The sequence below is a fragment of the Actinoplanes sp. L3-i22 genome (genome assembly GCF_019704555.1).
Lineage (GTDB): Bacteria > Actinomycetota > Actinomycetes > Mycobacteriales > Micromonosporaceae > Actinoplanes.
Map to the genome: position 1 here is coordinate 1,588,338 of NZ_AP024745.1, position 57,671 is coordinate 1,646,008.

Genomic DNA, 57,671 nt, shown 5'->3' on the forward strand with positions numbered 1-57,671 from the left:
TCGGCACCAGGAGCAACCAGTTCCAGGGACTGCTATCGGTACGTGGTGGTGTCGTCGGTGATTCGGGCTCCGCCATGATCCGCCTCCCGGTAGCGAGACAGCGTGTGTGGTCTCCGTCACGCTAACGAGACACCGGGTTCATTGGCGATCAAAGTGCGCCGAACGGGCCGGAAGGTGCGCCGAACGGCCGTTCAGGCCTTTTCCGGCAGCTCTCGGGCCCCGAGGGTGACGGACGAGTCGGCCTGTACGCCGGATTCTGTGGCCGGGACCCGAGGGTCCGCGGTGGCGGCCATCCATCTCGGCCTGCCGTTGCCGACAGGCTCATGCGGCCTACCCGCAGGATCGGGCGAGCAGCCCTCGAACCCTGCGCCGGCCACGGCCTCGCGGCCGCGACCTTGCTTGGCCTTGCTCCGGGTGGGGTTTACCGAGCCACCCCGGTCACCCGGGGTGCTGGTGAGCTCTTACCTCACCGTTTCACCCTTACCGGTGCACGCCGAAGCGTGCGCCGGCGGTCTGTTTTCTGTGGCACTTTCCCGCGGGTCGCCCCGGGTTGCCGTTAACAACCACCCTGCTCTGCGGAGTCCGGACGTTCCTCGGCGGTGCGCGAGGCACCGACGCGGCCGCCCAGCCGACTCGTCCGTCGCCGACATCCTACGTCCCGGCCGGTGGCGTACCCCGTACCCGGGCCGGGTTTTGATCTTGTGGGGTGGACCGGGGGGATAGGGTCGCTCGCATCATGGATCTTTCGCATGTTCTTCTGCTGGTGGTGGCCGGGGTGGCCGCCGGTGGGGTGAACGCGATCGCCGGGGGCGGGTCGCTGATCACCTTTCCGAGTCTGATCGCCACCGGGTTGCCGTCGGTGGACGCCAACGTGACCAACTCGGTCTCCGTCTTCCCGGGGTACGTGTCCAGCGTTGCCGGCAGCCGGGCCGACCTCGCGGGGCAGGGCGGCCGGGTCCGGGCGGTCCTGCCGGTCGCGGTGCTCGGCAGCGTCGCCGGGTGCGCGCTGCTGCTCGCGACGCCCGGGCGGGTGTTCGAGGTGATCGTGCCGTTCCTGGTGCTGGGGGCGGCCGCGACGCTGGCCTTCCAGGAGCGGCTCCGTGGCCTGGTGGGACATCCCCGGGCGATGTCACCGCGGCGGGCGGCGGTCACCCTGCAGGTGGTGGTGCTGATCGGGGCGGTGTACGGCGGATACTTCGGGGCCGCGCTCGGGGTGATGTACGTCGCGGCGCTGGCGCTCATCCTGGACGAGCCGCTGAAGCGGATCAACGCGTTGAAGAACGTGCTGTCGGCGACCGTCGGGCTGATGACGGTGCTGGTCTTCGCGTTCTTCGCGAACGTGCACTGGGCCGCGGTGGGGGTGCTGGCGCCGGCCACGGTGGTCGGGGGCTACGCCGGGGCGCGGCTGGCGCGGCGGCTGCCGGCGCGGGTGCTGCGCTACGTGATCGTGAGCTTCGGCACGGCGATCGGCCTGGTGCTGCTGTACCGGGCATTCGTCTGACGAAACGCCCGGGAGTGGTCCGAAAGCGCTCATCTCACAAGATCGACGATCTTCGTACCCGATCGGCTCGGAATTCAAACCGGCCACAATCACGACGTACGCGAAAACGGGTTTTGCGGGCCGCCGACGGCGCCCATCAAGATCTCCAAAGCCTCCTCTTCGTCCAGGTTGTAGAGGCTTTCGCAGGTCGCCGAGCGCAGTGCGGCGGGGGCCGGGACGGCATCCAGCCGGATCACCGTCAGGGTGGGCGTGACGGGCACCCGGCGCCAGTCCGACCCGGTCGCGCGGTGCTCCGCGGAGACGAGAACGATCACCGGATCGGGGCCGGAAAGCGCAGCGGCTATCCGATGCGCGAAGTCGACCCCGGCCGGGAGCATTTCCACCACATGGCCCGCTGCCTGCAGTGACCTTTTGATCCATTGTGCCCAGACAACGTCCGCCGGGGTGTAGGAGAGGAGTACCGGCACGTCTCCAGCATGCCGCAACGTCGTCCACATTGAGCACCGGGCGTCGATGGGCGTAACTCGATGGGTGTGACATTGTCATCCGTTGACGTGCAAGTTGCACAACTCATAGTGTCGAACCCGTGACGCCGAGTGGACCCTTGAGCAAAACGGGGGTGTCCTTGGCGGACGGGGAACACATCACAGCAACGGAGTCGAGGAGCGCTCGATGACTGTCGCGATCGGGATCAACGGCCTGGGGCGGATCGGTCGAAGCTTGACCCGAATCGTCGCGGCCGCACCCAATCCGGGCGTCTCGATTGCCGCGGTGAATGACATCGCGTGCACCGAGAAACTGGCGTACGGCTTGCGACGGGACAGCATCCGGGGCTCGTTCCCGGGCACGGTCGCCGCGCGCGGGGAGTACCTGGTGGTCAATGACCATGCCATCCGCACCTACCACCACGAGCGCCCGGAGCGCATCCCGTGGGCGGACCAGGGGGTCGAGGTGGTGATCGAGGCGACCGGCCGGTTCCGGGCCGGGGGCACGGCGCGGACCCACATCACCCACGGTGGCGCCCGCAAGGTGGTGATCAGTGCCTCGGCCGACGACCCGGACGCGTTCCTGGTGCTCGGCGCGAACCACACCAGCTACAACCCGGCCGTGCACGACGTGGTCTCGCCGGCCTCCTGCGGGGTGAACGCGCTGACCGTGATGGCCAAGGTGCTGCTCGACCGGTTCGGGCTGAGCTCGGTGAACACCTCGGTGATGCTGGCCAGCCAGGGCTGGGGGCGGGTGCAGGACTCACTGGTCGGCACGTCGCGGGACGATCCGCGGCTGGGCCGGGCGGTGGGGGAGAGCATCATCCCGCACAACCACGTGGTCGGTGACCTGGTCCGGGTGGCGCTGCCGGAGATCGGCGAGATGCGCTACAGCTACTACTGCGTGCCCACCCCGATCGGCTCGCTCGCCGAACTGTCCGGTCAGGCCGGGCGGCCGGTGTCGGTCGAGGAGGTCAACCGGGCGATGGCGGAGGCGGCGGCCGGGCCGCTGCGCGGCATCCTGGCGTACGACCCGGACCCGACCGTGTCGATCGACGTCAAGAACAATCCGGCGTCCTGCCTGTTCGACCCGTCCGGCACGCAGACCACCGCCGACGGCGGGGTGAAGGTGCGCGGGTGGTTCGACAACGAGTGGGGGTTCTCGAACCGGTTGCTCGATCTGGCCCGGCTGATCGGTGAGCTGTTACCGGTTCCGTCCGGACAGGCCAGCTGGAGCGTGGCCTAGCCGCTTCCGTCTGAACAGGCCGGCGGCGGCGTGGCATAGCTTTAGCTGCGTGATCAACCGTGAGGATGTGGAAGCCGCCGCCCGGCGCATCGACGGCCGGATCCGGCGGACGCCGCTGGTCGAGGCCGAGCCCGGCCGGTGGTTCAAGCTGGAGTATCTGCAGCATGCCGGGTCGTTCAAGACCCGCGGCATGATGAACAAGATGCTCAGCAGCGCGATCCCGGAGGCGGGCGTCGTGGTCGCCTCCGGCGGCAACGCGGGGCTGGCGGCGGCGTACGCGGCTCGCGAGCTCGGCGTGCCGGCCGAGGTGTTCGTGCCGGTGACCGCGCCCGCGGTCAAGGTCGCCAAGCTCGGCAAACTGGGCGCGAAGGTGGTGCAGGTCGGCAACGAGTACGCGGAGGCGTATGCGGCGGCCCTCGAACGGACCGATGCGCTGTTCTGCCACGCGTACGACGACCCGGCGATGGTCGCCGGAAACGGCACGCTAGCCCTCGAAATCTCCGAAATTTCGGACACGGTGCTTGTCGCTGTGGGTGGTGGTGGTCTGGTGGCCGGCGTGATCGCCGCCCTGCGGGGTCGTGCCCGCATCGTCGCGGTGGAGCCGGTGACCTCCTGCGCACTGCATGAAGCGCTAAAAGCCGAAAAACCGGTAGATGTTCGGGTTTCTGGCGTCGCCGCCGACTCGCTGGGCGCCCGAAGAGTCGGCGACATCGCCTTCGAGCTCGCCACCGACGCCGAGATCGACTCGATCCTGGTCGACGACGACGCGATCATCCACGCCCGCCGGAAACTCTGGGACGACTACCGGATCGTCGTCGAGCACGGCACCGCCGCCGCCTACGCCGCCCTGATCTCCGGCGCCTACCGCCCGGCCCCCGGCGAGCGGGTCACCACCCTGCTCTGCGGCGCGAACACCAATCCTGCCGATCTGGGGTGATTCGCCCGGGCGACAGGGCACTCTCAGAAACGTGGCCGACGAGATCCAGTCCGTACACCAGTTCCGGCGCTTCGCCCTCGCCGTCTGCGCGATCGGCGTCCTCGTCCAGCTCGGCCTGACCGCGTACTACCTGGGCATGGGCCACAAGGCCGCCCCGCACCACCTGCCGGTCGGCCTGGTCGCGGACGCCGCCCAGCGCGCCTCGGTGGTCGCCATGCTCGAGGAGGGCGGCCGGTTCCGGGTCGGCGACTTCACCTCGGCGGACGAGCTGACCACCGCGATCAGACGGCGCGAGGTGTACGGCGGGGTCGACCTCACCGGCGCCGCCCCGCACCTCTACGTGGCGACCTCCGCCGGCCCGGCCGCCGCGAGCCTGCTGCGCGGCACGTACACCTCGGTCGTCCAGCAGCGGACCGCGGCGCAGGTCACCGAGCTGGCCAAGACCGCCGACCAGGTCGGGATCGCGACCGTCCAGGCGCTGACCGCCGCACCGCAGGTGACCGACGTGGTGCCGCTGCCAGCCGACGACGTGAACGGGGTCTCGCTCGGCTTCCTCACCCAGGCGCTGTCGCTGGGCGGGACGGTCGCCTCGATGGGGCTGGGGCGGCTGATCCCGCGTACCCGGCGAAGCTGGCGCCGCGGCGTCGCGCACCTCTCCACGCTGATCGTCTACGCGGTCGGCTCGGCCGCCGCGGTCCTCTGGTCGATGAGCTGGTTCGGCATCGGCAGCCACGCCGACCAGTGGGAGATGCTCGGCATCTTCTCGCTGATCTCGCTGGCGGTCACCGGCTCGACGGCCGGCGCGGTGGCGCTGATCGGCCCGGCCGGCGCGGCCGTCGGCGCGTTCTACTTCATGATCGGGACGGTCATCTCCGGGGCCAGCATCCTGCCCGAGTTCCTGCCCGCGTTCGGCCGGCACCTCGGCGAGAACCTGCCGACCGGCGCCGGCGTCCAGGCGATCCGGCAGGACCTCTACTTCCCGGCGGCGCCGATCGGCGGCCACATGTGGGTGCTCGCCGCGTACGCGATCGTCGGCTGCCTGCTCGTCCTGGTCACCAACGTCCTGCCGAACCGGAAGGACGGCACGTCCGAGGTCGATCTGGACCTGACCGTGCGTCTCGAAGGGGTTCCCGACGAGGGTTTTTCGCGGAGCAACTCAGATTTCCGTGGCCACGCCGAACCAGTAGAACGTGGGAATCGAGGGAGTGAACGCACGCATCGCGAACATCCAGAGCCGGATCATCGCGCTGCAGACTCAGCAGGCCACCACAACGAGCACGGCCCGGACGTCGGAGCAGACCGGTAGCGCCGCCGGCGCGACGTTCGCCAGCCAACTGAAGGGCGCCCTCGCGGCGCAGAGCACCCCGGAAACCGGCAAGACGTACAAACTGAACGGGAAGGGCATTCCGGAGGATCTCGCCGCGTACGGCAACGGCAAGATCCCGGCGGAGGCACTCGAGCAGGTCGGCGACACCCGGCACAAGCTGTGGGCGCCCGCCGCCGAGAAGCTCACCCAGCTGATCGACGACGCCAAGCGGGACGGCGTGAAGATCGGCATCACCGACTCGTACCGGCCCTACACCGAACAGGTCGACCTGGCCCGCCGCAAGGGCCTCTACTCGCAGGGCGGGCTCGCCGCCAAGCCCGGCACCAGCGAACACGGCTGGGGCATGGCCACCGACCTGGACCTGAACCCCGAGGCGCTGGCCTGGATGCGCAAGAACGGTGACCGCTACGGCTTCGTCGAGAACGTCAAGCGGGAGAGCTGGCACTGGGCGTTCCGCCCCAACACCTGACGCGAGCGCCGCGGGACCGCCGGCTTGTCACCGCGGTCCCGCGCCGCCTCGCCTACCGAGGATCAAACCCATGTCCCGGTACGACGTCAGCCCCGTCATGCACGGCGGTGCGCTCAGGCGCAGTGCATTCAGGCGCAGTGCGCTCGGGCGGGGTGCGTCCGGGCGGGGTGCGCTCAGGCGCGGGCGAGGATCTCGCCGTGCGGGATGGTGAACCAGCCGTCCGGGGACTCGGACCACGTGCGCCAGCCGGCCGACAGCCGCTCCAGGTCCGCCGGCGACGCGGTGCCGGTGCGCAGCGCGGTCGCCGCCATGTCGGACTTCAGGATCCGGTCGGCCCACATGCCGCCCCACCACGCGCGGTCCTCGTCGTCGGCGAAGCACCACACGCTCGCCGTGGCGGTCACGTCGGTGAAGCCGGCCGCCCGGGCCCAGGACAGCATCCGGCGCCCGGCGTCCGGCTCGCCGCCGTTGCCGCGGGCGATCCGCTGGTAGAGCGCCAGCCACTCGTCCAGCTCCGGCACCAGCGGGAACCAGGTGAACCCGGCGTAGTCGCTGTCGCGCGCCGCGACCAGGCCGCCCGGGCGGGTGACCCGGCGCATCTCGCGGAGCGCGGCGACCGGGTCGGTCACGTGCTGCAGGACCTGGTGGGCGTGGACGACGTCGAAGCTGTCGTCCGGGAAGTCGAGGGCGTGCACGTCGCCGGCCGCGAAGTCGACGTTGGTCAGGCCCTGCCGGGCGATCTCGGCGCGGGCCAGGTCCAGCGCGCCGTCGGTGCGTTCCAGCGCGGTGACCCGGGTGACGTGGGTCGCCAGGTCGGCGGTGATGGTGCCGGGGCCGCATCCGACGTCCAGCAGCGTGAATCCGGAGGAAAGACGCGGCAGCAGGTACGCGGCCGAATTCTCTGCGGTGCGCCAGCGGTGTGAGCGCAAGACCGACTCGTGGTGCCCGTGGGTATACGTCGCCATGCCCTTGAAGCTAGCCCTGTTGTCCTCAAATGTGGGACAGTCATCCCACGATATGAACAAGGCGATTTCTTGGTACGCAGTTCAGGCCGTATTTTGGTCGTCATGAGGATCGGCATCGTCGGCGCGACGGGACAGGTCGGTGGCGTCATGCGCCGCATCCTGGCCGAGCGCGCGTTCCCCGTCAGTGAGCTCCGGCTCTTCGCATCCGCGCGCTCCGCGGGCCGCACCCTGCCGTGGGGGTCCGGCGAGGTGACCGTGGAGGACGCGGCCACCGCGGACTACAACGGCCTGGACATCGTGCTGTTCTCGGCGGGCAAGGGCGGCTCCAAGGAGTACGCGCCGCGCGTCGCCGAGACCGGCGCCGTGATCGTCGACAACTCGTCGGCCTGGCGGATGGACCCGGAGGTCCCGCTCGTCGTCGCCGAGGTCAACCCGGACGCCGCCCGGGTGCGGCCGAAGGGCATCATCGCGAACCCGAACTGCACCACGATGGCGGCGATGCCGGTGCTCCGGCCGCTGCACGACGACGCCGGGCTGGTGTCGTTCATCGCCACCACGTACCAGGCGGTCGGCGGTGCCGGGCTGGCCGGCGCGGCCGAGCTCGACGAGCAGATCAAGAAGGTCGCCGACCGGGCGCTCGAGCTGGTCCACGACGGGTCCGCCGTGGAGTTCCCGGAGTCCAAGGTCTTCCCGCGGCCGATCGCGTTCAACGTGATCCCGCAGGCCGGCTCGTTCGTCGACGACGGCAGCTTCGAGACCGACGAGGAGCAGAAGCTCCGCAACGAGAGCCGGAAGATCCTGGCCCTGCCGGAGCTGCTCGTCTCCGGGACCTGCGTGCGCGTGCCGGTCTTCACCGGGCACTCGATCCAGGTGAACGCGCGCTTCGCCCGGCCGCTGTCGCCGGCCCGCGCGCAGGAACTGCTCGCGTCCGCTCCGGGCGTCGAGCTGTCGGACGTGCCGACGCCGCTGCAGGCCGCCGGCCGCGACCCGTCGTTTGTGGGCCGTTTCCGCGTCGACCCGACCGCGGAGAACGGTCTGGCGTTCTTCATCTCGAACGACAACCTGCGCAAGGGCGCGGCGCTGAACGCCGTGCAGATCGCCGAGCTGGTCGCCGCCGAGCTGGCCTGATCCGCCCCGAGTCACCGCCCCGGTCGCCGTCGCGACCGGGGCGGTTCTGTGTCTCCGGCGCCTTTTCCCGGCGGTCATCGACCGGCCTCAGGCGCTGATCGCGGTCGCTCGGAGCACCCATCGAGGCCGCTGACGCGCTCATTGAGGTCTCTGTGGTGTGAATGCGAGCGGGAACCCGGGCGAATTGACCGGGTGGCTCGTTCCGATGAGGTATGACGGTCAATCCTCTCCACTCCACAATGGAAATCTGGGGCATTTTGCCCGAATCGGTAGCGCATGGTCGTTTTTAGTTGCAGAGTGATGGAATGAACGACAGTGGGCTCGGCGGGGCGGGCTACTTCTGGTGCCTCCGACACCACCGGGTCGAGAGCGGCGACGGCGTCTGTCCCGCCCAATATCGACTCGGACCGTTCGCCACGGCTGACGAAGCGACGCGGGCCCTCGAAACGGTCGAGAAGCGCAATGCCGATTGGGATGCCGAGGACGCCCGCTGGACCGGGGAGAGCAGCTAGACCGTCATCTCGCTCCACGTCCGACCCTTTCCTGGCGCCGTCGTGCCCGCCGTCTTTCGCAAGGAGGAAACACCCCGATGCCCGCTGCCAAGAAGGCACCGATCAGACCCGCCGCCTCCGGCGCGGGATCAAAACCCGTTGCCGGTACGGCGAAACGCGCGGCCGCGGGTTCGCCGGAATCCGGGGTCGCCGGCGCGAGTGCCCGAACGACAGCCGCCGCGTCGCGGACCACGGCATCCGGTCCGAGAACGACAGCCGCCGGATCGCGGACCACAGCGGCCGGATCGCGGACCACAGCGGCCGGATCGCGGACCACAGCGGCCGGATCGCGGACCACAGCGGCCGGATCGCGGACGACGGCGGCTGGTCCGAGGACGACGGCGGCCGGCTCGCGGACGACGGCGGCTGGTCCGAGGACGACGGCGGCCGGCTCGCGGACGACGGCGGCTGGTCCCAGGGCGACAGCGGCCGGCTCGCGAGCGACGGCGGCTGGTTCGCGTGTGGTCGCGGACGGAAGCAGGACAGGTAGGACCGCGGCCGGTGCGGCCGCGGGCAGGAGTGTGGCTGGGCGGGTGCCCGCGTCGAAGACGGCTGCGGCGGGACGTGCCGCTGCGAAGGTGGGGAGTGGAGTCGCGGTGGCGGCCAAGTCGAAGGTTCCGGCGGGTGTGACGGCTCGGGTTTCCGGCAAGCGGTCCGAGGTGAAGCCGGGCCGGACGGTCCCGGCGTCCACCACGGTGGCGAAAAAGGCAGCGGTGACCAAGCCCGCCGCGGCGAAGTCGGCAGCGCCCAAGGCGACCGTGTCCAGAACGGCGGCAGCGAAGTCGGCGGCGCCGAAGACAACGGCGAAGTCGGCGGCGCCCAAGACCGTGGCGAAGTCGGCAGTGGCGAAGTCCGCGCCGGTTAAGTCGGTGGCGGCGAAAACCGCGGCGGCTAAGTCGGTAGCGGCTAAGTCGGCGGCGGTGAAACCGGCAGCGGTGAAGGCGACGGCAGTGAAGGCGACGGCGACGAAGTCGGCGGCTGTGAAGTCGGTCGCGAGTAAGCCGGTTGCGGTAAAGCCGAATGCTGCTAAGTCGGGCATTACGAAGGCTGCGGCTGTGAAGACTACCGCTCCGAAGGCGACTGCTGTGAAAGCGTCGGCTACGAAGGCGAAGGTGCCTGCCGCGCGGTCCGGTGCGGTGAGTGTCGCTGGTAAGGCTTCGGGGGCTTCGGTGAAGGGGGCGGCGGCGAAAGTGCCGGCTGCTCGGGGCTCGGTGGCTGCTCAGTCCGCGGGTAAGAAAGCGGTGACGGCGGCGCGGAGTTCGGTCCGGGGCGGTGCGGCAACCCGGACGGTGACCGGCCGGGTGGCGGAGACGGCGAAGTCGGCCGGTTCTAAATCGGCGGCGACCAGGCCGGCGACAGCGAGCAAGGTAGCCGCGGCCAAGACTGTGACGACGAAGACTGCGACGACGAAGACTGCGACGACGAAGACTGCGACGACGAAGGCCGCGACTGCTAAGGCAGCGACTGCTAAGGCAGCGACTGCCAAGGGCGCGCCGACGAAGACGGCTGTGGCCAAGCCTGCGGTGGCGACCAGGACTGCTACGACCCGGACTGCGGCGAGCAAGACTGCGGCGGCCAAGGGTGCGGTGGCGAAGTCGGTTGTGGGTAAGCCGGCGGTGGCCAAGCCGGCTGGGCGGACTGCGGCGGCTGCGGCGCGGGCTGCGAAGGGTGCGGCTGTGAAGGTGCCGGCGGCTCGGTCCGGAGCGGGTCGGTCGGCGGTCGCGGGTGCTGCGAGTGCCAAGGCGAGCCCGATCAAGGCGAACCCGATCAAGGCGGGTACGGCCAAGGCGAGCCCGGCCAAGCCGAGCGCGTCGAAGGCCGGTGTGGTCAAGCCGGGTGTGGTCAAGGCGAGCTCGAAGGCTGGTGCGGCGAAGACCGGTGCGGCGGCGAGTCCTGCGAAGGGCGGCGCCTCGAAGGCGGCGACTGCGGGCACGGTCAAGGCGGGCACGGTCAAGGCGGGCACGGTCAAGGCGGGCGTGGCCAAGGCCGGCGTGGTTAAGGCGGGTGCGGGCAAGGCCGGTATGGCCAAGGCGGGCGGGGCCAGGGTCGGCTCGGCGGGCTCGGTGCGGGGTCGGGCCGGTGGGCAGGTCAAGGTGCCGGTGGCGCGGGCTGCGGCCGTACCGAAGAAGGGTGTTGTGGCGCAGCGGAATGGTGGCGCGGCAGCCGGCCGGAGTGGTCGGCGGGTCGCGGCGGCCAGCAGCAGCGTGCCCAACAAGACGCAGGTGACGATGTCGGCGGATGTCGACACGGACTGGAGCCGGACCGGATCGCAAGGCCCGGGGGACCAGGATGTGTCGCCCAGCGAGCTGACGGATCGGCCGTTCCTGGGTGGCTGGTTCGCGCCGCCTCGGGACAGTTCGACGCCGGACCGCGAATCTGATCAGTGGGGGGCTGACCGGCCCGACCTCGAGGCGCTCGGTACGCCGGAGGAGGAGAGCAAGCCCGCCACGGCCGGAACGCAGCGGCCGGACCCGGCGTCGGCGCAGATGGCGGCGTTCGCCAAGACCGCGCGGGCCCGAGGGCAACTGTTCCTCTCGCCGGACGAAGAGGTGGTCGTCGAGGACGGCGGCGTCGTCCGGAGCGCTCCGGTGCGTAAGCGCGCCTCCGCGGCGGAGGCCGGCCGATCCGAAAATGATCGGTCCGAAGGTGGACGGTCCGAGGCGGCGGCGGTACGGGCGGCGCAGGCTGAACTGGCCGCGACCCGGGCCGCGCAGGCCGGAGCCGTGGCGGTCGGGCAGGTCGGGCCGGAGAATCCGGAACCGCCGGCCAGCCAGGTCGCGGTCGGTGGGGGCGTGCTGCCGGGTGGTTCCGGGACGAACCAGACCGGCCGGCTTGCGGGCGGTGCCGGGACGAGCCGGAACGGTGGGCCCGCGGGCGGCGCCGGGATGGGCCGGAACGGTGGGCCCGCGGGTGGCGCCGGGGCCGGTCGGCTCGTGGCGGTGCCGGGTGATGCCGGGGCGAGCGGTCCGGGCATCACGGGTGGACTCGGGGTTGTGCCGGACGAGGTTCCGGAGGCGGTGCCGGCGGTGGCGCCGGGCGACATCGGGCGGTCGTCGGTCGAGCCGGGGTCCGTCGAGGAGGCAGCGGCGGCGCCGACCCGGATGACCCGGCGGGAAGCGGCGGCCCAGCGGGCTGCGGCCCGGGCAGCCGCCCGCGCGTCCGGTGATGAGCAGGACTCGCCGACGGAAGCGCCCGGTAAGCGTTCGGCTCGGGGGACCGTCGGGGCGGCTCGTGGGGCGGCGGCCAAGGCTGCCGAGGCGGCCGAGGCCGCGGCCCGGGCTGCTGAGCTTGCCGAGGAGGCGGCTGTGACGGCGGTCGAGGAGTCGGCCGCGCCGGTCAAGAGGGTCGGGTCGAAGGCTGGGTCGGGGCGGGGTGCCTCGCCGGTCAAGGCGGTGGGGTCGAAGGCGGTTCGGGGGCGGCGGGCTACGCCGGTCAAGGCCGTGGGTTCCCGGCCGGCCGCGAGCAAGGCCGCCGGCAGCGGGGTCACTGGTGGTGGGGCGAGCGTGAGCAAAGCGGCGGCGGCTGCGGCTCGGGCGGCGGTTGCGGCTGAGGAAGCGGCTGCGGTTGCGGCGCAGGGCAAGGCGGTCGGTAAGAAGACGGCGGGCCGGGTGAGTGGCGCGGCCAAGGCTGCGGCTTCCGGTTCTGCTGCCGTCAAGGCGGCTGGGACCAGGTCTGCCGCGGCGAAGGCGACGGGGACCAAGGCCACGGCTGGTAAGGCGACTGTGGCCAAGGCAGCGGGGACCAAGGCCACTGCGGCTAAGACAACCGGCAGCAAGGTGACTGCGGCGAGCAAGGCGGCTGCTCCCGTCAAGGCGGCGGCTGCGAAGGCTGCGCCGGTCAAGGTTGCGGGGACCAAGGCGACCGCTGCGAAGTCGGCCGGGACAAAGGCGACCGCCGGGAAGGTTGCTGGGACGAAGGCGACTGCTGCCAAGGCGACCGCGTCCAAGGCGACTGCTGCGAAGTCCACTGCGGCGAAGGCCACTCCGGCCAAGACTGTCGGGACCAAGGCGGCTGCGTCCAAGGCGACGGCGGCTAAGGCGACCGCGTCCAAGGCGACGGCTACGAAGGCTGCGGCGACCAAGGCCGGGGCGGCGAAGGCCACGCCTGCCAAGGTGGGCGGAGCGAAGGCGGCTGCGACCAAGGCAACGGCGACTAAGGCGACCGGGACAAAGGCGACTGCAGCTAAGGCGACTGGGACCAAGGCGACAGCGGTTAAGGCGACTGGGACCAAGGCGACGGGGGCGAGGGCGACCGCTGCGAAGACGGCGGGGACCAAGGCGACTGCGGCCAAGGCGACCGGGGTCAGGGCTGCGGGGGCTAAGGCGACCGGGGCCAAGGCGACCGGGGCCAAGGCGACCGGGGCCAAGGCGACCGGGGCCAAGGCGACCGGGCGGAAGGCTTCGACGCGGGCCTCGGCTCGGGCGGAGGTGATGGTCGCGGAGGCGGCTGTTGCTGAGTTCGAGGCGACCGAGTTCGCGGCGGTCAAGGCGAACGAGGCGGCTGTCTCGGCGTCGGCGGCCAAGAGCGCGTCGCGAAAGGCTGCCAAGATCGCTGCGACTACCCGGGCTGCGGCGGCGAAGGCGGTCAAGACCACCAAGGCAGCGGCGGCTAAGGCTGTTCGAGCCGCCGGGACCTTGGACGATGAGGCTCCGGCGAGGGCGGGTCGCTCCACCGCAGCCAAGGCCGGAGCCCGCTCCACTGGATCTCGGGCAACGGCAACGAAGGCCACGGCGTCGAAGGCTGCGGCGACAAAGGCCACGGCAACGAAGGCCACGGCTACGAAGGCCACGGCGTCGAAGGCTGCGGCGACAAAGGCCACGGCGTCGAAGGCCACGGCAACGAAGGCCACGGCAACGAAGGCCACGGCGACGAAGGCTGCGGCAACGAAGGCCACGGCAACGAAGGCCACGGCTACGAAGGCCACGGCGTCGAAGGCTGCGGCGACAAAGGCCACGGCGTCGAAGGCCACGGCAACGAAGGCCACGGCAACGAAGGCCACGGCGACGAAGGCTGCGGCAACGAAGGCCACGGCGTCGAAGGCCACGGCGACGAAGGTGGCGGCGTCGAAGGCTGTGGTGCCGAAGGCTGCTAGCCGGTCTGCTGCGTCGAAGGCGACGAAGGCCGGGGCCCGGTCCACGGCGTCGCGAGCCGCGTCGGCCGCGAACGCGGGTGCCTCGGCGAAGAAGGCCCCGGCGAAGAAGGCGGCCAACACGCCGGCCGCCGCGGCCGGGGGCAAGGCTACGGGCAGGACTGCTGGGACCGCTGCCGCCAAGGGCACCGGGAACGCGGCCAAGGCCGGCAACGCCACCCGCGCCGCTGGTACGAACGGCGGATCCGGCCGCACGTCGCGGACCCCGGCCAAGGCCACGGCCCCCGCCCGGGCGAGTGCGGTCCGGGCTCCGTCGGGTGCGGTTCGCCGCCGGCGATAGTCACGCATCAACCGCAGAGCGGGTCGCGCCGACATGGCACGGCCCGCTCTGCCGTTCGCGCTGTTCCGCGGCGTGGCCGGCACGGGGTGGAGCGCTCCGGGAGCGGGCGGCGCGGCGTGGGGTGCTCTGCGGGTGGGCGTGGTCCGGGATGGGGTAGGAATGGGCGGTGCCGATCAAAAGGGTGTGGGCGCCGCAGATCGACTTCTCGGTGCTGCGGCGGGAGCTGGGACTGCCCGGCGAGTTTCCGGCGGACGTGATCGCCGAGGCGGAGCGGGTCGCGGGGACCGTGCCGCCCGGGGCGGACCGGACCGACGTGCCGTTCGTGACCATCGATCCGACCGGGTCGCAGGATCTGGACCAGGCGATGCACCTCAGCCGGCGGGACGGCGGCTACCTGGTGCGGTACGCGATCGCGGACGTGGCCTCGTTCGTACCTCCGAATGGTTTGATCGAAGCCGAGAGTTGGGTGCGTGGGCAGACCGTCTATCTGCCCGACGGACGGATTCCGCTGCACCCGCCGGTGCTGAGCGAGGGCGCGGTGAGCCTGTTCGCGGGGGTGGACCGGGCCGCCGTGGTGTGGACGATCGAGCTGGACGCGGAGGGCGCGACGACCGGGGTGAGCCTGGAGCGGGCCCGGGTGCGGAGCCGGGCCAAGCTGGACTATCCGAGCGTGCAGCGCGAGCTGGACGCCGGCCACCCGTCCGAGATGGTCACGCTGCTCGCCGAGATCGGGACGTTGCTGGCCCGGCGGGCGGCCGAGCGGGGCGCGGTGAACCTGCCGCTGCCGGCGCAGGAGGTGGAGCGCGACGGGGACGGCTGGCGGCTGGTGCTGCGGGCGCCGCTGCCGGTGGAGGAGCACAACGCGCAGATCTCGCTGCTGACCGGGATGGCCGCGGCGCGGATCATGCTGGCCGGCGGGGTCGGGATGCTGCGGACCATGCCCGGGCCGAAGCCGGAGGCGGTGGCGAAGCTGCGTGGCGCGGCCGAGTCGCTCGGGGTGACCTGGCCGGACGGGGCGAACGTGGGTGCGGTGGTGGCGTCGGTCGACCCGGGCAGCCCGCGCGGGGCGGCGTTTCTCGATCAGGCAGCGGAGCTGCTGCGCGGGGCGGCGTACACCGCGTTCGGCGGCACGGCCGGGCCGGCGCCGGAGGAGGCCGGCCACGGTGGGGTGGGTGCGCCGTACGCGCACGTCACGGCCCCGCTGCGGCGGCTGGCCGACCGGTACGTCACGGAGACCTGCCTGGCGTTGCACGAGAACCGGCCGGTCCCGTCCTGGGCGCTGGACGCGCTGCCCCGCCTCCCGAAGCAGATGACCGCGACCGATCGGCTCGCCGGGGCCGCCGACCGGGGCGCGATCGACCTGGCCGAGGCGGTGCTGCTGCACGATCGGGTGGGGGAGTGCTTCGACGCGGCGGTGCTGGACCGGGAGGACGCGTCGGGCAAGCGGCCGGCGGGCGGGACGGTGGCGCTGGACGATCCGGCGGTGCGGGCGCGCTGCCTGGGGGATCTGCCGCTGGGCGGTCGGATCCAGGTGCGGCTGACGGCGGCTGATCCGGCTAGTCGATTGGTCCGCTTCGAGGCGGTCTGACGGTTTTCGTGATCATGGCGCCGACCCCACCACATCACCCACCCACCCGAGGGGGAGGTGCCACTGACCATTGTCCCGCGCCCCGCCAAGATCAGGCGGACGGCCTGTGGACAACTCCGTGGTGTGGACAACCGGAACGGCCCTGACCAGGGGCGCGCTGCCCACATGCGGTGGGCAGCGCGCTTCCGGTCGTACCGAATCGGGTTTTTAAAAAGTGTGTTCCGCGGCCGGGAACTCGCCGCTGCGGACCTCGTCCGCGAATTGCCGCGTCGCCTCGGTGAGGGCGCCCGCCAGGTCGGCGTAGCGCTTCACGAAGCGCGGCGTCTTGCCGGTGCGCAGGCCGGCCATGTCCTGCCAGACCAGCACCTGGGCGTCGGTGTCCGGGCCGGCGCCGATGCCGACCGTGGGGATCGGCAGTTCCTTGGTGATCTGCTTGGCGACGTCGCCCGGGACCATCTCCAGGACGACCGCGAACGCGCCCGCGTCGGCGACCGCGCGGGCGTCCGAGATCACCTCGGCGCCCTCGTTCTCCCGGCCCTGGACGCGGTAGCCGCCGATGGTGTGCTCGCGCTGCGGGGTGAAGCCGATGTGCGCCATCACCGGGATGCCGGCGCCGGTGATCGCCTCGATCTGCGGGGCCATCCGGCGGCCGCCCTCGAGCTTGACCGCGTGGCAGCCGCCCTCCTTCATGAAGCGGACGGCGGTGCGCAGGGCCTGGGTGGGGCTCTCCTCGTAGCTGCCGAACGGCAGGTCGCCGACGATCAGCGCGGTGCTGGTGGCCCGGACCACGGCTTTGACCAGCGGCAACAGCTCGTCGACGGTGATCTGGACGGTGGTCTCGTAGCCGTAGACGTTGTTCGCCGCGGAGTCGCCGACGAGCAGGACCGGTACGCCGGACTGATCGAAGATCGAGGCGGTGTACTGGTCGTAGGACGTGAGCATCGGCCAGCGGTCGCCCCGGACCTTCGCGTTGAGCAGGTCGCGGGTGCGGACGCGGCGGGTGGCCGGTCCTCCGTACAGGGTCGGGATGTCCGACATTTCGTCACTCTCCTCCCTCGAGGCCGCCTGGTGCGGTCCCCGGGTGTCCCGGAAATCGTCGCACCAGCGCGGCCGATAAAAGAGGGGTCAGTGGAAGGTGTCACAGACCTTCGCGAAACCTGTTGGTAATCGGCAGGCGGCGGTCACGGCCGAACGCCTTGCCGGAGATCTTGGTGCCGGGCGCCGACTGGCGGCGCTTGTACTCCGCCAGATCGACCATCCGCAGCACCCGGTCGACCAGCGCCGGATCGTTGCCGGCCGCGATCAGCTCGTCGCGGCCGAGGTCGTGATCCACATACCCCTTGATGATCGGATCAAGCACCGAGTAGTCCGGCAGCGAGTCCGAGTCCTTCTGGTCCGGCCGCAGCTCGGCGCTGGGCGCCTTGGTGATCGAGTTTTCCGGGATGGGCGGGTCACCCTGGGTGTTCCGCCAGCGGGCGAGCTGCCAGACCATCGTCTTCGGCACGTCCTTGAGCGGGTTGAAGCCGCCGACCGAGTCGCCGTAGAGCGTCGAGTAGCCGACCGCCAGCTCACTCTTGTTGCCGGTGGTGAGCACGAGGTGCCCGTCCTGGTTGGAGAGCGCCATCAGGATCACGCCGCGGACCCGGGCCTGCAGGTTCTCCACGGCCACGCCGGAGAGCGACATGTTCGCCAGGAACGCGTCGACCATCGGCTGGATCGGCTCGACGCGGTAGGTCATGCCGGTGCGCTTGGCCATGTCGGCGGCGTCGTCCTTGGAGTGCTCGGAGGAGTAGCCGCTGGGCAGCGAGACGCCGGTGACGCGCTCCGGGCCGAGCGCGTCGACGGCGATCGCGGCGACGACCGCGGAGTCGATGCCGCCGGAGAGACCGAAGACCACCGAGCGGAAGCCGTTCTTGTTCACGTAGTCCCGCAGGCCCATGACCAGGGCGGCCCAGACCTCGGCCTCGTCGGAGACGCGGTCGGCGATTTGTCCGCTCTTGCGGGAATCGAGCGGCCCGAAGTCCCCCGCGATTGCGGTCCGCTTTATCGCCATATCTTGCTGTATTTCCTGTTCGACCCGCGGCTTCGCCGCATCGATCAAAACCGTCTTATTCGGTACGGCGTCAGCCGCCGGAAGATCGAGATCGTGCACCAGCAGCTCCTCGGTGAACTGCCCCGCCCGAGCGAGCAGCGCCCCGTCCGGCCCCACGATGATCGAGTCCCCGTCGAAGACCAGCTCGTCCTGCCCGCCGATCATGTTCACGTACGCCACGGCGGCGCCCGCCTCGGCCGCCCGCCGCTGCACGAGCGGCAGCCGCAGGTCGTCCTTGTTCAACTCGTACGGCGAGGCGTTGATGTTGACGACGAGCCCCACCCCGGCCCGCCGCGCCGCGGTGAACGGCCCGCCGGCCTGCCAGATGTCCTCGCAGACGGTCAGCGCGACGTCGACCCCGCCGAGCCGGACCACGGTCAGCGCGTCGCCGGGCTCGAAGTAGCGGTCCTCGTCGAAGACCCCGTAGTTCGGCAGATGGTGCTTGAAGTAGGTGGCGACCACCTCGCCGCCGTGCAGCAGCGCGGACGCGTCGCGGCGGCCGGCGCCGGGCGTGGCGTCCGAGCTGATCGGGGCCGGGCCGTCGGCGTCCACATACCCGACCACGACGGCCAGGTCGCCGAGCCCCTCCGCGGCCAGGTCGGCGGCGAGCGTCCGCAGCGCGCGCTTCGAGGCGTCGACGAAGGAGTTGCGGAAGACCAGGTCCTCGATCGGGTAGCCGGTCAGCATCATCTCGGGGAACGCCACCAGATGCGCCCCGGCATCCGCGGCGGCCCGCGACCAGCGCCGGATCGCGGCCGCGTTGCCGGCGATGTCGCCGACCGTCGAGTTCACCTGGGCGAGGGCTATGCGCAGCGTGGGCATGGGCCTCATTGTTCCCCAATACCGCGGTTCGGGATCCCGACCCGGGCCGACGTCACAGGCCAAGGTCAGCGTAGTCTCGGCGGGAAGGAATGACACCGGACAAGGGGTGGAAGTGGACCGACAGCAGGAGTTCGTGCTTCGCACGCTCGAGGAGCGCGACATCCGTTTTGTCCGTCTCTGGTTCACCGATGTCCTCGGCACGCTGAAGAGCGTGTCGGTGGCCCCGGCCGAGCTGGAGTCCGCCTTCGAGGAAGGCATCGGCATCGACGGCTCGGCGATCGAGGGCTTCGCCCGGGTCTTCGAGTCCGACATGGTCGCCATGCCGGACCCGACCACGTTCCAGGTCTTCCCGTTCGAGGGCGGCGGCAGCGGCGAGAGCGCGCGGATGTTCTGCGACATCCTGCTGCCCGACGGCAGCCCCGCCTGGGCCGACCCGCGCCACGTGCTGCGCCGGGCGCTGGCCCGCGCCGCAGAGAAGGGCTTCACCTTCTACACCCACCCCGAGGTCGAGTTCTTCCTGATCCAGGACGGGGCGAACGACGGCTCCGCGCCGATCCCGGTGGACAGCGGCGGCTACTTCGACCACACCACCCACTCGGTGGCGCGGGACTTCCGCCGGCAGGCCGTGCTCTCCCTCGAGCGGATCGGCATCTCGGTCGAGTTCAGCCACCACGAGGTCGCCCCCGGCCAGCAGGAGATCGACCTGCGGTATGCGGACGCGCTGACCACGGCCGACAACATCATGACGTTCCGGCACGTGGTCAAGGAGGTGGCGCTCACCCAGGGGGTGAAGGCGACCTTCATGCCGAAGCCGTACACCGACCAGCCCGGCAGCGGCATGCACACCCACCTGTCGCTGATGGAGGGCGAGCGCAACGCCTTCTACGACAGCGAGGACCCGCAGAAGCTGTCCAAGACGGCCCGCGCGTTCATCGCCGGCCTGCTCGTGCACGCCCGGGAGTACACCGCGGTCACCAACCAGTGGGTGAACTCGTACAAGCGGCTCTTCCCGATGCAGCTGCCGGACCGGATCACCGAGTCGCCGGCGTTCGTCAGCTGGGGCCACCTGAACCGCTCCGCCCTGGTCCGGGTGCCGGCGTTCGGCAAGCCGAGCTCGGCCCGCGTCGAGGTCCGCTCGATCGACTCGGCGGCGAACCCGTACCTGGCCTTCGCGGTCATGCTCGGCGCCGGCCTCAAGGGCATCGAGGAGGGCTACGACCTGCCCCCGGGCGCCGAGGACGACGTGTGGTCGCTGTCGCCGGCCGAGCGCAAGGCCGCCGGCTACGAGGCGCTGCCGGAGAACCTGGCCGAGGCGATCGACGTGATGGCCGGCTCCGAGCTGGTCGCCGAGGTGCTCGGCGAGCACGTCTTCGACTTCTTCCTGCGCAACAAGCGGGCCGAGTGGGAGCAGTTCCGCCGCGAGGTCACGCCGTACGAGCGTCAGCGGTACCTCGGCGCGCTCTGATCCCTCAGCTCTGAACGCCAGGCGGCGACGGTCTTCGCAGACCGCCGCCGCCTGACTGGTTCAGTCGCCCCGCGCCGGGGAGGGGGCGTCCCCGGAAGCGACTGACCCTCAGAGGCACCCGGCAAGAGGTTCTGGGAGCTCCCAGACCCGTTCCCCCCGCCGGGTGCCGGCTTCACTCACCCGTGCTGTTCCGGCTCCTGCGGGGTCTTCGGGAGGCCGCTGGGCAGGCCGGGCCGGCCGCTGGGCGGGGTGCTCGGCCGCCCGCTCGGGCGCCCGCCGGGCTTGCCGCTCGGGTCCGGCTTGTGCAGGCCGCAGAACCGCTCGACGCGGTCGCGGTCCTTCGCGCCGGCCCGCTTCACCAGCTCGCCGAAGTGCGCGTCGTCCAGGGCCTTGGTCCGGTGGTCGCGATCCTTGCCGCCCCACTCCTTGCAGAGGTCGGGCAGCGCCGAGCCGGACGGCACCGGCCGGGCCGAGTGCGACCGCGACGCCGACGGGGACGGCTGCGCCGAGTGCGACGGCTTGTTCGAGCTGATCGGGTTGGGCAGGGCGCCGGTGCTCGCCGCGAGCGCCACGCCACCGACCGTCGCGGTGGTCGCGAAGACCGCCGCGGCGACCTTCAGGGTCAACAACTTCGCCAACATGGGACGTCTCCGTAGGGGTACGACATCGGGGGACTGAGCGGCAGCCCGGAAGGCGGTCAGCGCATCCGCCTCACCCGCCAGCTCACCGGCCGCGGCGGGCGCCTGCGCCGCGGCGAGAACCGCGGAAAGCGGATGCCCGGTCGTGGCCCGGTCGCCGCGCAGCAGACTCGCCGCGGTCCTCCGGTCCATCGGGTTCCGTCCCTCCTGGCTGCTCATCTCATCTCCTTCAGCGCCGCGCCCCGGATTCGTGTCACCGGGCGCCGCACCGGCTCGGGTTCGGCCAGGTGCTGAGCCAGCAGCTTGAGGCCCCGGTAGGCGGCGGTACGGACCGCGCCGGCCCGCTTCCCGAGGATCCGGCCGGTCGCCTTCGCGTCCAGGCCGACCACCACGCGCAGCATCACCGCCTCGGCCAGGTCCCGCGGCAGGCTCGCGATCAGGGCGATCGCGGCGTCGGTGGAGACCAGCTCGAGCGCCCGGGCCGCGGTGTCGTCGCCCGCGTGGACCTCGGCGAGCTGCTCGACCGGCCCGGCCGGTGGCGGTCGCCGCCGCTGCGCGCGCAGCAGGTCCATCGCGCGGTGCCGGGCGATCGTCGCGGTCCAGCCGCGGAAACCGTCCCCGGTGCCGGAGAAGCCGCGCAGGTCGCGGGCGATCTGCAGCCAGGCCTCCGAGGCGACGTCCTCGGCGTCGTCGCCGACCAGCACCCGCAGATAGCGCAGCAGGGCGGGCTGTTGCAGGCGATAGAGCTGCCGGAACGCGTCCTCGTCGCCGGCCTGCGCGGAGCGCACCACGGCGTCGAGGTCCTCCGATGCCCCCATCACGTCGTCCTCCGTCCGGCCAGGCGGACAGCCGGGCCCCTTTGCTACAGCGCCAGGCCCCGAAGTTTTGTCACAGGGGGTACGGTCTCCTCTGACGTCATGCGACAAGGGGGAGTGGCCGTGCTGCAGGACCTGCTCGAGGGTGCCGGGCGGAGCATAGTCTTCGGGCTGATCGGGATCGGCCTGATGGCCGTCGGTTATGTCCTGATCGACGTGCTCACGCCGGGCAAGTTGCGCGATCTGATCTGGACCGAGCGCAACCCGAACGCGTCATTGCTGCTGGCCGCCAACCAGCTGGGCATCGCGGCGATCGTGTTCACCGCGATCTGGACGACCTACGACTCGTTCGGCCAGGGTGTCGCGTCGACGCTGCTCTTCGGCCTGCTCGGCATCGTGATCATGGGGCTGGCCTTCAAGGTGCTGGACTGGATGACCCCGGGCAAGCTCGGCGAGGTCATCTGCACCGACGAGTACCACGGCGGCGCCCTGGTCAGCGCCGCATCGCACTTCGGCGCCGCGTTGATCGTCTGCGCCTGTATCGCCTGATTGATCTCAAGCTCCTCGCCCGAAGTCGCCGATGGCGGCGTCCCGGCCGGCGCGGCGGACCCGGGGGATGTCCTCGGCGATCGCGCCGGCCGACATGATCACGGCGACCGCGGCGAGCTGGGCTATCCCCAGGTAGTGCCCGAGTGGGGCGGTGGCCAGGCACAACGCGGCGATGGCGAGGCGGTAGGCGGCGCCCGGCCGGTGCAGCAGCCGCAGGAAGACCGCGTGCCCGAGCAGGTAGACCGCCACGCCGCCGCCGAGGGTCACGGCCTCGCCCCAGTGCAGGCCGTCGAACGCGTGACCCAGGGCCTTCTTGATGCCGACCGCGGTGAGCACGATGCCGAGCAGCATCGGGATGTGCGCGTAGCCCCAGGCGTTCACGGCCAGCCGGCCGCGCCGGGCCGGGTCGTCGACCTCGGCCAGGACGTGCTCCGAGCGGCGGTCACCGTCGGCGAAGTAGGTCCACCACAGGTAGTAGGCGACGCAGAGGCCGAGCACCGCGGCCAGGATCAGGCCGGCGTCGAGCCGCATCCCGGTGACGCCGACGCCGATCGCCAGGACCGACTCGCCGATCGCGATGATCATGACGAGGCTGTGCCGCTCGACGAAGTGGCCGGCCACGATGTGGTGCAGCTCCATCGGGTGCGAGTAGCTCGCCAGCACCTGCACCACCGGGGCGCCCAGCCAGCACAGGTGCCGCCACGGCTCGGGCAGGAAGCCACCGGCCAGCACCAGCGACGCGGCCAGCAGGTTGAGCGGGCCCAGCACCCGCATCATCCGGACCGCGGCCGGGCCGGCCTGCAGGAACAGCACCGAGTGCGCGATGTTGACGACCAGGTAGCCGGCGCCGAACAGCCAGCCGTACGCCCCGAACGCCTCCGGAATGGCCAGCGCCATCACCAGGAACCCGGCCATCCCGGCCAGCAGCAGGGTGCGCCGGGTGGTGGTGGTCGGGGCGACCGCGTTGGTGAGCCACGCGTACCCCGAGTACATCCACCAGACCACGATCAGGATCAGCACCACGTCGAGCAGCCCGGACGGGGTCAGGTGGTGCGCCAGCGAATCGGCGAGCTGGGTGACCGTGAAGACGAAGACGAGATCGAAGAAGAGCTCCAGCGTGGATACCCGGGCACCGGGGGACTCCTCGGTCATGCCGGCGTGACCAGCGTTTCCAGCGCCTGGGCCTCGGCTCGCAGGCGGGTGGCCTCGTCCGGCCGGCCGAGCGCGTCGTAGTCGGTGGCGGCGGTCCGGCGTTCGCTGATCTCGGCGCGGACGATGCGTTCGATCTCGGCGTCGTCCTGTTCGCGGCGGGGCGCCTCGGTGACGCCCAGGCCGACGGCCGGCAGACCGTGGTGCGGGTCCTGCGGCGGCACGGCGGCCGCGTTCTCGATCGCGGCCAGGGCCGAGCGCAGGGCGGTCACGGCCGGCTTGTCCCTGGCCTTCATCGCCGGCACCAGCGCGGCCCGGAGACGGTCACGCAACATGTCGTACCCCCGTTCTAGCGTTTGTGGCGTGAACCGTACCGACCGGTTGTATGCACTTGTCGAGGAATTACGGGCGGTGGCGCCCCGGCCGCGCAGCGCGCGCTGGCTGGCCGGCCGCTTCGAGGTGAGCGTCCGCACGGTGGAGCGGGACATCTCCGCGCTGCAGCAGTCCGGCACGCCGATCTACGCCGAGACCGGCCGCACCGGTGGGTATTGCCTGGACACCGCGCACACGCTGCCCCCGGTCAACCTGACGCCGGAGGAGGCGGTCGCGATGGCGCTCGCCCTGCGCCGGCTGGAGGGGACGCCGTTCCGGCAGGCCGCGGGCAGCGCGCTGCGGAAACTGGTGGCGGCGATGCGGGCCGACGACGCGGCCGCGGCGCAGGCCCTGGCCGACCGGATCCACCTGGTCGGCGGGTCGGCGCCGGCGACCATGCCACGGGCGGCGCTCGGCGCCCTGCCGGTCGGCCGGGTGCTCCGGATCGGTTATGCGGATCGCGACGGCGCGGTCACCACGCGGGACATCGAGCCGGTGGGCTACGTCGGGATCCGCGAGCGGTGGTATCTGATCGCCTGGTGCCGGCTGCGTGGGTCGGTGCGGATCTTCCGGACCGATCGGATCACCACCATCACGCCGACCCGGGAAGTGGCGCCGGCCCGGGTGTTCCCGGAGGACGAGCTGGACATCCCGGGTGCGCAGCGGGAGCGGCTCACCCTGTTTGCCAGGATCTCCGGATGACTTCCGACCTGATCCGCCTCGAGCCGGTCACCGCCGGCAACTGGCGGGACTGCGCCGCCCTGACCGTCCACGAGGAACAGCGGCGCTTCGTCGCCGACGTGACGTACTACCTGTGCATGTGCACCTATGGGGACACGTGGCAGCCGCTCGCGGCGTACCGGGGGGACACGGTCGCCGGGTTCGCGATCTGGGGTGTCGACGACGACGGCAGCCGGTGGATCGGCGGCCTCGTCGTCGACGCGAAGCACCAGCGCCAGGGGGTCGGGCGGGAGCTGGTCCGGCAGCTGCGGGAGCGGCTGATCGCCGAGCCGGGCACGCCGAACGTGGCGCTCAGCTACCAGCCGGCGAACGTCGGGGCGCGGGCGCTGTACCTGTCGATGGGCTTCGCCGAGACCGGCGAGACCGAGGACGACGAGGTCATCGCCCGCTGGACGCCGTGAACCGGGTTTTTTGAAACCGCGACCACCCGCGGACGTTTTTTAAAACCGCAACCACCCGCGGACGTCGCCCTTGCGGGTCTCGTGTTCTGGGCGCCCCGGCGCCCTTGCGAGGCCCGGAAGGGTCCCCGCGGGAGCGACGATCAGTTATCGGCCGCAGCGTCGGAAATGAAGAATTTGATCTTTATTCGGCGTCCCTGGCCGGCGGGGTGAAGACGCCGAAGAGGTTGCCGGCGGGGTCGCTGAGGCGGGCGAAGACCAGGCCGCTCGGCTCGCGCTGCGGGCCGACCAGGACCTTGCCGCCGCGCGCCTCGGCCTGCTTGCAGGCGGCCTCCGTGTCGGCGACCACGACCAGGAAGATCGCCTGCTGCGGGACCTTGCCGCCGGTGCCGTAGAAGCCGCCCAGCGGTGCGCCGCCGTCCGGTCCGGTGACGATCCGGTAGGGCTTGCCGTCCGGGCCGATCGAGTCGCCGTCGTCCGCGAACGTCCAGCCGAACACGTCGCCGTAGAAGCGCTCGGACTCCTCGGGGCGGTCCGCGCCCACTTCGATCCAGCCGATGCTCATGATTCCTCCTGGAAGGTTGTCGTCGGGGAGAACTCTCGCGGGTGGCCCCGACAACGTCCTGTCGGTGTTTGCCGGGTTAGCCTCGACGGGTGAGCACAGCGCTTGTCATCGAGAACGATCCGACCGACGACCTCCGGCGACTGGGGGAGTGGCTCACCGACGCCGGGCTCGCGGTGACCGTGCTCCGGCCCCACGCCGGTGACGAGATCCCCGACAACCTGGAGCGGTACGCCGCGCTGGTCGTGCTCGGCGGGGACCAGAGCGCCTACCCGGACGTCGCCGGCACCCCCGGCGCGCCGTGGTTCCCGGCGCTGGAGGGGCTGCTCCGCAAGGCGGTCCGGCACCGGGTGCCGACGCTCGGCGTGTGCCTGGGCGGGCAGCTGCTCGCCGCCGCGCACGGCGGCCTGGTCGAGCGCAGCACGTCCGGGCCGGAGATCGGCCCGGGGCTGGTCGGCAAGCGCGACGCGGCCGACACCGACCCGCTGTTCAAGTGGGTGCCGCTGCTGCCCGACGTGATCCAGTGGCACCGCGACGAGATCACCGAGCTGCCGCTGAACTCGACGCTGCTGGCCGCGTCCAGTCGCTTCCCGCACCAGGCGTTCCGGATCGGGGACCGGGCCTGGGGCCTGCAGTTCCACATCGAGTGCGACGCCGGGATGATGGCCGACTGGACCCGGCTGGGCGCCGCCGAGCTGGACGAGCTGGGCTACGACGCGGAGACCGTGGTGCTGGCCGTCGCCGACATCCTGCCGGACGTCGAGGAGGTCTGGCAGCCGTTCGCGGCCCGGTTCGCCGCGCTCGCCCTCGGCACCCTGCCGGACGCGGACATTCCGGTGCAGCCCTTCCGCACCCTGCCACTGCTGGGCCAGTGACGTGACCCGGCCGACCAGGCTGGCGCGGTACGGCTTCGCCGACAACGGGGCCGCCCTGCTCGGCGGGCAGGGCCTGCGGCTGTGGGGCGCGGAGCACGGCCCGGTCAGCACGGAGGCGGCCGAGTTGATCCACGCCCTGTCCCGGGCCGCCGACCCGAACCTGGCGCTGCGCCAGTTCCACCGCCTGGTCGACTCGGTGTCCCGGGCCGCCGAGCGGGCCAACGGCGGCCGCCCCACCGGCCCGACCGGCGAGATCACCGAGAACGCGGCGACCCGCGAGCTGATCGACGAGCTGTTCCGCGACCACGGGCTGCGCCGCCGCCTGGTCGCGGTGCTCGGGGCGTCGTCCACGCTCGGCGACCACCTGGTCGCCAACGAGCAGGAGTGGCGCACCCTGGCCACCACGAAGAGCGGGCTGCCGCCGGACCCGGAGGGCCACCTCGAACTGGACGCGCCGACCGTGCCGGCGCTGCGCCGGGCGTACCGGATCTCGCTGCTCCGGATCGCCGCCGCCGACCTGACCGGCGGGCGCGGCCTGGAGCCGACGATGGCCGCGCTGTCCACGCTCGCCGACGAGACGCTGGCGGCGGCGTACACGATCGCCCTGGCCGGCCTGCCCGACGGCACCCCGGAGCCACGCCTCGCGGTGGTCGCGATGGGCAAGTGCGGGGGCAACGAGCTGAACTACGTCTCCGACGTCGACGTGATCTTCGTGGCCGCCGGCGACGACGACCTGCCGGCCGGCACCACGATCGCGGCCCGGCTGATGGAGATCTGCGGCCAGGTGGCGTGGCCGGTGGACGCCGCGCTGCGCCCCGAGGGCAGCCGTGGCCCGCTGGTCCGGACGCTCGCCAGCCACCAGGCGTACTACCGGCGCTGGGCCCGCACCTGGGAGTTCCAGGCGCTGCTCAAGGCCCGCCCGGCGGCCGGTGACCTGGCGCTCGCGCAGGAGTGGCTGGCCGACCTGGCGCCGCTGGTCTGGCACGCCGCCGAGCGGCCCGAGGCGGTCGCCGACGTCCGCGACATGCGCCGCCGGATCATCGACAACGTGCCGGCCAAGGAGCTGGACCGGGAGATCAAACGCGGGCCCGGCGGGCTGCGCGACATCGAGTTCGCGGTGCAACTGCTGCAGCTGGTGCACGGCCGGGTCGACGAGACGCTGCGGCTGCCGGGCACCCTGCCGGCCCTGCGCGCGCTGGTCACCGGCGGCTACGTGGGCCGGCAGGACGGCGAGACGCTGCTGCGCGGGTACCGGTTCCTGCGCGCCGTCGAGCACCGCCTGCAGCTGCAGCACCTGAAGCGGACGCACACCGTCCCGGACGACCCGGCCGGCCTGCGCTGGCTCGCCGCCGCCCTCGGCTACACCGCGCTGCCCGGCCAGGACGCCGTCGAGGCGTTCCGCTCCGACTGGGTCGGGCACGCCGCCAACGTCCGGCGCCTGCACGTCAAACTGCTCTACCAGCCGCTGCTCGAAGCGGTGGCCCGGGTGCCGGCCGAGGCGCTGCGGATGACCCCGGAGTCGGCCCGCAAACGGCTGGAGATCCTCGGCTTCGCCGACCCGGCCGGCGCGCTGCGGCACCTGGAGGCGCTGACCGGCGGCGTGACCCGCACCTCGGCGATCCAGCGGACGCTGCTGCCGATGCTGCTGCAGGACTTCTCCGACGCCCCCGAGCCGGACCGTGGCCTGCTCAACTACCGGCAGGTCTCCGACAAACTGGGCAGCACGCCCTGGTACCTGCGGCTGCTGCGCGACGGCGGCCCGGTCGCCCGGCGGCTGGCCCGGGTGATCGGCCTCTCCCGGTACGCGACCGACCTGCTCACCCGCGACCCGGAGGCGTTGCGCCTGCTCGCCGACGACCCGGAGCTGCGGCCCCGGTCCAAGGAGAAGCTGCTGGACGGGTTCGCCGCGGCGGCCGAACGGCACACCGACCCGGTCAAGGCGATCGCCGCGGTCCGCGCCCTGCGCCGCCGCGAGCTGTTCCGGCTGGCCTGCGCGGACATCCTGAGCCAGGCCGGCGACCTGGCCCCGGCCCAGCCGATCGACGTGCACCAGCTCGGGGCGGCGCTGTCCGCGGTCACCGACGCGACGCTGAACGCGGCGCTGCTGATCGCCCGCCGGTCGAAGCCGGGGCCGCCGGGGATGCGGTTCGCGATCATCGGGATGGGCCGGCTCGGCGGGTACGAGATGAGCTACCCCTCGGACGCGGACGTGCTGTTCGTCTTCGAGGGCTCCGGCGCCCCCGGGGAGGAGGCCGCCGCGCACGCCATCGCCGAGGAGGTGCGCCGGCTGCTCAACGCGCCCGCCCCCGACCCGGCCCTGGGCATCGACGCCGACCTGCGCCCCGAGGGCCGGCAGGGTCCGCTGGTCCGCAGCCTGCAGGCGTACCAGCAGTACTACGACCGCTGGTCGAAGCTGTGGGAGGCGCAGGCGCTGCTCCGGGCCCGGTTCGTCTGCGGGTCCGCCGAGCTCGGCCGGGCCTTCGAGCAGCTCGCGGACACCAAGCGGTACCCGGGCAACGGGCTCAGCCGCGAGCAGGTGGTGGAGATCCGCCGGATCAAGGCGCGCGTGGAGACCGAGCGGCTGCCCCGCGGCGCCGACCCGAACACGCATACCAAGCTGGGCCGCGGCGGGCTGGCCGACGTCGAGTGGGCGGTCCAGCTGCTGCAGTTGCAGCACGCGCACGAGGTGCCGGCGCTGCGCTGCACGGCGACCCTGGAGGCGCTCACCGCCGCCCGCGAGCACGACCTGGTCACCCCGGCGGACGCGGACGAGATGGCGGCCGGCTGGACGCTGGCCGCGCAGGTGCGCAACGCGCTGACGCTGGTGCGCGGCCGGCCGAACGATCAGCTGCCGGCGCACGGGGTGGAGCTGGCCGGGACGGTGCTGCTGCTCGGCGGGGGCGACCCGGGCGAGTTCGTGGACCGTTACCTGCGGATCACCCGGCGGTCGCGGGCCGCGATGGAGCGGGTCTTCTCATAGCGCCGCCGCGATCACCTGGGTCAGCGAGGCGTGCAGCCGTTTCAGGTCCTCGATCGGCATGCCGAGGCGGGCGACCACGGCCGGTGGGATCTTCAGCGCCTCGGCGCGCAGCGCCTGACCGCTCGTGGTCAGCGTGATCGCGAGGCTGCGCTCGTCGGCCGGGTCCCGCTCGCGGCGCAGGTAGCCGATCGCCTCCAGGCGCTTGAGCAGCGGCGAGAGCGTCGCCGGGTCGAGCGCCAGCAGCTCGCTGAGCCGGCGCACGGAGAGCGGCGCCTCGCCCCAGAGGGCGAGCATCACCAGATATTGCGGGTGGGTCAGGCCCATCGGCTCCAGCAGCGGTCGGTAGATCGCCACCACGCTGCGGGCCGCGACCGACAGCGCGAAGCAGACCTGCTGCTCCAGGGCCAGGGGGTCCTCGTCAGGCACTTGGGTTCTCCTCAGGTCGTGAGTTAGTCTACCAATAGTTAGGGCACCAACCATTGGCCCACTAACTGTTTGGAGAGAGTCGTGGCGAAGCTTCAGGGTCGGATCGGCGTCTGGTTCCACGAGACCTTCGACGACATGTGGTTCCGGTCGATCATCGGCCCGGCGCAGACCAAGGGCGCGGTCCAGGGGTGCGACGAGTTCGCCCGCGAGGGCTGGAAGGCCGACCTCGAACGCCGCAAGCAGTTCACCCGCGACCAGCGCGAACGCAAGCGCCTGGACCGCGAGAGCAAGCGCGTCTGAGCCCTGCTCAACTTCAAGATCAAATTCTTTTTTGCCTCGGCTGCGGCCAATAACTGATCGTCGCTCCCGCGGGGACCCTTCCGGTCCTCGCAGGGCGCGGGGCGCCCAGAACGCGAGGCCCTACAGGGCGGCGTCCGTGGGTGGTTGCGGTTTCAAAGACCCACGCGATCCAGCCGGCGGTCGAGGCCCGGCCGCGCCTCCCGGTCCCGGCTGGCACTCACGGCTGATTTCGGGCCCGGGAAGAACCGTGAGCGCCAGCCGACGGCGCGAGGCGCTGCTGGGCCGGGCGGCCCCGCGCGGGTCGCGGCCCCGACCGGGGGGCGGCGGGTGTCGGCTCAGCTGGAGAGGGTGTAGCGGCCGGGGGCGGGCACTCGCAGGATCGTGTCGTGTCCGTCTCTGATCACCTGGGCGCTGCCCGAGGCGGTCAGCCAGCGGTACCAGCGGACCTTCAGGCGGATGTCGCCGGCGGCCGGGGCGTCCAGGGTGATCGCGGCGGCCGTGTGCCGGACCAGCGTCGCCGGGGCGGTCACGATCGGCTGGGGGTCGGTGACCGCGTACAGGTGCCAGTGCGGGTCGGTGAAGATCAGCCGGAGATACGGCAGCCCGCCCGTCACCAGTGCCGCCTCGGCGCGCCCCGGCCAGGCCGGCTCGGCGTCGGGCACCGCGACGTACTGGACCGCCTGCTCGGTCAGCCAGGCCCGGTAACTGTCCGCGGTCAGTGCCACCCCGGTTCCGGCGGCGCCCGGCACCGTGGTGAAGAACAGCGGGTTCCGATCGATATCGGCCTGCCGCAGCCAGCCACGGGCCAGCGGGACGTCTCCCATCCGGGCGGCTTCCCAGTAGTCCCGGGTGGGCGGGATCGCCACCCGTCCGGTCATCGGCAGTGTGGCGAGCACGGCGGTCAGCGGCCGGAAATAGCCCGGGTCGGCGGTCGGGCTCCCGATGTCCCGCAGATCGGCGGCGACCACCGGCGGTTGCCACCAGGCCGTCACGGCCAGGACCGCGACCAGCGCCACGGTCCGCATTTTTCCCGTCAAAACCGGCAATGTCCCGTATGCCGCGAGCACCGGCAGCGCGAACATCACGGCCAGCCGGGTCGCGTTCAGCCCCACCGGCGTGTGCACCAGGGCCGCCGCGAGCACCCCCGCCGAGGACAGCAACGCCCCGATCCGCACCGGTCGCACCGGCACGAGCGCCGCGACCACGAGACCGGTCACCACCGCGTGCAGGGTGTCCACCCGGCTGATGTTCATCCACCCGCCGTCCCCGAAGAGCAGCGCGTTCAACCCGATCAGCGCCGCCCCCGGCCCCGCCACCAGCAGCCCACCAGCCCCCGGCCGCCGAGCCCACCAGCCGCGAGCTCCCGGCCGCCGAGCCCACCAGCCGCGAGCTTCCGGCCGTCCAGCCCACCAGCCGCGAGCTCCCGGCTGGTCCTCAGCCCCGTCTCGCGTGGCGCGAGGCAGCGCTGAGCGCCAGCCGGTCAGCGGGCGCCCCGACTGGTCCGCGGTGCTGCCCTGGCCTGAGGACCAGCCGGTCAGCAGGAGGGCGGTGCCGGCCAGGCCGAGGAAGAGGGCGACGACCGGGCTGGTCGCGGAGGCCAGCGTGGCGAGAATCACGGCGAGGAGCGCCGCGCCCCGGCGGGAAAGGAAGCCGAGGCGAGAAAGGAATCCGAGGCGGGAGGGGAAGCCCGGGCGGGGGAGGGAGCCCGGATTGGGGAGGGAGCCCGAGTGGGGGAGAGAGGGCGGGCGGGGGAGGAAGGTCAGGGCGAGTAGCGCGCCAAGGCCGAGGCAGACGCCGAGGCCGTACGTCACCCGCCCGCTCACCAGGTTCCCGGCGAGCCCCGCCAAGCCCAGCACCCCGGCGAGCCAGAGCCGCCCGCCCCCGGTCCGCCGGAGCAGGGCGACCAGCAGCACCGATCCGGCGACGACCGCGACCACCCCGGTGACCCGCACCCCGAGCAGCGCCATCACCGGCTGCGACACCAGGCTGTAGCCGAGCTGGTCGACCCCGCCGTACCAGCGCAGGTCCACCGGGGTCCACCCGTGCTCGGCGAAGAATCCGGCCCGCGCCACCTGGGCGGCCAGGTCCGAGCCCATCCGGGGAGCGGCCAGGTAGGCGCCGCCGAGGACCGTGGCCACCAGCGCGACCAGCCACTCCACCCGGTGCCGTGCCCACATCCCGCCGACAGTACCGGTGCCCCGTAGGTTGCAGCCTGTCACGGTAGGGTCGTCGCCATGCCCCGTCCGTTCCTCGTCCGATATGCGGGGCTCGCAGGTAGCGCCCTGTTGGGTGGCGCCGCCTACCTGGGTGGCGCCCACCGGCCGTGGGAACCGACGGTGACCCCGCTCACCGTCTTCCGTGGGCAGAACGGGGTGCTGCTGCCGCTCTTCTGGGTGGCCGGGGTCACCCTGCTGATCGGCGCCTGGCTGGTCGGCCGGCGGGTCGTGCCGTCGGCGCGGTGGGCCTACGTGACCGCCGGGCTGTGGGCCCTGCCGCTGCTGCCCTTCCTTCCGCTGGGCAGCTACGACGCGTACTCGTACGCATGTCAGGGTTGGCAGCAGGCCGGCGGGCTGAATCCGTACGCCGGCGGGGTTGATCTTCTGGGTTGCCCCTGGGCCGACGCCGTCGCGCCGACCTGGCGTGCCGCCCCGGCCCCCTACGGCCCGGTCTTCCTGGTGCTGGCCGCGGCGGCGGCGAAGGTCGGCGGCTCGCTGGCCGGGACCGTCGCGATGCTGCGGCTGATCGCGGTCCTCGGCGTCGCGGCGATCGGCGCGTGCCTGCCACCGCTGGCCCGCCGGGCCGGCGTGCCGGTGGAGCGCGCGGTCTGGCTGGTGCTCGCGTGTCCGCTTCTGCTCATCCACCTGGTGTCCGGGACGCACAATGACGCGGTGATGGTGGCGCTGCTGGCCGGCGGCCTCGCCGTGGCCGCGACCGGCCGGGGCTGGGTCGCGGGCATCCTGTTCGGGCTCGCGGTCGGGGTGAAGGCGACCGCGGTCGTCGCGCTGCCGTTCGCCATCTTCCTGATCCCGCGGGCCTGGTGGCGGGCGGGCCTGGAGCTGGCCGGGGGAGCGGTGGGCGCGCTGGTCGCGGTCTCGCTCGGGTCCGGCCTCGGCCTCGGCTGGGTCGGCGCGCTCGCGGACAGCGGCGTGTCGGTGCAGTGGACCTCGCCGCCGACCGCGATCGGCATGACGCTGGAGCTGATCGGGGTGCCGCACGCCGTCGCGGTGACCCGGGTGCTCGGCATCGTCGCGCTGGCCGGGGTGCTGCTCTGGCTGTTCCGGCGGGCCTGGCGGGGTGGTGACGCGCTGCTGCACGCCGGGCTGGCGCTGGCCGCGACCGTGCTGCTCGCCCCGGTCTTCCATCCGTGGTACGCGATCTGGCCGCTCACCATCCTGGCCGCGACGCTCCGCCCGGACACCCGCTGGCTCGCCGTCCCGCCCGCGGTGATCGCCGCCCTGTGCCTGCCGGACGGTTACAACCTGGCCCTCGCCACCAAGGCGCAGGGCGCCGTCGGCATGACCGTTGCCGCCGGATATCTAGCGTGGAAAGTGCTGCATGAAGCGAATCGTGACCCTGGTCGTCTCGGCGCTGCTGGCGGTGGGCCTGATCCTCACCGCCTGTTACCGTAACCGGTTCTTCGACTCCACGGTCTACTACGGCGCGGTGCAGTACTGGTTCCGCGACGGCGGGATGGTCTACGACTGGCTCAAGCCGGGCACGCCGTACGGGTTCACCTACCCGCCCTTCGCCGGCCTGGTCATGGCGCCGATGTCGGTGCTGCCGTTCCCGGTCGTGGTGCTGTTCGCCTCGATCGGCCTGGTGCTCACCGTCGGCCTGCTGATCCACTGGCTGGCCGGCCCGTTCCTGCGCGGCCTGAAGTACCCGCTGTGGCTCTCCTACGGGGTGGCGTTCTGCCTGGCGATGGCGTACGAGCCGGTCCGCGAGACGTTCAGCTTCGGTCAGGTGAACACGCTGCTGCTCACCCTGGTCACCGCCGACCTGCTGTTCGGCGTGGCACGCGGCCGGTGGTGGGGCGGGATCGGCATCGGCCTGGCCACCGCGATCAAGCTGACCCCGGGCGTCTTCATCCTGTACCTGCTGGTCACCCGGCGCTGGCGGGACGCCGGGGTGGCGATCGCCGCGGCGACCGGCGCGACGGTGCTGGCCGGCGCGCTCTTCCCGGACCAGTCCCGGGAGTTCTGGACCTCGGCGCTCTGGGACACCAACCGGGTCGGCTCGCTGAACTTCCTCTCCAACCAGTCCGAGCGGGGCATGCTGGCCCGCCTGCCGTTCGACGAGACCGAGTCGAAGATCTGGCTGGTCTGCGTGCTGGCCACGCTGGTCCTGTGGGGCGTGCGTTGCTGGCGCGCGCCGGACGACGTGATCGGCGGGCTGGCCCTGACCGGCGTGCTGGGCTGCCTGATCAGCCCGGTCACCTGGATCCACCACTGTGTCTGGCTGATCCCGGCGCTGATCCGCTGCGTGGAGTGGGGTTGGCAGAGCGGGAACCGGCGGGCGGTCTGGCTCGCGGTGGCCGCCTACGTGCTGATGACCTCGCACCTCACCTGGATCTACGAGAACCCGCCACGGCCGCCGCTGGCGATGCTCGGCAGCAACATTTATGTCCTGTTCGGTGTGGCTCTGCTGATCTGGACACCGGTCGGCACGCGGAGTTCGATCCCTGTCCATGAACCGGACAAGATCTTGGCGTAGGCAGTTCGCATGTCTCTACGCCGTACCACCTCGGCGGTCGCTTCCGTCGTGGCGCTCGTCGCGGCCGGTGGTGTGCCCGCCGCGGCGGCCGCGCACGGTCGCTCCACCTCGTTCCACCGCCTCTCCACGTTTCCGGTGTATCTGAACTCGTCGATCAGCGACACCGCGGCGGCCGAGATCTCCACGGTCACCGAGGACGGCCGGACGGTCGTCTACACCGACAGCCCCGGCGAGCGGATCGGCTTCGTCGACATCACCGACCCGTCGTCGCCGCAGCCGCGGGGCACGCTCGCGATGGGCGGCGAGCCGACCTCGGTGGCGCACCTCGGTCACCTGCTGCTGGCCGGTGTCAACACCAGCGCGTCGTTCACGGATCCGTCCGGCAAGCTGGTCGTGGTCGACGACCGGACCCACGCCGTGGTCCGCGAACTGGACCTGGGCGGCCAGCCCGACTCGGTCGCGGTCGCGCCGAGCGGCCGGTACATCGCGGTCGCCATCGAGAACGAGCGGGACGAGGACGTCGACGACGGCCGGATCCCGCAGCTGCCGGCCGGCTACCTCGCCGTGATCGACACGAAGAGCTGGCAGGTCACCAAGGTCGGCCTGACCGGCCTGGCGGCGGTCGGGCCGACCGACCCGGAGCCGGAGTACGTCAGCGTCAACGCCCGCGACCAGGCGGTCGTCTCGCTGCAGGAGAACAACCACCTCGCCGTTGTCGACCTGAAGTCGCGCACGGTGATCCGGCACTTCAGCGCCGGCACGGTCACCGTGAACGGCGTCGACACCCTGGACGACGACAAGATCGAGCCGACCGGTTCGATCACCGCGAAGCGCGAGCCGGACGGCGTCACCTGGCTGAGCGACGACCTGTTCGCGACCGCCAACGAGGGCGACTACGAGGGCGGCTCGCGCGGCTGGTCGATCTTCTCGGCGCGCACCGGCAAGGTCGTCTGGGACGCCGGGAACACGCTCGAGCAGATCGCCATCGAGCACGGGCAGTACCCGGACAAGCGGTCGGACGCCAAGGGCATCGAGCCGGAGAACGTGGCGTTCGCCCGGTTCCGCGGCGTGCCGTACGTCTTCGTCAACTCCGAGCGGGGCAACTTCACCGCGGTCTACGACGTCTCCGACCCGCGGAAGCCGCGGTTCACGCAGCTCCTGCCGACCACCAACGGGCCGGAGGGGGTCGTCGCCGTACCGTCGCGGAATTTGATCGTGGTCTCCTCGGAAGAGGACGACGCCTCGATCGGCATCCGCGGCACGGTCCAGGTCTACGGTTTCGGATCACCGGCCAACACCCAGCTCCATTCGGTACGGGACATCCCGTTCGGCACGCTGTCGGCGCTCTCCGCGGTGCCCGGCCGGCGTGACCGGCTCGTCTCGGTGACCGATTCCGCCTACTCGCCGACCCGGCTCCTCGGCCTGTCGACGAGGGGCGTCATCGACTCCCAGCTGACCGTCACCAAGAACGGCGAGCCGATCGGTTACGACGCCGAGGGCCTGGTCGCCCGCAAGGGCGGCGGCTACTGGCTCGCGGTCGAGGGCACCGGTGCGGGCAAGAACCCCAACCTTCTGGTACGCCTGAACGCCGCCGGACAGGTGCAGGCGGAGATCGCGCTCCCGGCCGAGGTCGCGGACAACGTCACCAGCAACGGCCTGGAGGGCGTCACCGAGGTCGGCACGTCGGTCTGGGTCGCCGTGCAGCGCGCGATCAAGGGCGACCCGGCCAACACCAACCGGATCGGCCGCTACGACACGGTCACCGGGACCTGGTCGTGGCTGCTCTACCCGGCCGACGTCGCGCCGGTCGGCTGGAGCGGGCTGTCCGAGATCGTCGCCGTGGACCGGAACACGTTCGCGGTGATCGAGCGGGACAACCAGCGCGGCACCCTGGCGTCGATCAAGCGGATCTACACGTTCGACGTCCCGGCGACCTGGACCGGCACCCCGACCGTGACCAAGAAGCTGGTCCAGGACGTGCTGCCGGCGCTGCGGGCGGACCACGGCTGGGTGCAGGACAAACTGGAGGGCCTGGCGGTCGCCGGCAACGGGCACACCTACGCGGTGACCGACAACGACGCGATCGACGACGCCACCGGCGAGACCGTCTTCCTGGACCTCGGCAAGCTGCTCTGACCCGGGGTCACGGGGTCAGCCCGGCCGCCGCCAGCGCGGTGGTCATGGTGACCCCGTCGCCCCGGCCGAAGGCCGCTTCGAAGCCCGCGTCGCCCAGGGCGGCGCGGGCTTCGCGCGCCACGATCAAAGCCTCATTGAGGGTACGGTCGGACGAGCCCCGTACCGAGTCGGCCGCCCCGAGCAGGAACGCCGCCCGGGCCGGGTCCCCGGTCCGCAGCGCGAGATCCGCCCAGCCGGCCAGCACCTGCGCGATCACCGGCGAGTCCCGGGTGTCCACCGCGACCCGCAACGCCCGCTCGTGCTGCTCCCGGGATTCGGCGAGATTCCCGGCCGCCGCCTCGATCAGCCCCCGGGTGCTGTGCGTCATCGCCCGGAACTGCGGCGCCAGCGTCGAGTTCTCGATCAGCGCCGCGGTCCGGGCCACCTGCTCGCGGGCCTCGTCCAGCCGGCCCTCCGCCCGGGCGATCGTCGCGTAGGCGTGGTGCACCGACGCCATCACCTCCGGGATGTGCAGGTCGACGGCGACCCGCCGGGCCTCCTTGAGCGTCCGGTGCGCCTCCTCGTGCTCGCCGGCCAGCCAGAGCTGGAGCGCGAGCTTGGCGTTCATCTGCGGCACCTCCTCGCGGACGCCGACCTCCTTGAGCAGCTCGATCGACTCCCGCTGCCAGCCCACCGCCTGCGCGAAGTCGCCGCGGGCCGCGGTCAGGTCGGCCAGCGCGCTCAGCGTGAACCCGGTGCCCCAGCGGTCGCCGACCGCCCGGAACCCGGTCAGCGACTCGCGGAGATCCGCCTCGGCGGCCTCGGCCGGCTCGCCGAAGTTCAGCCGGACCTGGCCGACCATCATCCGGGCGACGGCCCGCAGCCACGGATCCGGGTCGTCGGCGATGCGTTCCGCGACCCGCATCGCCTCCTCCTGCCGGGTGCCGTAGAGCGCCGCGACCAGGCCCACCATCCGCAGCCCCGGATGCCCGGCGGGATCCGGCTCGGCCAGCTCGATCGCCCGGTTGAAGTACGCCTTCACGTGGCTGAAGTCCATCGGGCCCTCGACCCCGTTGAGCGCCGCCAGGGTGTAGGCCAGGGCCAGGTCCTGCCGGTCGGCCGGGCCGTCCAGCTCCAGCGCCTCGGCGCACAGCAGCGCGCCCTCGGTCCGGTGCCCGCACAGCCACCAGTACCAGCCCAGGTTCGCCACCAGCGCGATCGCGGTCGCCCGGTCCCCGGCGGCCAGCGCCGCCCGCAGCGAGGCGTGCAGGTTGTCGTGCTCCTCGCTCAGCCGGGCCATCCAGACCAGCTGCTCGGAGCCGCGCAGGTACGGCTCCGCCTCGCGGGCCAGGGCGAGCAGGTAGTCGGCGATCGACCGGCGCAGCGGCTCGGTCTGGCCGGCCTCGGCGAGACGTTCCAGGCCGTACTCCCGGATCGTCTCCAGCATGCGGTACCGCCCGTCCGGGCCCAGGATCAGCAGCGACTTGTCCACCAGTGCGCCGAGCAGGTCCAGGTCCGCCTCGCAGACCCGCTCGACCGCGGCGACGTCGGCGCCACCCGGGAACGCGGCCAGCCGCTGCCAGAGCCGGCGCTCCGGTTCGGACAGCAGATCCCAGCTCCAGTCGACCACCGCGCGCAGCGTCTGATGCCGCGGGAGTGCGGCCCGGCTGCCGCCGGTGAGCAGGCGGAACCGGTCGGTCAGCCGGTCGGCCAGGATCCCGGCCGGCAACGTGCGCAGCCGGGCCGCGGCCAGCTCGATGGCGAGGGGCATGCCGTCCAGCGCGCGGCAGATCCGGACCACCTGGGCGGCGTTCCGGTCGGTGAGCGTGACCCCGGCCGCCCGGTCCAGCAGCAGCCGCACCGCCGGGAAGCCGCCCGCGCCGGCCGCGTCCGCGTCCGCCGGCGGCGACTCCAGCGGCTCGACCGGATGGAGCGCCTCACCCGGCAGGCCGAGCGGCTCCCGGCTCGTCGCCAGCAGCCGCAGCCCGGGCGCGGCCCGCAGCAGCACGTCGGCGACCTGGGCGGCGGCCTCGATCAGGTGCTCGCAATTGTCCAGGATGAGCAGCATCTCCCGGCCGGCGACGGCGTCCCGCAGCCGGTCCAGGGTCTCCCGTCCGGTGCCCAGGAGCACCTGGTCGCGCAGGTCCAGGGCGGTCAGGATCGCCTGCGGGAGCTCGGTCGGGTCCCGGACCGGAGCGAGCTCGGCCCGCCACACCCCACCCGGCAACCGGACGCCGACCTCGACCGACAGCCGGGTCTTCCCGCTGCCGCCCGGCCCGGTCAGGGTGACCAGCCGATGGGCGCCGATCAGCGCGCGCACCGCGCGGACGTCGGCCTCCCGGCCGACGAAGCTGCTCAGCTCGGCGGGCAGATTCCCGCGCCGGGTCGCCGGCTGCTCGGTCAGCAGCTCCCGGTGCAGCCGGGCCAGCTCGGGGGCGGGGTCCGCGCCCAACTCGTCGGCGAGGCGCCGGCGGGTCTGATCGAAAACCGTCAGCGCGCGGCCGGGGCTGCCGTTCGCCCGCAACGCCCGGATCAGCAGGACGGCGAGCGGCTCGTCCAGCGGGTGCGCCGCGACCAGCGCCTCGAGCTCGGCGGTCACGTCCCGGTGGATCATCTCGGCGGCCAGCCAGGCCTTCTGCGCGGTCAGGTACTTCTCCCGCAGCCGGACCGTCTCGGCCATGGCCACCTGCGGAAACTCCGGATCGCCGCGCCAGAGCCGGAGCGCGTCGCCCGGCTCGCTGCGCTCGAACCGGTGCAGGTCGACCCGGTCCGGCTCGATCGCCAGGCGGTAACCCGTCGCGGTGGCCTCGATCCGCAGCTCCGGCGCGGCCCGGCGCAACCGGGAGACCAGCGACTGCAACGCGTTCGGCGCGGCGGCCGGCGGCGCCTCGCCCCAGATCCCGTCGACCAGCCGGTCCGCGGCGACGGTGCGGCCGGCGTCCAGGGCGAGCAGGACCAGCAGCGCACGCAGCCGCGCGCCGGCGATCGGCACCAGCTCACCGGTGCCGGTGCGCAGCTCCAGCGGGCCCAGCACCGCGATATCCACAGCTCGATTCTGCCCGCCCCCGCAACCCCGTTCCCGCCGCGCCGCCGCCCCGCGCGCCGCCCCGCTCCGCGGCGCCGCCGCCCCGCTCCGCGGCGCCGCCGCCCCGCTCCGCGGCGCCGCCGCCCCGCTCCGCGGCGCCGCCGCCCCGCCGCGCGCTGTTGGATGCGCTCCGCCGCACCGCGCCGTCGCGCACGGCCCCGCCCGTCGCGCGCTGTTGGATGCGCCTCGCCGCCCTGCCCCGCTGGGCGCGCCGCGTTGGGCTGCGTTTGGCGCGCCGCGCTGGTTCGGCCCGTCCCCGTGATTCGTTCGCGGGGCATGCCGGGTGGGTTCGTGGGCGGTTTGTCTGCGCCCGGCGCTTCGGTCGCGCTGGCATGCTGGGCAGGGTGGACTTCGAGACCGTGGCCGGCACCCCCGGCCTGACGCTGGACCAGGTGGCGCACGTCCTGGTGCCCGGCCGCGGCCGGGACGCCGCCGGCTTCGACCTCACCCCGGCGGCCGCGGCCCGGGTGGCGGTCGCGGCGGAGCTGTTCCGCGAGGTGGTCGGCGCGCGCGGCGGCCGGGTGGTCTGCACCGGCTACAAGTCGCCGGCCGACGACAAGGGCACGCCGTGGACGACACCGGAGGCACCCGGGGAGACCTTCCGGGGCCGGCCGGAGGCCGACGCGATGCGAGCTTCGCTGATCGCTTCCGGTCTAAACCCTTCTTCGGTACGGGCGGAGCGCCGCTCCATCGACACCGTGACGAACCTGGTCCGGGCCGAGGGCGAGTTCCACTTCGGCGACTCCCGACCCGTGGCGATCGTGTCCCAGCGGGCCCACCTGCACCGCATCCTGACGATCATTGCGCCTCGGGCGTTGCTCCGGCCGTACGTCGGCGTGGTTGTCCCGGATTTTGATGTTGATCGCGAAAATCCCCTGACGCTCCTGGTCAGTCGCCTGGTCGTCACCGGCCTGCCACGCGACCCGGCCCGCGCGATCGCCGCCGCCGACCGCCGCGCGGCCCTGCTCTGGCAGCTCGCCCGGCTCGTCGGCAAGCGCACCTACCACTGACCACCGTCCACGGCGGACACCGGAAGCAGCGCGACTCGGCCTCCCCGCCGACCTCGGCCTCCCCGCCGATCTCGTTTCTGGACGACCTCGGTTCCTGGACGGCGAAACGGCGGTCGCCCCCGGCCGGAGCCGGGCGTGACCGCCGTTTCGAACAGCTGTGCCGAGATCAGACGTTGTAGTACATCTCAAACTCGTGCGGGGTCGGGCGCAGGCGGACCGGGTCGATCTCGTTGGTGCGCTTGTAGTCGATCCACGTCGAGATCAGGTCGTCGGTGAAGACACCGCCGGCCGTGAGGTAGTCGTGGTCGCCCTCGAGCGTGTTCAGCACCGCGTCCAGCGAGGCCGGCACCTGGTTGACGCTGCCCCACTCCTCCGGCGGCAGGTCGTACAGGTCCTTGTCGATCGGCGCCGGGGGCTCGATCTTGTTCTTGATGCCGTCGAGGCCGGCCATCATCTGGGCGGCGAACGACAGGTACGGGTTCGACGACGGGTCCGGCACGCGGAACTCGACGCGCTTCGCCTTCGGGTTGCTGCCGGTCACCGGGATGCGGGTGCAGGCGGAGCGGTTGCGCTGCGAGTAGACCAGGTTGACCGGCGCCTCGTAGCCGGGCACCAGGCGCCGGTACGAGTTGACGGTCGGGTTGGTGAACGCGAGCAGCGACGGCGCGTGGTGCAGCAGGCCGCCGATGTACCAGCGGGCCATGTCGGACAGGCCGGCGTACCCGGTCTCGTCGTAGAACAGCGGCTCGCCGCCCAGCCAGAGGCTCTGGTGGGTGTGCATGCCGGAGCCGTTGTCACCGAAGAGCGGCTTCGGCATGAACGTCGCCGTCTTGCCGTGCTCCCACGCGGTGTTCTTGATGATGTACTTGAACAGCTGCATCTGGTCGCCGGCGTGCAGCAGCGTCGAGAACTTGTAGTTGATCTCGGCCTGGCCCGCGGTGCCGACCTCGTGGTGCGAGCGCTCGACGGTGAAGCCGGTGTCGATCAGGCGGCGCACCATCGCGTCGCGCAGATCGGAGTAGTGGTCGACCGGGGAGACCGGGAAGTAGCCACCCTTGTACGCGGTCTTGTAACCGCGGTTGCCACCCTCCTCCTCACGGCCGGAGTTCCACGCGCCCTCGATCGAGTCGATGTAGTAGAACGCCTGGTTCGCCGACGTCTCGTGGCGGATCGAGTCGAAGATGTAGAACTCCGCCTCGGCGCCGAAGTAGGCGGTGTCGGCGATGCCGCTGGCGGCGAGGTACGCCTCGGCCTTCTTGGCCACGTTCCGCGGGTCGCGCGAGTACGCCTCGCGGGTGAACGGGTCGTGGATGAAGAAGTTCAGCGCGAGGGTCTTCTGGATCCGGAAGGGGTCGACGAAGGCGGTCGCGACGTCCGGCAGCAGCATCATGTCGGATTCGTGGATGGCCTGGAAGCCGCGGATCGAGGACCCGTCGAAGGCGAGGCCGTCGGTCACCACACTGTCGTCGAACGACTCCACCGGGATGTTGAAGTGCTGCATCACACCGGGAAGGTCACAAAAACGTACGTCGACGAACTTGACGTCCTCGTCTTTGAGGTATCGCAGGAGTTCCTCGGGATTGGCGAACACACGTCCTCCTGGCACAGTTTTCCGATACCGGGCGGCCTGAGCCGCCACCTGGCAAGGCTTGTCGCGACGTTAGGGGTCCGGAGTTGCCCCGGCGTATCCCTATTGTTTCCGCCGTGTTACGTAACCGGATGATCAGGCACGGCGTGAGCGCAGCGGCCGACCCTCGGACCCTATCGCGTAGGCTCGGCCGTCGTGGCAGCTTCCGCGAACGACGTACCGCAGGCGCCGGCCCGGCCGGAGTCGGCGAGCGGTGGGCAGCGACTGATCGCGCTGCTCATCGACTGGATTCTGTGCCTGCTGGTGGCCAGCCTGTACGCCAACCCGAGCCGGATCGCCTGGCCGCCGGTCGTCGTGCTGATCCTGGTCAACACGTTCTTCCTCGGCCTGTTCGGCCAGACCCCGGGCATGCGGCTGGCCCGGATCCGCTGCGTCTCGTTCACCGACGGCGGGGCGATCGGGCTCGTCCGGGGGCTGATCCGGGCCGTACTTCTGGCGCTGTTGATCCCGGCCCTGATCGCCGACGGGCTCGGCCGCGGCCTGCACGACAAGGCCGCCGGCTCGATCGTGATCCGCAACCCGAGCGCCTGACCGGATCGGCTCAGCGGCCGACGGCCCGCGCGTGCTCCGCGGTGAGCCACGGGGAGCCGAGGACCCGCTGCTCGACGAAGTGGACCGCCTCGTGGCCGGCGACCTCGTCGCGGCGGACGGTCGACGGGACGCTGCCGGCGATCGCGGTCAGCTCGGCCAGATCGGCGGCGAGGCGGTCGAACTCCTCCGGCGTCACGTGGAAGACCGTGCCCGGCGGCATCGGCCGGCCGTCGTCCCCCGGCCCCGGCCAGGGGAACGGCTCCCCGGTGCCGGCCCGCCGCGGGCCCGGCGTCAGGCCGGAGCCCGGCGTCAGGCCGGAGCCCGGCCGAGGCTCGCGGCGTGCTGAGGTGAGAGCCGGTCCGAGGTCAGGATGCGCTCGTCGATGAAGCGGATCACCGAGCGGTCCAGCACCTCGTCCCGTCGCACGGAGGGGTTCGAATCGGAGGCGATCTCGGCCAGCTCCCACAGTTCGGCGACGAAGCCGGCGAACTGCTCCCCGGTCACGTAGAAGACCGTGGCCGGCTCGTCGGGGATGCCGACGTCCCGGATCGTCCCGGCGCGGGTGTCGTCGGGCGTGATCGAGTAGGGCGAGTGGATCAGCTCGCACCAGCCGACCTCCTCGGCGGTGGTGAACTCGTCCTCACGGGGCGGCCGCTCGGCGGCCAGGGGAGGCGGCTCGTCCGGCATCGCGGGCACGAACTTGACGAAGCCGTGCAGATTCAGCGCCACCGAGAAGATGTTCTCGCGCAGCGCGGCCTCCGCGGGCTCCTCCGCCTCCCACTCGTCCGGGAACACCTGAACGGTGTAGTTGGACGAGTTCCCGATCTTCACCACCGTGGTTCCTCCGGCGTCCCGACCTTCACGACCCCGACTCTCTCACTGGCCACCACCGAGCACACGCCGGATCTCCGGCTCGTAGACCGGCTCGTCGCGGCTGCTGGTCACCACGCCGCCGCCCGGGGTCTGCACCTCGAACGCCTGCTCGTCGGTGACGATCGTGCTCGCCTCGTCGTCGTGCTCGACCGTAGTCGGGGTGTTGCTGGTCCGGCGCTTGCTGAGCTCGGGCGCGACGGTGTCCGGCCGGCCGTGCTTCGACGTCTCGGCACGGGTGGCGGCCTGGCTGCGCAGAGCCCGGGGCACCTCCTCGAGCCCGGACACCGCGGTGCCGCTGGGCGGCGTGCCGGGCGCCTGCAGCAGGCCCGTGCCGGCCTCGGCGCGAGCCTCCTCGGCGCCGAAGTAGTCGGCCCAGGCGGGCGTGTGCCGGTCCTTCTTCGGTTCGGCCCGGCGCCGGGCGGGCTGCGCGGGGGTGGCCGGCGTGGCCGGCCGGTTCAGCACCGGCGGTGCGGTGCCTTCCGGCCGGAAGGCGTCACCGCTGCCCGCTTTCGCGGTCGGGCGCAGCTCTTCGGCGCTTCCGGGCCGCTTCCGGTCGCGGTTTCCGGTGGGATTGCGGAGTACGGGCGGAGCCCCGGTGCCGGGACGTCCGAAAGTCTCCTCGCCCTCGCCGGGCGCGCCCGGCAGTCGGTTCCCGTCCTCGCCGCGTCGCCGTTCACCGGACCGGCCGGGGAGTCCCGGCGTACGGCCGCTGTTGGGGTTGGTGGTGCCGCGGCGGACGCTGCGGCCGGGGGGCTGGCCCGTGCCGGGCGGCTGGGCGCCGCTCCGGCCGAACGCGCTGCGGCCGAGCTGGCCCGGGTTCGGCGGGAGGCTCGGTGCGCCCGGCGCGGTTGCTCCGGGTCGGAGCCCACCGGGCAGGGCGGGAGCTTTCTGGGACAGGCCGGGCGGCAACGCCGGCCCCGGCTTCAGGGCCCCGGGTGCGATCGGCAGCTGGCCGGGCACGCCCGGCGGGAGCACCGGACCACCCGGCGGAAGCCCGGGCTGGTTCGGGAGGCCGGGCTGGTTCGGGAGACCGGGCACCGGTGCCGGCGTCCCGCCCGGTGGCGGGACCTGTGCCTCGGGCGGATTGTTCAGCGTCGGCTCGGTCGGGTTCTTGACGTCGTTGACCGGGACCGGGGGCGGCGGCGTCGTCGAGAGCGCGGGCGGCGGCGCCGGCGCCGGGGGAGCGACCCCGCCGGGCGGAGTGACGATCGGCGGGCTGCCCGGGAAGTTCACCACCGCGTTCATCGGCTGCACCGGCGGCCCCATGCCGCCGGAGAGCGGCCCGAGCGTGTCGAAGAACTGGTCGCCGTACTTGAACGCGAGCTCCTGGGCCTTGATCTTGTACTTTTCCGTGACGTCGGTGATGTCCTCGTGGGCCTCGTCCTTGTTGGCCTGCGGGATCGTCTCGGGCATCCAGGTGCCGTGGGTGAAGAAGGCGCCGATGCCCTCGCCGACGCTGATGTGCTTGGCGTCGGCCAGCTTCTCCCGGTACTCGTTCTCCAGGAGAACCATCTCGTCGCGGGCGCTCTTCGCGATGTTCACCAGATGCCGGAGGGTGTCCCGGTTCTTCTGGGCGGCCTCGATCCACAGATCGAGGTAGCCCAGCGCCTCGCCGGGACCCCGCTTCAGGAACTCGGCCGCGGCCTTCGGCGACTGCCACTCGCTCTGCAGCTCGGTGCTGCGGCCGAGGACGAAGGACTTGATGTCCTCCATGAAGGCGATCGCGTTGTTCCAGTGATCGGCCAGCGTGGAGATGTCCTCCGGGTGCATGTTGTTGATCTTGCGTTTGACCTCTTCGAAGGTCATCGGATTGTCTTTGTGCGGCTTCGAGGTGAACGGCACGTCGGAGGACTTGTACTGCTTGTAGTGCGTGTACCCGCTGTACTGGCTGTACCCGTAGTTCGGGTTGATGTCCGCGTCGAAGTAGTTCGCCATGGCTAGCCGGTCACTTCTTTGGTGTACGGGTCGTACTCCGAGGCGATCGTCTCGGTGACCCCGACCTGGCCCTGCGTCTGCTTGCCGGTCGCGACCAGGTCGGTCGTCTCGAGATGGGTGCCGGCCTTCGGGTGGTCCTTGTCGTTCAGGACGACCTTCTCGGACTTCTCGGTGGTGGTCTCGGTCTTGGCGTCCACAGTGGTGGTCCGCCGGTTCGTCAGCGCGCCCGTGTCGTCGTTCGTGTCGTTGACCCGGCTGCTCACGTCACCGGTCGCCGTGTACGTCGTGCTTTCCTTGGTGCTGCCGGTCAGCTTGCCCTTCGCGTCGTACGACGAGGACGTGGTGACCTGCGTGTTGGTCCGGCTGTCGTAGGTGACCGTGGTGCGGTTCGAGCTCTGCGTGACGATCTTGTTCTTGGCGTTGTAGACCGTGGTGGTGACGGTCGTGCCGCCGCCCGGGATGTTGGTGGTGACCACCTCGCGGCGCTCGCCGTTGGGCCCGGTCGACGTCTGGATCGTCTGGTACGGACCCATCTGCTTGGTGTCGCCGTCGACCCACAGCCCGCTGTCCGCGCCCAGCGGCTCGCCCTTGGCGTTGGCCTGCTGCTCCCAATAGGTCTGGCCGATGTTCCGGGGCAGCCCGGCCGGCCGGGGCACGTTCTCGCCGAAGGCGAAGAGCACGCTGTTCATCGACGCGGCCGACATGGCGTCGTTCGCCTCGTACGAGTCGGCCACGGTCTGTGCCGCCATGCCGACGTTGTGCAGCGTCGTGCCGAGCTTCTCCAGGTAGGCGAAGAACTCCAGAGCGTTGTTCGTCACCGTCGACCGCACGGCGGCGGCCTCGCCGAGCACATCGCCGGTCCAGCCGTCGTTCGGCGTGGTGGTCAGGTGGGAGAGGTGGCCCCGGCGGGTTCCCATGTCGAGTTCCTGGTCGACCATGTGCTTCGCGTACGCCCGCAAGCCCTTGGGCTTGACCTTCAGGGGCGGCCCGCCGTCGAGCCACGGGGCATCCGCATTGGTCTTGGTCTCGGTGGGAAACGGGTTGGTCTCCCCCGGATATGGGTTCACATACGGTTCGTTGCCGCCCATCACGCCTCCCCCGGTTCGGCCGCGCAGCTGCTTCGGAGGGTATCTCGCCCGAGCACTGAGCGGGTGACGAGATAGAGTACGCCCTCGTCTCGGCACAGGTTCGAACCGTTTTCGCGCGGCCGGTGTACGTGATGGCATAGAGCCGATGGCGTACCGAACGGGGTGGCCCGAAGAGCAGATGGTGGTTACCTTCGGGACATCATGGATGTCTCTCGGGGTCGCCCCCAGAGTGCGCCGACAATGAGAATCGGGGTGAACCACCTTGTCAGGAACTCCGGGTATGGGTCAGGTACATGCCACCCAGGAACAGCTGAACTCGATGGCGCAGCGGTGCGAGGACACCGGTCAGAGCGTGGCGCGGGGCATGGCCCAGCTGCTCGACCGGATCCAGTCCCTCGGCGGCGCCGGTTTCCAGGGCACCGCCAACACCGCCCTGCAGGACGTCTCCGTTCAGCTGAACGACGGCCTGACCAAGATCATCAATGCGCTGGACGAGCTGGCCGGCAAGATGAGCAGCGCGTCGAAGCAGTACGGCGTGCACGACGAGGACGCCGCACAGGAGATCCGGTCCGCCGCGGCCTCCACCGGCGACAGTTCCGTCATTGGCATCCTGCGCGGCTGACGCGTAACCGAGATCGGGAAAGAGGCGAGCCATGAGCATTACCTACAACTTCGGTCAGATCAACGATGTCGCGCAGGCCATCGGCACCTACGAGGGCCAGATGGACCAGCAGCTGAACGAGCTGTACCAGGGGTTCACGAGCCTGTTCGCCCAGGACTGGTCCGGCGCCGCCGGCCAGGCCTGCGACGAGGCCCGGCAGAAGTGGAACCAGGGCGCCATGGAGATCAAGACCGCGCTCCAGTCGGTGGGCGTCAAGCTCGGCGCGTCGGCCGAGCGGATGCAGCAGATCGACCAGCAGATCGCGGCCGGGATGTGATTCGCACCGGCCGCCGGTGACCACCGGCGGCCGGTGCGCGATCATGTCAGGCTGGGTTTGCCGCAGGACGAGAGAGGTGAGGGCCGATGGCGGACGTACCTGGACGCCCCGACTGGAGTGCCCTTCGCGAGATGGTCTCCGACCTGCGCAAAGCCACCGAAGAGCTGCCGGGCATGCAGAAGCGCATGCTCGCGGTGACCGGCACCGCCTGGTCGCCGGATCGCATGATCAAGGCCGTCGTCGGACCCCGTGGTCACCTCCTGGAGCTCGAGATCGACCCCAGGGTGCTGCGCCAGCCGAACTCGAAGGCGCTGTCGGCGAGCATCGTGCAGACCGTGCGCGTCGCGATCGAGGACGCCGGCCGCAAGAGCGCCGAGGTGATGGACGAGGCCCTGCCGAGCGACCTGCGGGCGCTGGGCGACGGGAATGTGCGGAAATACGTCGGCGGTCATGACGCGGACGTGCGGGAGCGGGCGGAGGACGACCATGGGTGAGTTCGTGGAGATTCGGACATCTCCGGCCGAGATCATCAACATCGCGCACGGACTGCGGGAGAAGGGCGAGGCGCTGCAGAAGGCGGCGCAGCGCCACAATCACGACATCGAGAAGCGCGAGGAGCCGCACGACGTCTTCCCGGCCGGCGACGAGTTCGTCGAGGGTTTCCACCCGGATTACATCGGCCCCACCACGGACGTCAACGGCCACGGCTCGACGACCAACGCCGCACTGCGCGCGGCCGCCGAGTTCTGCGGCAAGCAGCTGATCGACATCGGCAACTACGTTGCGAGTGCGATGGCGACTTATGATGTCGCCGACCAGCAAGCTGGTGCTGACATCACCAAAGCGGGTCAGCACGGGCACAAGTAGTGATGATGAACAGCGGGCCGCCCGGCCCGGGAGCGTGACGTGTCCGACGGTGACGACCACGAGGCGATGACCAGTCTCCTCGACTGGTTCTCCAGTATCGAGGAGCACATTCCGGGCGCCCGGAGCAAGGTCGGCGAGATCATTCTCGGCCCGATCCCCAAGTCGAACGCCAACCACATCTACGACCTCGCCGACCAGTGGGGCGAGCTCGCTCAGACGATGAACGAGGCGTACGAGGACATCGCCCGGGCGGCCAACGGGATCCTGGAGAACTGGTCCGGCGACGAGTCGGCGGCGCAGTTCGCCCAGCAGTGGTACGAGTACGTGAGCGGCCTCCGGCAGGTCGCCGAGGGCGCCGGGCAGATGCAGGGCGGCGTGCAGAAGTTCGGCCTCGAGGTCGAGCTCATGAAGTTCATCGCCATGATCAACCTGTTCATGCTGGCGGTCGGCCTCTTCCAGCTCATTCTCGCGGCCATCCCGTCCGGTGGCACCTCGCTCGCCGGCGCGATCCCGCTCTTCGCGGCGTGCAAGAAAGCCATCATCGAGGCGGCGGCGCAGGCGGTCCGCAAGATCGGGGAGATCTCGCTCCGGGTCGCGCTGAAGGCGATGGGACAGCTCTTCAAGAAGCTGCCCGGCGTGCTGGCCCGCTCCGTCCCGAAGGTCCTGCCGAAGATCACCGGTGCGGTGAAGGGCGCCTTCCCCAAGCTGTTCAGCGCGGCGGCCAAGAAGTTCAGCCTGCAAGGCCTGCGCAAGGCGGCCTGGGACGCGCTGCGGAACCTCACGCCGCGTCAGCTGATCGCCAAGGGCATCTCCAAGGGGGTCGCCGAGAAGCTGGCCGCCAAGGAGCTGCGCAGCCTGGCCCGCAAGGAGATCAACAAGACGCTGACCAAGCAGACCCGGCGGTTGCTGCAGAAGGAGCTCTCCAAGGAGATCCGCACCCAGCTGCTCAACAACTGGGGCCGCAAGGGCATGGAGAAAGCGCTCGAGAAGGGCGCGGCCAAGGCCGTGGGGAACATGTCCGCGGCCGAGATCAAGCGGATCGCCGGCGAGCAGGTGGCCAAGGGCGTCGGCAAGGAGCTCGGCAAGTACGTCGGCGCCCGGGCCGCCTTCGGTGCCATGTTCATGGGTGGCACCGACCTGATCGGCCAGACCCTGCAGGGACTCTCCGGCAACCGCAGCGAGTACGACCTGGGCCACATCGGCAACAGCGCGTTGCAGGGCGCGGTCTTCGGCGCCGGCATGTTCGGCGGCCCGGTCGGGCACGCGGCCGGTGGGGCGCTGGCCGGCGGCGGCATGGCCCTCGGCACCGAGTTGTACCAGGTCGCCCACGGTCAGGACGGCGTCGACTGGACCAAGGTGGGGCACGGCGCGGTGCAGGGCGCCGAGGCCGGCGTCATCTTCAGCGGCCAGAGCCACCTGGAGAGCTCCCACATCGGCACCGGCGGCCTGAAGATCGGCGAGGACGTCCACGTCCTGCCCGGCGCCAAGGAGGGCAGCTTCACCGTCACCTCCGGGCGTTCGGCGCACAACCAGAGCCTGACGCTGACCAGCGACGGCCAGTTCTCCTGGAGCACCGACCGCAAGGGCGGCAGCTCCCTGGAGAGCGCCGGCTTCCACGATTCCGAGGCGTTCTCGGGGCAGGGGCAGCACGCGGCGCCGGCGCCGGTGGCGTCCGCCGGTGGCGGCACGACCACGGCGGCGGGCCCGCGGACCGAGGCGCCGTCGACCCGGACCGACACCCCGGCCCGCTCCGACGGCGGTGGCCGCCAGTCCGACAACGGCGGATCCCGGACCGGCGATTCCGGCAACGGCAACGCGGCCGGGCGGCATCGGGTCGCGGTGGGCGGCGGCGACGGGCCGCCGCCGGGCGATCACACACCGGCTGCGCCGGATCACGCGAGCAGCGATCGACCTGCGGCGGACGGCGCGAGCGACCGGTCCGCGCGGGGCGACGATCCCGTTTCCCGTACGGACGTGGACACGCCCGCCTCCCGCGACGCCGGGGATCGCCCGCCACCGGACGGCGGGCCGCCGACCGGCGCGCGGCCGGAACACACGTCCACCGTGGACCATGGCGCTCCGGCTGATCGCTCCACCACGGGAGAGCACGCGGGGCCGGGGGAGCACGCGACTTCTGGGGATCGAACTGCTCCGGGGGACCGTTCGGGGGCGCATGACGGCTCCGGGGATCATCCGGGCGGGGATCGGGCCGGTTCCGGGCGTGACCACGTACGGGAAAATGGTCTTGATCGTGATGTGGTGGCGGATCGGGGAGCTTCCGGCGATCGGGCGCCGGTGGATGGTTCGGCGTCGCATCGGCCGGGTGGGGACCGGATGGTCACCGAGCGGCCGGCTGGTGATCGGTCACTGACCGACGCGGCGACCACGGATCGGCCCGCTTCTGATCGGCCTGCTTCTGATCGGCCTGCTTCTGATCGGCCTGCTTCTGATCGGGCCGGGGTGGAGCGGCGGGATGCGGATCCGGCGCCGGCCGGGCGGTGGAGTGAGAGCGGGCCGCGGCACGAGGCGAACGGGCCGCGTCCGCACGACGAGCCGGCCGCGATCCGGGACGAGGCGGCCGGTGGTGAGCATCCGGCACGCCCCGACGAGACGGCCCGCCCCGGGCATGACGCCGGGGACGGCGCCCGGCCGCACGACGACACGCCTCCGGACGGGCCGCCGCACGACCCCACCCCGGAACACCCGGCCGAGGACAACATGGCCTCGACCGGACACGAGACGGGTGTCGACCCGAGCCCGGAATCGATCCAGCAGGGCACCGTCCGGTTCCGCGAGCATCCCGAGTTCCCGCGGCTGATGCGCGAGCTGGAGGACCTGGGCTTCGAGGTCTACGAGACCGACGGGCCGTACCCGGAGACCGAGTACCGGCACGTCTACGACTCCCGGGGCCGCGAGTTCCTCCGCGTCGACAAACGCATGCGGGTCATCGAGAACATGCGCTTCCTCGACTTCGAGCACGAGCTCGGGCACATGCGGCAGATGGAGGACCGCGGCCGCTTCCCGGACGGGCCGACGTGGGGCACGAACGCGGCGAAGGAGATCGCGCCGGGCGAGTTCGGCAAGGTGAGCGGCAAACCCCGGATCCTCGGTCCGCGGATGCCGATCGTCGAGTACCACGTCCGCCTGCAGGAGGTCATCCGGCTGGCCGAGAACGGTGTCGACCGGCCGATCCTCGAGGACCACATCAACGGCCTGTCCGACTACGCGATGGAATACAAGTTCCAGGTCGAGGGCAAGCCGTCCAGCAACAAGGCCGAGTTCGCCAACGCGCATTTCCCGGACATTCCGGCGCTCCGCGAGCAGGTCGACGGAATCGCGGCGGGCCTGCGGGGCGAGACGCCGGCCCGGGACCTGCCGGGCCACGGGCCCGGGCACGACGGCGTGGCGCCGGAGAGTCCGCTGGCCAAGACCGGGGAGCCCGGCGGGGAGCCGGTGCCCGGGGACCGCGGGACGCCGCCGGAGGGCCCCCGTGATCCGGGTCTGTCCCCGCACGACCCGGTCCCGGCGCATGACTCCGGTGCGCCGCCGCACGACCCGGTCCCGGCGCATGACGCCGCTGTGCCGCCGCACGACCCGGTCCCGGCGCATGACGCCGCTGTGCCGCCGCACGACCCGGTCCCGGCGCATGACGCCGCTGTGCCGCCGCACGACCCGGCCCCGGCCCATGACTCCGCTGTGCCGCCGCACGACGGGCCCGCGCCTTCGGAGCCGGCGCGGCCTTCCGAGCCGACGGCGCCGGACGTGTTGCGGGTTGTCGAGATCCTTCGTGGCGACAGCGTCCCGGAGCATCCGGCCGACGTGGTCAACCGGCATCCGTCCACGCCGGCGGAGCACCCGCCGACCCCGGACCTCAACCCGAGTCGGGTCACGTCGGACCTGCGGTCCAGGACCGGGCCGGAGCAGTACGGGCGGTGGGCCGCCGACCACCTGAGCGAGTACCCGGATTCGGGTGGGCCGCGGACCAAGACGCCCGGGGAGATCGCCCGGACCGTGGATCACCTCGCTGACCAGGCGATGGAACAGGTGCGGCAGCCGGTCGCGGAGACCGGCGGTTCGCGCGGCGCCGGGCACTCACGGGACGCCGGGCACTCACGGGACGCTGGGTACTCGCGGGACGCTGGGTACTCGCGGGACGCCGGGCATGAGACCGGTCGTCCGGAGCGGGATCCGCAGCGGCCGGCGCCGGAGCGGGGCGGCCGGGAGGACGCCGCGCGGGATCAGGCACAGCACGATCGGGAGGCCCGGGAGCAGCAGGAGGCTCGGGACCGGGAGCACCGGGAGGCCCAGGATCGGGACGCTCGGGCCCGGGAGCAGCAGGAGGCTCGGGACCGGGAGGCTCGGGACCGGGAGGCTCGGGAGCACCAGGAAGCTCGGGACCGGGAGGCTCGGGAGCGGGCTGAGGCTGAGGATCGGGCGCGGGCGGACGAGGCGGCGGCCCGGGAGCGGGACGGGCACGACGAGGCCGCCGGGCCGCACGACGACGAGCCGGCGGCGCCCGCCCGCGACCCGGACGGTCCGCGACCGCCGGATGAGCCGCGTACGCCGCTGCGGAGATTCTTCTCCGAGACGGCAGAGGGAAGCCCGGAGTTCAACGAAGGGGTACGGCGGGAGTTCGCCCGGGAGTTCGCCGGGCGTGACCTGGCCGGGCTGGACGTGCGCGTCGACCGGGCGACCTCGGGAAGCCGTTGGCTCGAGGTCGACATGTCGGTCGTCGACCCGGCCACCGGCGACACGGTCGGTGAGATCACCCGCCGGTTCAGCGTCGACCCGGAGACCGGACGGTTCGAGGTCCAGCACCTCAACTTCGACCTCCACAGCGACGTCCAGAACAACGGCTTCAGCAAGGCGTTCAACGGCCACATGGAGGGCTGGTACGTCGAGTCCGGTGTGGACCGGATCCTCATCCAGGCCGGCAAGTCGGTCGGTGGGTACGCGTGGGCGCGCGCCGGTTACGACTGGCACCACACGGCGGAATACCAGGCGAATGACGTGGTCGGCCGGCTCGAGCGGGAGGTCGGGTCGCTCGGGCGGGAGATCGACTCGCTGATCAACGCGACCCGGCACGAGCAGCAGGAGACCATCGACCATCTCGTCAGCCGGCACGGCTATTCCGATGCCGCGTCGGCGATCGAGGGCATGCGGCAGCAGCGGGCCGAGGCGAACGCGCTCATCGAGCGGGCGCGGGCTCTGCCGTACCGGAGCGAGGGCTATCCGACACCGCACGAGATCAGCCAGGTCGGGCGCACCGATCAGGCCGGTCCGAAGGCGACCTGGATCGGCAAGCGGGCCATGCTGGGGGCGGGCTGGCACGGATCGAAGGTTCCGGAAGCGCACCCGGAGGCGCCGCTGCGTGGGGAGCCGCGGCCGCCGGTCCACGGGGAGCCGGAAGGGCGTCCGGAGACCCCGCCGAGCCGGCCGGAGCAGCATCCGGACGGGCCGATCCGGGATCACCAGGATCCGGACGGACCGCCGCCGGATGAGCCGATGCGGCCGGACGCGCCGGCATCGGATCACGATCAGGGACCGGGGGAGCGCTCCGAGGGTCGGCAGGACACCGATGAGGGCTACGTCGATGAGCATCAGCGGGCCATGGAGCAGCGGCTCGAGGATGCCTTCGGGCCACGGCCGGACGAGGCGGCCGCGCATCCGGAAGCGCCGCGCAACCGGTTCGACGAAGCGCTGAATCCGCGGGACGAGCCGGGCCATCGGCCGGACGAGGGGCACAGCGCCGCCGAACAGCGTGCGTTGCACGACCGGTTCGAGGAAGCCTTCAACCCGTCGCGGAACGAGCCCGAGACGGCCGGCCGGGGACACGAGAGCCGGCCCGGCGACGAGGGCCCGTTCGCCGATCCGCGGCCGCCGGCCGAGGGCGACATCTGGCGTGCGCTGCATCCCGAGAGCGCTGACCAGGCCCGGAGCCCCCACGAGCAGGCCGCCCACGAGCAGGCCGCTCACGAGCAGGCCGCTCACGAGCAGGCTGCCCAGGAGCGGGCGGCTCAGGAGCGGGCGGCTCAGGAGCGGGCGGCTCAGGAGCGGGCTGCTCACGAGCGCGAGCAGGCCGAACGCGAGCAGCAGCGCCGGGATCTGGAAGCTCGCGAACGCGAGTGGGCGGAACAGCAGCAGCGGGAGCGGGCGGCCCGGGAACAGGAAGCGGCCCTGCGCGAACGGGCCGACCAGGACTTGCGGGACGCGCGGGAGGAGTGGCGGGCGGCGCAGGACCCGGACGGGCTCGGCGACCCGTCGTCCGGGTACCCGGCGGATGGTCACCACGCGCCCTGGGAGCCCGGGACGACCCCGGATGTCACCGAGATGATCCCGCACGACGCCGGGGACGCGGCGGCCTGGAACTCGGCGATCGGTGACGCGTTCGCCGCGAAGTTCGACGGGCAGCGATTCGGTGCCGGCCGCATGCGGATCGAGCTGATGGACTCCCGGCACCCCAACTTCGACCACGATCGCGGCGCGGTGTGGACGAAGCCGAACAAGGTGACGGTCAAGTTCACCGTGAAGACGCCGGACGGCAGCGACACCGTCGGCCACGGGGCCTGGACGTTCGAGCGGGCCGCCGACGGCGGTCTGGAAGTCACCAACGACTCCCTCTTCCTGCACGGCGAGGTCCATGGCCAGGGCCTGGCCACCGAACTCAACCGCTTCATGGAGGACTGGTACCGGCAGTCCGACGCGCCCCGGATCAAGATCTCCCTGCACGCCGTGCAGAAGGGCGCCTACGCCTGGGCCAGGGACGGCTTCACCTGGGAACCGCACGACGGCGCCGGCGCGATCGAGGCGCTCCGTGGCCAGTCCAGGGAGATCGGCCGGAATCTGTCCCGGCTGGACCACCTGGACGACGCGGCTCTCCAGCGGCTCCACGACCGGTTCGGCGGCGCCGGCCGCGAGGAGCTCGCGGACAACATGCGGGCCCAGCGCGCCGAGGCCGACGCGTTGGTCCGTCGCGCCGACATGATCAGGGACCGGGTCTGGCCGGTACGGGACTACCCGAGCGCACAAGAAGTGCTGAGGGTGGGCTGGGACGGTCGTCGTGGTGTCGACGCGCATTGGGTGGGCAAGGACGCGCTGCTCGAGAGCCGTGACTGGTACGGCCACAAGACTCTCCGGGATCCGATCACCGCGTCCGCGGTGCCCGACGGCGACTTCCACGGTCACGCCCGCGACGTCGCCGATCCCGGCGCCGTGCGCGCTCTCGCCGAACCCGCGCTGCAAGAGCGGATGCCGCTGGACGCCCGGTACACGGTCGACGTGGTGCCGGCCGACAGCCTGCCGGACGGGGCGGTGGCCCGCTCGGTGCCGGTCGACGCCGCCGGCCGGACCCTGCCCGACGGCCAGCTGCCACCGTCCGAGGGCGGCTACCGGATCGAGATCTCGGACCGGGCCAGCGACCTCGCCGTGCCCCGGGCCATCTCGCACGAGGTCGCCGAGCTCGGCGCGATCGAGCAGCGGGCCCGGGACGGCCTCGACCTGACCGGTCCCGACGTGTTGCGCCCCGGCGAGGGCGGCCCCCACCACGAGCTCAGCCCGCACGACACGGGCCGTCTCGCGGAACGCGACTACCTGCGGAAGCTCGCCGAGGAACCGGACCACGCGGCGTACGCGCGAAGTGAGCTCGAGGCGCTGGACCGGCACCTGGGCCTGTCCCCGGACGATCCCGGCGCGGCCACCCGCCGGGAGATCATCGGCGATGCCGGCCCGGGCGCCGGTCGGCCGCGGGACACCGAGCCGCTGCACATGCTCGCCTTCGACGACACCGCCGACGGCCCGATGCAGCACGGAACACTGCGCCAGTTGGCGGCGGCACTGGGCGCCTCCGGCGATCACGTCGGGCTGCGGATTCCCGGCATCGAGGGCGGTGAGCTGAGCCCGGGCGTTCGCGGCATCCCCGCCGACCCGATCCCCGGCATCACCGGGCGGATCAGCCCGCTGCTGCGGCCCGATCACCTGCCCGCGGACACCGATGTGCTGATCGGTTACGGACAGACGGCCGGTGTCGCGGAGGCGCGACGGGACGCTTTCCCGGACGCGCGAGTGGTGCAGATCCTCGACACGGTGCCGGTCGACCCGGCGCACCTGGACGTGATCGCCAGGGCCGACGTCGTGATCGCGATGGGGCCGGAGGTCGCGCACGGCCTGCGGACGGCGCTGGAGGCGCACGGCCGGGAGCCGATCCCGCCGGTGCACGAGGTGACCCCGCCGATCGATGGCGGGCCGCCGCCGCCGGTTCGCGACCCGGGCTCGGGCGGCTACCGGGTCCTGGTCGCCAACGACGACTTCGCCGCGCACGCCCAGGCCGCCGACGCCGTCCGGGAGCTGCGGGACCAGGGCGTCGACGCCCGCCTGCGGATCGCGATGCGGGACGCCGGCGAGACCGAGGCGGGCTGGCACCGGATGGCGCTCTCCGACCGGGCCGGCGCCGAGGTGGAGATCGTGCGGCTGCCGGACGACCCGGCCGGCCGCCGGGAGCTCTGGCACGGCGCCGACGTGCTCATCGATCCGCGCGGCACCGAGGTGCTCGACTCCGCGGTGACCTCGGCGGCCGGGCACGGTGTGCCGGTCGTGGTGGCCGCCGAGAGCGGCGCCGGACGCCTGCTCTCGGATTCGCTGCGGGTCAGCGACGGGCTCGGCGACGGATCGGTCGCGTCCGGCGATCGGGGCGGCTTCACCGACCAGCTCCGCCGTACGATCGATGATCTTCCCGCCGCCCGCGACCGGGCCGCGAGTCTGCGCCTTGACCTGATCGAGCGGTACAACCCGACGACCGCGGCGCACTCGGTGCACGACGCGATCAGCGGCCTGGGCGATCGGGTGGCCCGGGTCGACGACGCCACCTGGAACCGCACCCTGGACCCGCGCGAGGTGGTGCTGCGCAACAACGACGGGGCGCCGCGGGCCGAGGGCACCACCACGGTGATGACGGTCTGCACCGAGTACAACTCGACGGCCGGCGGCGTGATCACCGCGAATCGCGAGCTGAGCGAGAGCTTCGCCGCGGCCGGCGCGGACGTCTACGGCCGGGTCACCCGGG

At 72.0% G+C, this 57,671-nt stretch carries 45 protein-coding genes and 1 other RNA gene (2 of these 46 cut by a window edge); 26 read left to right on the plus strand and 20 right to left on the minus strand.

Features of this window, described 5'->3' with window-relative positions:
• Positions 1 to 76, minus strand: the start of a protein-coding gene (locus L3i22_RS07435) for a DUF3311 domain-containing protein (RefSeq protein WP_221326237.1). The gene continues 155 nt to the left of window position 1, outside the view; 76 of the gene's 231 nt are visible here — the first part of the coding sequence; the start codon lies at positions 74 to 76; its stop codon lies beyond the left edge, outside the window.
• Positions 77 to 229: 153 nt separating this feature from the next.
• An RNA gene (gene rnpB, locus L3i22_RS07440) (RNase P RNA component class A) lies at positions 230 to 636 on the minus strand.
• 100 nt (positions 637 to 736) lie between these two features.
• On the opposite strand from rnpB, the gene L3i22_RS07445 reads away from it, so the two are divergent.
• Positions 737 to 1,501, plus strand: a complete 765-nt coding sequence (locus L3i22_RS07445; protein ID WP_221326238.1) for a sulfite exporter TauE/SafE family protein — start codon at positions 737 to 739, stop codon at positions 1,499 to 1,501.
• Positions 1,502 to 1,590: 89 nt separating this feature from the next.
• Here the strand turns inward: L3i22_RS07445 and L3i22_RS07450 are convergent, their stop codons facing one another.
• Entirely contained in the window at positions 1,591 to 1,968 is a 378-nt protein-coding gene (locus tag L3i22_RS07450) for a toll/interleukin-1 receptor domain-containing protein (RefSeq protein WP_221326239.1), read from the minus strand.
• A 205-nt stretch (positions 1,969 to 2,173) separates the two neighbouring features.
• On the opposite strand from L3i22_RS07450, the gene L3i22_RS07455 reads away from it, so the two are divergent.
• The 4 genes from L3i22_RS07455 to L3i22_RS07470 are packed head-to-tail and all read left to right on the plus strand — an operon-like array spanning position 2,174 to position 5,965.
• Positions 2,174 to 3,232: a type I glyceraldehyde-3-phosphate dehydrogenase gene (locus L3i22_RS07455; RefSeq protein ID WP_221326240.1), complete on the plus strand. Its 1,059-nt coding sequence runs from the start codon at positions 2,174 to 2,176 to the stop codon at positions 3,230 to 3,232.
• A 49-nt stretch (positions 3,233 to 3,281) separates the two neighbouring features.
• A complete protein-coding gene (locus L3i22_RS07460) occupies positions 3,282 to 4,169 on the plus strand; it encodes a threonine/serine dehydratase (RefSeq protein ID WP_221326241.1) in 888 nt (295 codons plus the stop codon).
• Positions 4,170 to 4,200: 31 nt separating this feature from the next.
• Positions 4,201 to 5,475 carry an ABC transporter permease gene (locus tag L3i22_RS07465; protein ID WP_221326242.1) on the plus strand — a complete coding sequence of 425 codons (1,275 nt, stop codon included), beginning with the start codon at positions 4,201 to 4,203 and terminating at the stop codon, positions 5,473 to 5,475.
• Positions 5,375 to 5,965, plus strand: a complete 591-nt coding sequence (locus L3i22_RS07470; protein WP_255658025.1) for a D-alanyl-D-alanine carboxypeptidase family protein — start codon at positions 5,375 to 5,377, stop codon at positions 5,963 to 5,965. The genes L3i22_RS07465 and L3i22_RS07470 overlap by 101 nt, the downstream gene beginning before the upstream one ends.
• 173 nt (positions 5,966 to 6,138) lie before the next feature.
• Here the strand turns inward: L3i22_RS07470 and L3i22_RS07475 are convergent, their stop codons facing one another.
• Positions 6,139 to 6,930, minus strand: a complete 792-nt coding sequence (locus L3i22_RS07475; protein ID WP_221326244.1) for a class I SAM-dependent methyltransferase — start codon at positions 6,928 to 6,930, stop codon at positions 6,139 to 6,141.
• A 102-nt stretch (positions 6,931 to 7,032) separates the two neighbouring features.
• Here L3i22_RS07475 and L3i22_RS07480 point away from each other — a divergent pair, with 102 nt between their 5' ends.
• Positions 7,033 to 8,058, plus strand: a complete 1,026-nt coding sequence (locus L3i22_RS07480; RefSeq protein WP_221326245.1) for an aspartate-semialdehyde dehydrogenase — start codon at positions 7,033 to 7,035, stop codon at positions 8,056 to 8,058.
• 305 nt (positions 8,059 to 8,363) lie between these two features.
• Positions 8,364 to 8,570, plus strand: a complete 207-nt coding sequence (locus L3i22_RS07485) for a hypothetical protein (RefSeq protein ID WP_221326246.1) — start codon at positions 8,364 to 8,366, stop codon at positions 8,568 to 8,570.
• A 4-nt stretch (positions 8,571 to 8,574) separates the two neighbouring features.
• Here the strand turns inward: L3i22_RS07485 and L3i22_RS07490 are convergent, their stop codons facing one another.
• On the minus strand, positions 8,575 to 9,648 hold the full coding sequence (locus L3i22_RS07490) for a hypothetical protein (protein ID WP_221326247.1): 1,074 nt from the start codon (positions 9,646 to 9,648) through the stop codon (positions 8,575 to 8,577).
• A 16-nt stretch (positions 9,649 to 9,664) separates the two neighbouring features.
• Between L3i22_RS07490 and L3i22_RS07495 the strand changes: the two genes are divergently transcribed.
• A complete protein-coding gene (locus L3i22_RS07495; RefSeq protein WP_221326248.1) occupies positions 9,665 to 14,038 on the plus strand; it encodes a hypothetical protein in 4,374 nt (1,457 codons plus the stop codon).
• 166 nt (positions 14,039 to 14,204) lie between these two features.
• Positions 14,205 to 15,626, plus strand: a complete 1,422-nt coding sequence (locus L3i22_RS07500; protein WP_221326249.1) for an RNB domain-containing ribonuclease — start codon at positions 14,205 to 14,207, stop codon at positions 15,624 to 15,626.
• A gap of 207 nt (positions 15,627 to 15,833) precedes the next feature.
• Here L3i22_RS07500 and panB read toward each other — a convergent pair whose 3' ends face one another.
• On the minus strand, positions 15,834 to 16,664 hold the full coding sequence (gene panB / locus L3i22_RS07505; protein WP_221326250.1) for a 3-methyl-2-oxobutanoate hydroxymethyltransferase: 831 nt from the start codon (positions 16,662 to 16,664) through the stop codon (positions 15,834 to 15,836).
• 100 nt (positions 16,665 to 16,764) lie between these two features.
• Positions 16,765 to 18,702, minus strand: a complete 1,938-nt coding sequence (locus L3i22_RS07510) for an NAD+ synthase (protein ID WP_370644404.1) — start codon at positions 18,700 to 18,702, stop codon at positions 16,765 to 16,767.
• Here L3i22_RS07510 and glnA (L3i22_RS07515) point away from each other — a divergent pair.
• Complete coding sequence (gene glnA, locus L3i22_RS07515; RefSeq protein WP_221326252.1) at positions 18,653 to 20,005, plus strand: type I glutamate--ammonia ligase; 1,353 nt, start codon at positions 18,653 to 18,655, stop codon at positions 20,003 to 20,005. The two genes, L3i22_RS07510 and glnA (L3i22_RS07515), sit on opposite strands and share 50 nt — an antisense overlap.
• A gap of 176 nt (positions 20,006 to 20,181) precedes the next feature.
• Here the strand turns inward: glnA (L3i22_RS07515) and L3i22_RS07520 are convergent, their stop codons facing one another.
• Together L3i22_RS07520 and L3i22_RS07525 are read right to left on the minus strand one after the other, a co-directional pair.
• Positions 20,182 to 20,862: a hypothetical protein gene (locus L3i22_RS07520; RefSeq protein ID WP_221326253.1), complete on the minus strand. Its 681-nt coding sequence runs from the start codon at positions 20,860 to 20,862 to the stop codon at positions 20,182 to 20,184.
• On the minus strand, positions 20,859 to 21,461 hold the full coding sequence (locus L3i22_RS07525; RefSeq protein WP_221326254.1) for an RNA polymerase sigma factor: 603 nt from the start codon (positions 21,459 to 21,461) through the stop codon (positions 20,859 to 20,861). Before L3i22_RS07525 ends, L3i22_RS07520 begins: the two co-directional genes overlap by 4 nt.
• Positions 21,462 to 21,581: 120 nt before the next feature.
• Here L3i22_RS07525 and L3i22_RS07530 point away from each other — a divergent pair, with 120 nt between their 5' ends.
• The gene (locus L3i22_RS07530; RefSeq protein ID WP_221329838.1) at positions 21,582 to 22,007 is read left to right on the plus strand and encodes a DUF350 domain-containing protein; all 426 of its coding nucleotides are present in this window, start codon (positions 21,582 to 21,584) and stop codon (positions 22,005 to 22,007) included.
• 6 nt (positions 22,008 to 22,013) lie between these two features.
• Here L3i22_RS07530 and L3i22_RS07535 read toward each other — a convergent pair whose 3' ends face one another.
• Entirely contained in the window at positions 22,014 to 23,159 is a 1,146-nt protein-coding gene (locus L3i22_RS07535) for a low temperature requirement protein A (RefSeq protein WP_221326255.1), read from the minus strand.
• Positions 23,156 to 23,491 carry a GatB/YqeY domain-containing protein gene (locus L3i22_RS07540; protein WP_221326256.1) on the minus strand — a complete coding sequence of 112 codons (336 nt, stop codon included), beginning with the start codon at positions 23,489 to 23,491 and terminating at the stop codon, positions 23,156 to 23,158. The genes L3i22_RS07535 and L3i22_RS07540 overlap by 4 nt, the downstream gene beginning before the upstream one ends.
• Positions 23,492 to 23,519: 28 nt before the next feature.
• On the opposite strand from L3i22_RS07540, the gene L3i22_RS07545 reads away from it, so the two are divergent.
• Both L3i22_RS07545 and L3i22_RS07550 read left to right on the plus strand, forming a co-directional pair.
• Positions 23,520 to 24,230 (plus strand): YafY family protein, encoded by a 711-nt coding sequence (locus L3i22_RS07545; RefSeq protein WP_221326257.1) that lies wholly within the window; start codon positions 23,520 to 23,522, stop codon positions 24,228 to 24,230.
• Positions 24,227 to 24,670 (plus strand): N-acetyltransferase, encoded by a 444-nt coding sequence (locus L3i22_RS07550; protein WP_221326258.1) that lies wholly within the window; start codon positions 24,227 to 24,229, stop codon positions 24,668 to 24,670. The genes L3i22_RS07545 and L3i22_RS07550 overlap by 4 nt, the downstream gene beginning before the upstream one ends.
• A 181-nt stretch (positions 24,671 to 24,851) precedes the next feature.
• Here L3i22_RS07550 and L3i22_RS07555 read toward each other — a convergent pair whose 3' ends face one another.
• Positions 24,852 to 25,232 carry a VOC family protein gene (locus tag L3i22_RS07555; protein ID WP_221326259.1) on the minus strand — a complete coding sequence of 127 codons (381 nt, stop codon included), beginning with the start codon at positions 25,230 to 25,232 and terminating at the stop codon, positions 24,852 to 24,854.
• A gap of 89 nt (positions 25,233 to 25,321) precedes the next feature.
• On the opposite strand from L3i22_RS07555, the gene L3i22_RS07560 reads away from it, so the two are divergent.
• Positions 25,322 to 26,104 (plus strand): type 1 glutamine amidotransferase, encoded by a 783-nt coding sequence (locus tag L3i22_RS07560; RefSeq protein WP_221326260.1) that lies wholly within the window; start codon positions 25,322 to 25,324, stop codon positions 26,102 to 26,104.
• A gap of 1 nt (position 26,105) precedes the next feature.
• Complete coding sequence (locus L3i22_RS07565) at positions 26,106 to 29,084, plus strand: bifunctional [glutamine synthetase] adenylyltransferase/[glutamine synthetase]-adenylyl-L-tyrosine phosphorylase (protein WP_221326261.1); 2,979 nt, start codon at positions 26,106 to 26,108, stop codon at positions 29,082 to 29,084.
• Here the strand turns inward: L3i22_RS07565 and L3i22_RS07570 are convergent.
• Positions 29,079 to 29,510, minus strand: a complete 432-nt coding sequence (locus L3i22_RS07570) for a MarR family winged helix-turn-helix transcriptional regulator (RefSeq protein ID WP_255658027.1) — start codon at positions 29,508 to 29,510, stop codon at positions 29,079 to 29,081. The genes L3i22_RS07565 and L3i22_RS07570 overlap by 6 nt on opposite strands.
• 81 nt (positions 29,511 to 29,591) lie before the next feature.
• Here L3i22_RS07570 and L3i22_RS07575 point away from each other — a divergent pair, with 81 nt between their 5' ends.
• Positions 29,592 to 29,810 (plus strand): hypothetical protein, encoded by a 219-nt coding sequence (locus L3i22_RS07575; protein ID WP_221330614.1) that lies wholly within the window; start codon positions 29,592 to 29,594, stop codon positions 29,808 to 29,810.
• Positions 29,811 to 30,145: 335 nt separating this feature from the next.
• On the opposite strand, the gene L3i22_RS07580 is transcribed toward L3i22_RS07575, so the two are convergent.
• The gene (locus L3i22_RS07580; protein WP_221326263.1) at positions 30,146 to 31,987 is read right to left on the minus strand and encodes a hypothetical protein; all 1,842 of its coding nucleotides are present in this window, start codon (positions 31,985 to 31,987) and stop codon (positions 30,146 to 30,148) included.
• A gap of 57 nt (positions 31,988 to 32,044) precedes the next feature.
• Here L3i22_RS07580 and mptB point away from each other — a divergent pair, with 57 nt between their 5' ends.
• The 3 genes from mptB to L3i22_RS07595 are packed head-to-tail and all read left to right on the plus strand — an operon-like array spanning position 32,045 to position 36,659.
• Complete coding sequence (mptB, locus tag L3i22_RS07585; protein WP_221326264.1) at positions 32,045 to 33,439, plus strand: polyprenol phosphomannose-dependent alpha 1,6 mannosyltransferase MptB; 1,395 nt, start codon at positions 32,045 to 32,047, stop codon at positions 33,437 to 33,439.
• Complete coding sequence (locus L3i22_RS07590; RefSeq protein ID WP_221326265.1) at positions 33,366 to 34,523, plus strand: glycosyltransferase 87 family protein; 1,158 nt, start codon at positions 33,366 to 33,368, stop codon at positions 34,521 to 34,523. Before mptB ends, L3i22_RS07590 begins: the two co-directional genes overlap by 74 nt.
• A 9-nt stretch (positions 34,524 to 34,532) precedes the next feature.
• Complete coding sequence (locus L3i22_RS07595) at positions 34,533 to 36,659, plus strand: esterase-like activity of phytase family protein (RefSeq protein ID WP_221326266.1); 2,127 nt, start codon at positions 34,533 to 34,535, stop codon at positions 36,657 to 36,659.
• Positions 36,660 to 36,666: 7 nt separating this feature from the next.
• Here L3i22_RS07595 and L3i22_RS07600 read toward each other — a convergent pair whose 3' ends face one another.
• Positions 36,667 to 39,684, minus strand: coding sequence for a BTAD domain-containing putative transcriptional regulator (locus tag L3i22_RS07600; protein ID WP_255658028.1), 3,018 nt, complete (start codon positions 39,682 to 39,684; stop codon positions 36,667 to 36,669).
• Between the two features lie 383 nt (positions 39,685 to 40,067).
• On the opposite strand from L3i22_RS07600, the gene L3i22_RS07605 reads away from it, so the two are divergent.
• Positions 40,068 to 40,733 (plus strand): ElyC/SanA/YdcF family protein, encoded by a 666-nt coding sequence (locus tag L3i22_RS07605; RefSeq protein ID WP_221326267.1) that lies wholly within the window; start codon positions 40,068 to 40,070, stop codon positions 40,731 to 40,733.
• Between the two features lie 166 nt (positions 40,734 to 40,899).
• Here L3i22_RS07605 and glnA (L3i22_RS07610) read toward each other — a convergent pair whose 3' ends face one another.
• Positions 40,900 to 42,324: a type I glutamate--ammonia ligase gene (gene glnA, locus L3i22_RS07610; protein ID WP_221326268.1), complete on the minus strand. Its 1,425-nt coding sequence runs from the start codon at positions 42,322 to 42,324 to the stop codon at positions 40,900 to 40,902.
• 192 nt (positions 42,325 to 42,516) lie between these two features.
• On the opposite strand from glnA (L3i22_RS07610), the gene L3i22_RS07615 reads away from it, so the two are divergent.
• Positions 42,517 to 42,912, plus strand: a complete 396-nt coding sequence (locus L3i22_RS07615) for an RDD family protein (protein WP_221326269.1) — start codon at positions 42,517 to 42,519, stop codon at positions 42,910 to 42,912.
• A gap of 10 nt (positions 42,913 to 42,922) precedes the next feature.
• On the opposite strand, the gene L3i22_RS07620 is transcribed toward L3i22_RS07615, so the two are convergent.
• The 4 genes from L3i22_RS07620 to L3i22_RS07635 all read right to left on the minus strand — a co-directional run bounded on the left by L3i22_RS07620 (position 42,923) and on the right by L3i22_RS07635 (position 46,808).
• On the minus strand, positions 42,923 to 43,108 hold the full coding sequence (locus tag L3i22_RS07620) for a hypothetical protein (RefSeq protein WP_221326270.1): 186 nt from the start codon (positions 43,106 to 43,108) through the stop codon (positions 42,923 to 42,925).
• Positions 43,109 to 43,221: 113 nt separating this feature from the next.
• A complete protein-coding gene (locus L3i22_RS07625) occupies positions 43,222 to 43,746 on the minus strand; it encodes a hypothetical protein (RefSeq protein ID WP_221326271.1) in 525 nt (174 codons plus the stop codon).
• 42 nt (positions 43,747 to 43,788) lie between these two features.
• Positions 43,789 to 45,720, minus strand: coding sequence for a hypothetical protein (locus tag L3i22_RS07630; protein WP_221326272.1), 1,932 nt, complete (start codon positions 45,718 to 45,720; stop codon positions 43,789 to 43,791).
• A 2-nt stretch (positions 45,721 to 45,722) separates the two neighbouring features.
• Positions 45,723 to 46,808, minus strand: coding sequence for a hypothetical protein (locus L3i22_RS07635; protein WP_221326273.1), 1,086 nt, complete (start codon positions 46,806 to 46,808; stop codon positions 45,723 to 45,725).
• Positions 46,809 to 47,088: 280 nt separating this feature from the next.
• Here L3i22_RS07635 and L3i22_RS07640 point away from each other — a divergent pair, with 280 nt between their 5' ends.
• The 5 genes from L3i22_RS07640 to L3i22_RS07660 all read left to right on the plus strand — a co-directional run.
• Positions 47,089 to 47,430: a WXG100 family type VII secretion target gene (locus tag L3i22_RS07640; RefSeq protein WP_221326274.1), complete on the plus strand. Its 342-nt coding sequence runs from the start codon at positions 47,089 to 47,091 to the stop codon at positions 47,428 to 47,430.
• Positions 47,431 to 47,461: 31 nt separating this feature from the next.
• On the plus strand, positions 47,462 to 47,746 hold the full coding sequence (locus L3i22_RS07645; RefSeq protein WP_221326275.1) for a WXG100 family type VII secretion target: 285 nt from the start codon (positions 47,462 to 47,464) through the stop codon (positions 47,744 to 47,746).
• A 131-nt stretch (positions 47,747 to 47,877) separates the two neighbouring features.
• Positions 47,878 to 48,240: a YbaB/EbfC family nucleoid-associated protein gene (locus L3i22_RS07650; RefSeq protein ID WP_255658029.1), complete on the plus strand. Its 363-nt coding sequence runs from the start codon at positions 47,878 to 47,880 to the stop codon at positions 48,238 to 48,240.
• The gene (locus L3i22_RS07655; RefSeq protein ID WP_221326277.1) at positions 48,233 to 48,613 is read left to right on the plus strand and encodes a hypothetical protein; all 381 of its coding nucleotides are present in this window, start codon (positions 48,233 to 48,235) and stop codon (positions 48,611 to 48,613) included. Before L3i22_RS07650 ends, L3i22_RS07655 begins: the two co-directional genes overlap by 8 nt.
• Before the next feature lie 39 nt (positions 48,614 to 48,652).
• Positions 48,653 to 57,671, plus strand: partial view of a glycosyltransferase gene (locus L3i22_RS07660; protein ID WP_221326278.1) — the 5' portion only. The gene runs 4,088 nt beyond the window's last position; 9,019 of the gene's 13,107 nt are visible here — the first part of the coding sequence; its start codon is at positions 48,653 to 48,655; the stop codon falls past the right edge of the window.

What these genes read in the sequence shown, in the direction of transcription:
- L3i22_RS07445 (WP_221326238.1), top strand. Translation starts at nt 737, where the DNA reads ATGGATCTTTCGCATGTTCTTCTGCTGGTGGTGGCCGGGGTGGCCGCC.
- L3i22_RS07455 (WP_221326240.1), top strand. Translation starts at nt 2,174, where the DNA reads ATGACTGTCGCGATCGGGATCAACGGCCTGGGGCGGATCGGTCGAAGC.
- L3i22_RS07475 (WP_221326244.1), bottom strand. Translation starts at nt 6,930, where the DNA reads ATGGCGACGTATACCCACGGGCACCACGAGTCGGTCTTGCGCTCACAC.
- L3i22_RS07480 (WP_221326245.1), top strand. Translation starts at nt 7,033, where the DNA reads ATGAGGATCGGCATCGTCGGCGCGACGGGACAGGTCGGTGGCGTCATG.
- L3i22_RS07485 (WP_221326246.1), top strand. Translation starts at nt 8,364, where the DNA reads ATGAACGACAGTGGGCTCGGCGGGGCGGGCTACTTCTGGTGCCTCCGA.
- L3i22_RS07490 (WP_221326247.1), bottom strand. Translation starts at nt 9,648, where the DNA reads ATGCCCGACTTAGCAGCATTCGGCTTTACCGCAACCGGCTTACTCGCG.
- panB (WP_221326250.1), bottom strand. Translation starts at nt 16,664, where the DNA reads ATGTCGGACATCCCGACCCTGTACGGAGGACCGGCCACCCGCCGCGTC.
- L3i22_RS07510 (WP_370644404.1), bottom strand. Translation starts at nt 18,702, where the DNA reads ATGTCGCGCTCCTCGAGCGTGCGAAGCACGAACTCCTGCTGTCGGTCC.
- L3i22_RS07520 (WP_221326253.1), bottom strand. Translation starts at nt 20,862, where the DNA reads ATGAGCAGCCAGGAGGGACGGAACCCGATGGACCGGAGGACCGCGGCG.
- L3i22_RS07525 (WP_221326254.1), bottom strand. Translation starts at nt 21,461, where the DNA reads ATGGGGGCATCGGAGGACCTCGACGCCGTGGTGCGCTCCGCGCAGGCC.
- L3i22_RS07535 (WP_221326255.1), bottom strand. Translation starts at nt 23,159, where the DNA reads ATGACCGAGGAGTCCCCCGGTGCCCGGGTATCCACGCTGGAGCTCTTC.
- L3i22_RS07540 (WP_221326256.1), bottom strand. Translation starts at nt 23,491, where the DNA reads ATGTTGCGTGACCGTCTCCGGGCCGCGCTGGTGCCGGCGATGAAGGCC.
- L3i22_RS07550 (WP_221326258.1), top strand. Translation starts at nt 24,227, where the DNA reads ATGACTTCCGACCTGATCCGCCTCGAGCCGGTCACCGCCGGCAACTGG.
- L3i22_RS07555 (WP_221326259.1), bottom strand. Translation starts at nt 25,232, where the DNA reads ATGAGCATCGGCTGGATCGAAGTGGGCGCGGACCGCCCCGAGGAGTCC.
- L3i22_RS07580 (WP_221326263.1), bottom strand. Translation starts at nt 31,987, where the DNA reads ATGTGGGCACGGCACCGGGTGGAGTGGCTGGTCGCGCTGGTGGCCACG.
- mptB (WP_221326264.1), top strand. Translation starts at nt 32,045, where the DNA reads ATGCCCCGTCCGTTCCTCGTCCGATATGCGGGGCTCGCAGGTAGCGCC.
- L3i22_RS07590 (WP_221326265.1), top strand. Translation starts at nt 33,366, where the DNA reads ATGAAGCGAATCGTGACCCTGGTCGTCTCGGCGCTGCTGGCGGTGGGC.
- L3i22_RS07595 (WP_221326266.1), top strand. Translation starts at nt 34,533, where the DNA reads ATGTCTCTACGCCGTACCACCTCGGCGGTCGCTTCCGTCGTGGCGCTC.
- L3i22_RS07630 (WP_221326272.1), bottom strand. Translation starts at nt 45,720, where the DNA reads ATGGCGAACTACTTCGACGCGGACATCAACCCGAACTACGGGTACAGC.
- L3i22_RS07635 (WP_221326273.1), bottom strand. Translation starts at nt 46,808, where the DNA reads ATGGGCGGCAACGAACCGTATGTGAACCCATATCCGGGGGAGACCAAC.
- L3i22_RS07640 (WP_221326274.1), top strand. Translation starts at nt 47,089, where the DNA reads ATGGGTCAGGTACATGCCACCCAGGAACAGCTGAACTCGATGGCGCAG.
- L3i22_RS07645 (WP_221326275.1), top strand. Translation starts at nt 47,462, where the DNA reads ATGAGCATTACCTACAACTTCGGTCAGATCAACGATGTCGCGCAGGCC.
- L3i22_RS07650 (WP_255658029.1), top strand. Translation starts at nt 47,878, where the DNA reads ATGGTCTCCGACCTGCGCAAAGCCACCGAAGAGCTGCCGGGCATGCAG.
- L3i22_RS07655 (WP_221326277.1), top strand. Translation starts at nt 48,233, where the DNA reads ATGGGTGAGTTCGTGGAGATTCGGACATCTCCGGCCGAGATCATCAAC.